At 59.5% G+C, this 57671-nt stretch carries 48 protein-coding genes and 3 pseudogenes (1 of these 51 running past the window's edge); 26 read left to right on the top strand and 25 right to left on the bottom strand.

The features are described from left to right. The coding region (locus ACT54B_RS18050; protein ID WP_476046906.1) for a hypothetical protein at nt 1-276 on the bottom strand (276 nt) is incomplete at its 3' end. A 374-nt stretch (nt 277-650) separates the two neighbouring features. Then, nucleotides 651-836 (bottom strand): annotated as a pseudogene (locus tag ACT54B_RS18055) (IS6 family transposase); the annotation flags it as partial. 95 nt (nt 837-931) lie between these two features. Between ACT54B_RS18055 and tnpA the strand changes: the two are divergent. The 3 genes and pseudogenes from tnpA to tnpC all read left to right on the top strand — a co-directional run bounded on the left by tnpA (nt 932) and on the right by tnpC (nt 3279). After that, complete coding sequence (tnpA, locus tag ACT54B_RS18060; protein ID WP_476046908.1) at nt 932-1330, top strand: IS66-like element accessory protein TnpA; 399 nt, start codon at nt 932-934, stop codon at nt 1328-1330. Continuing rightward, the gene (gene tnpB, locus ACT54B_RS18065; protein WP_476046910.1) at nt 1327-1632 is read left to right on the top strand and encodes an IS66 family insertion sequence element accessory protein TnpB; all 306 of its coding nucleotides are present in this window, start codon (nt 1327-1329) and stop codon (nt 1630-1632) included. The genes tnpA and tnpB overlap by 4 nt, the downstream gene beginning before the upstream one ends. A 108-nt stretch (nt 1633-1740) precedes the next feature. Continuing rightward, nucleotides 1741-3279: pseudogene (tnpC, locus tag ACT54B_RS18070) on the top strand (IS66 family transposase). Between the two features lie 205 nt (nt 3280-3484). Here tnpC and ACT54B_RS18075 read toward each other — a convergent pair. Next, nucleotides 3485-4150, bottom strand: coding sequence for an ArsR/SmtB family transcription factor (locus ACT54B_RS18075; protein ID WP_476046912.1), 666 nt, complete (start codon nt 4148-4150; stop codon nt 3485-3487). A gap of 69 nt (nt 4151-4219) precedes the next feature. Here ACT54B_RS18075 and ACT54B_RS18080 point away from each other — a divergent pair, with 69 nt between their 5' ends. The 11 genes from ACT54B_RS18080 to ACT54B_RS18130 all read left to right on the top strand — a co-directional run bounded on the left by ACT54B_RS18080 (nt 4220) and on the right by ACT54B_RS18130 (nt 13085). After that, nucleotides 4220-4543 carry an NIPSNAP family protein gene (locus ACT54B_RS18080; RefSeq protein WP_476046914.1) on the top strand — a complete coding sequence of 108 codons (324 nt, stop codon included), beginning with the start codon at nt 4220-4222 and terminating at the stop codon, nt 4541-4543. Beyond that, nucleotides 4540-4902, top strand: coding sequence for an antibiotic biosynthesis monooxygenase family protein (locus tag ACT54B_RS18085; RefSeq protein ID WP_476046916.1), 363 nt, complete (start codon nt 4540-4542; stop codon nt 4900-4902). Before ACT54B_RS18080 ends, ACT54B_RS18085 begins: the two co-directional genes overlap by 4 nt. Next, nucleotides 4895-5278: an amino acid-binding ACT domain-containing protein gene (locus ACT54B_RS18090; protein WP_476047405.1), complete on the top strand. Its 384-nt coding sequence runs from the start codon at nt 4895-4897 to the stop codon at nt 5276-5278. Before ACT54B_RS18085 ends, ACT54B_RS18090 begins: the two co-directional genes overlap by 8 nt. 764 nt (nt 5279-6042) lie before the next feature. After that, on the top strand, nt 6043-6645 hold the full coding sequence (locus ACT54B_RS18095) for a Crp/Fnr family transcriptional regulator (RefSeq protein ID WP_476046918.1): 603 nt from the start codon (nt 6043-6045) through the stop codon (nt 6643-6645). Between the two features lie 78 nt (nt 6646-6723). Continuing rightward, nucleotides 6724-7092, top strand: coding sequence for a hypothetical protein (locus tag ACT54B_RS18100; RefSeq protein WP_476046920.1), 369 nt, complete (start codon nt 6724-6726; stop codon nt 7090-7092). Next, nucleotides 7089-7571: a DoxX family protein gene (locus tag ACT54B_RS18105; RefSeq protein WP_476046922.1), complete on the top strand. Its 483-nt coding sequence runs from the start codon at nt 7089-7091 to the stop codon at nt 7569-7571. The genes ACT54B_RS18100 and ACT54B_RS18105 overlap by 4 nt, the downstream gene beginning before the upstream one ends. Next, nucleotides 7568-7885 (top strand): putative quinol monooxygenase, encoded by a 318-nt coding sequence (locus ACT54B_RS18110; protein ID WP_476046924.1) that lies wholly within the window; start codon nt 7568-7570, stop codon nt 7883-7885. Before ACT54B_RS18105 ends, ACT54B_RS18110 begins: the two co-directional genes overlap by 4 nt. Then, nucleotides 7882-8721 carry an arginase family protein gene (locus ACT54B_RS18115; RefSeq protein WP_476046926.1) on the top strand — a complete coding sequence of 280 codons (840 nt, stop codon included), beginning with the start codon at nt 7882-7884 and terminating at the stop codon, nt 8719-8721. Before ACT54B_RS18110 ends, ACT54B_RS18115 begins: the two co-directional genes overlap by 4 nt. 280 nt (nt 8722-9001) lie before the next feature. Continuing rightward, nucleotides 9002-10918, top strand: a complete 1917-nt coding sequence (locus ACT54B_RS18120; RefSeq protein ID WP_476046927.1) for a potassium transporter Kup — start codon at nt 9002-9004, stop codon at nt 10916-10918. An 11-nt stretch (nt 10919-10929) separates the two neighbouring features. Further along, nucleotides 10930-12411, top strand: a complete 1482-nt coding sequence (locus tag ACT54B_RS18125; protein ID WP_476046930.1) for an ATP-binding protein — start codon at nt 10930-10932, stop codon at nt 12409-12411. Continuing rightward, entirely contained in the window at nt 12408-13085 is a 678-nt protein-coding gene (locus ACT54B_RS18130) for a response regulator (protein WP_476046931.1), read from the top strand. The genes ACT54B_RS18125 and ACT54B_RS18130 overlap by 4 nt, the downstream gene beginning before the upstream one ends. Nucleotides 13086-13391: 306 nt before the next feature. Here the strand turns inward: ACT54B_RS18130 and ACT54B_RS18135 are convergent, their stop codons facing one another. Both ACT54B_RS18135 and ACT54B_RS18140 read right to left on the bottom strand, forming a co-directional pair. Continuing rightward, nucleotides 13392-14810: a PepSY-associated TM helix domain-containing protein gene (locus ACT54B_RS18135; protein WP_476046932.1), complete on the bottom strand. Its 1419-nt coding sequence runs from the start codon at nt 14808-14810 to the stop codon at nt 13392-13394. Nucleotides 14811-14846: 36 nt separating this feature from the next. After that, nucleotides 14847-15560, bottom strand: a complete 714-nt coding sequence (locus ACT54B_RS18140) for a Crp/Fnr family transcriptional regulator (protein WP_476046934.1) — start codon at nt 15558-15560, stop codon at nt 14847-14849. A 953-nt stretch (nt 15561-16513) separates the two neighbouring features. Between ACT54B_RS18140 and ACT54B_RS18145 the strand changes: the two genes are divergently transcribed. From ACT54B_RS18145 to ACT54B_RS18170, 6 genes and pseudogenes are all read left to right on the top strand, one after another. Next, a complete protein-coding gene (locus ACT54B_RS18145; protein ID WP_476046935.1) occupies nt 16514-16819 on the top strand; it encodes a hypothetical protein in 306 nt (101 codons plus the stop codon). Nucleotides 16820-16963: 144 nt separating this feature from the next. After that, nucleotides 16964-18865: pseudogene (locus tag ACT54B_RS18150) on the top strand (hypothetical protein); the annotation flags it as partial. A gap of 51 nt (nt 18866-18916) precedes the next feature. Next, on the top strand, nt 18917-19282 hold the full coding sequence (locus ACT54B_RS18155) for a type II toxin-antitoxin system RelE/ParE family toxin (RefSeq protein WP_476046937.1): 366 nt from the start codon (nt 18917-18919) through the stop codon (nt 19280-19282). After that, a complete protein-coding gene (locus ACT54B_RS18160) occupies nt 19266-19589 on the top strand; it encodes a helix-turn-helix domain-containing protein (protein ID WP_476046938.1) in 324 nt (107 codons plus the stop codon). The genes ACT54B_RS18155 and ACT54B_RS18160 overlap by 17 nt, the downstream gene beginning before the upstream one ends. 415 nt (nt 19590-20004) lie before the next feature. Further along, nucleotides 20005-24480: an NACHT domain-containing protein gene (locus tag ACT54B_RS18165; protein ID WP_476046939.1), complete on the top strand. Its 4476-nt coding sequence runs from the start codon at nt 20005-20007 to the stop codon at nt 24478-24480. A 299-nt stretch (nt 24481-24779) separates the two neighbouring features. Beyond that, entirely contained in the window at nt 24780-29120 is a 4341-nt protein-coding gene (locus ACT54B_RS18170) for a hypothetical protein (RefSeq protein WP_476046941.1), read from the top strand. Nucleotides 29121-29279: 159 nt separating this feature from the next. Here ACT54B_RS18170 and ACT54B_RS18175 read toward each other — a convergent pair whose 3' ends face one another. The 7 genes from ACT54B_RS18175 to ACT54B_RS18205 all read right to left on the bottom strand — a co-directional run bounded on the left by ACT54B_RS18175 (nt 29280) and on the right by ACT54B_RS18205 (nt 37624). Continuing rightward, nucleotides 29280-31313: a hypothetical protein gene (locus ACT54B_RS18175; protein WP_476046942.1), complete on the bottom strand. Its 2034-nt coding sequence runs from the start codon at nt 31311-31313 to the stop codon at nt 29280-29282. Continuing rightward, nucleotides 31310-31846 (bottom strand): hypothetical protein, encoded by a 537-nt coding sequence (locus tag ACT54B_RS18180; RefSeq protein WP_476046943.1) that lies wholly within the window; start codon nt 31844-31846, stop codon nt 31310-31312. The genes ACT54B_RS18175 and ACT54B_RS18180 overlap by 4 nt, the downstream gene beginning before the upstream one ends. Nucleotides 31847-31950: 104 nt before the next feature. Beyond that, on the bottom strand, nt 31951-33546 hold the full coding sequence (locus tag ACT54B_RS18185) for a VPA1262 family N-terminal domain-containing protein (RefSeq protein ID WP_476046945.1): 1596 nt from the start codon (nt 33544-33546) through the stop codon (nt 31951-31953). After that, nucleotides 33543-34364, bottom strand: a complete 822-nt coding sequence (locus ACT54B_RS18190; RefSeq protein ID WP_476046947.1) for a hypothetical protein — start codon at nt 34362-34364, stop codon at nt 33543-33545. The genes ACT54B_RS18185 and ACT54B_RS18190 overlap by 4 nt, the downstream gene beginning before the upstream one ends. Then, nucleotides 34361-35218, bottom strand: coding sequence for a nucleotidyl transferase AbiEii/AbiGii toxin family protein (locus ACT54B_RS18195; RefSeq protein WP_476046949.1), 858 nt, complete (start codon nt 35216-35218; stop codon nt 34361-34363). The genes ACT54B_RS18190 and ACT54B_RS18195 overlap by 4 nt, the downstream gene beginning before the upstream one ends. 13 nt (nt 35219-35231) lie before the next feature. Continuing rightward, the gene (locus tag ACT54B_RS18200; RefSeq protein WP_476046951.1) at nt 35232-35852 is read right to left on the bottom strand and encodes a type IV toxin-antitoxin system AbiEi family antitoxin domain-containing protein; all 621 of its coding nucleotides are present in this window, start codon (nt 35850-35852) and stop codon (nt 35232-35234) included. A gap of 629 nt (nt 35853-36481) precedes the next feature. Next, complete coding sequence (locus ACT54B_RS18205; protein WP_476046952.1) at nt 36482-37624, bottom strand: RHE_PE00001 family protein; 1143 nt, start codon at nt 37622-37624, stop codon at nt 36482-36484. Between the two features lie 171 nt (nt 37625-37795). Here ACT54B_RS18205 and ACT54B_RS18210 point away from each other — a divergent pair, with 171 nt between their 5' ends. Further along, entirely contained in the window at nt 37796-38968 is a 1173-nt protein-coding gene (locus tag ACT54B_RS18210) for a site-specific integrase (protein WP_476046953.1), read from the top strand. A gap of 250 nt (nt 38969-39218) precedes the next feature. Here ACT54B_RS18210 and repC read toward each other — a convergent pair whose 3' ends face one another. The 4 genes from repC to ACT54B_RS18230 all read right to left on the bottom strand — a co-directional run bounded on the left by repC (nt 39219) and on the right by ACT54B_RS18230 (nt 43865). Continuing rightward, entirely contained in the window at nt 39219-40427 is a 1209-nt protein-coding gene (gene repC / locus ACT54B_RS18215) for a plasmid replication protein RepC (protein ID WP_476046955.1), read from the bottom strand. 165 nt (nt 40428-40592) lie between these two features. Next, complete coding sequence (repB, locus tag ACT54B_RS18220; RefSeq protein ID WP_476046957.1) at nt 40593-41621, bottom strand: plasmid partitioning protein RepB; 1029 nt, start codon at nt 41619-41621, stop codon at nt 40593-40595. A 55-nt stretch (nt 41622-41676) separates the two neighbouring features. Beyond that, the gene (gene repA / locus ACT54B_RS18225) at nt 41677-42888 is read right to left on the bottom strand and encodes a plasmid partitioning protein RepA (protein WP_476046959.1); all 1212 of its coding nucleotides are present in this window, start codon (nt 42886-42888) and stop codon (nt 41677-41679) included. 215 nt (nt 42889-43103) lie between these two features. Beyond that, nucleotides 43104-43865: an SH3 domain-containing protein gene (locus tag ACT54B_RS18230; protein WP_476046961.1), complete on the bottom strand. Its 762-nt coding sequence runs from the start codon at nt 43863-43865 to the stop codon at nt 43104-43106. 251 nt (nt 43866-44116) lie between these two features. On the opposite strand from ACT54B_RS18230, the gene cfa reads away from it, so the two are divergent. After that, complete coding sequence (gene cfa, locus ACT54B_RS18235; RefSeq protein WP_476046962.1) at nt 44117-45271, top strand: cyclopropane fatty acyl phospholipid synthase; 1155 nt, start codon at nt 44117-44119, stop codon at nt 45269-45271. A gap of 114 nt (nt 45272-45385) precedes the next feature. Here the strand turns inward: cfa and ACT54B_RS18240 are convergent, their stop codons facing one another. The 5 genes from ACT54B_RS18240 to ACT54B_RS18260 all read right to left on the bottom strand — a co-directional run bounded on the left by ACT54B_RS18240 (nt 45386) and on the right by ACT54B_RS18260 (nt 49396). Next, nucleotides 45386-46099, bottom strand: coding sequence for a Bax inhibitor-1/YccA family protein (locus ACT54B_RS18240; RefSeq protein ID WP_476046964.1), 714 nt, complete (start codon nt 46097-46099; stop codon nt 45386-45388). A gap of 21 nt (nt 46100-46120) precedes the next feature. After that, nucleotides 46121-46891, bottom strand: a complete 771-nt coding sequence (locus ACT54B_RS18245) for an anti-sigma factor family protein (protein ID WP_476046965.1) — start codon at nt 46889-46891, stop codon at nt 46121-46123. After that, nucleotides 46884-47429, bottom strand: coding sequence for a sigma-70 family RNA polymerase sigma factor (locus ACT54B_RS18250; protein WP_476046967.1), 546 nt, complete (start codon nt 47427-47429; stop codon nt 46884-46886). Before ACT54B_RS18250 ends, ACT54B_RS18245 begins: the two co-directional genes overlap by 8 nt. A gap of 155 nt (nt 47430-47584) precedes the next feature. After that, nucleotides 47585-48685: a branched-chain amino acid aminotransferase gene (locus tag ACT54B_RS18255; RefSeq protein WP_476046969.1), complete on the bottom strand. Its 1101-nt coding sequence runs from the start codon at nt 48683-48685 to the stop codon at nt 47585-47587. 201 nt (nt 48686-48886) lie between these two features. Further along, a complete protein-coding gene (locus ACT54B_RS18260; protein ID WP_476046970.1) occupies nt 48887-49396 on the bottom strand; it encodes an SRPBCC family protein in 510 nt (169 codons plus the stop codon). A 214-nt stretch (nt 49397-49610) separates the two neighbouring features. Here ACT54B_RS18260 and ACT54B_RS18265 point away from each other — a divergent pair, with 214 nt between their 5' ends. Next, nucleotides 49611-50588 carry a 3'-5' exonuclease gene (locus ACT54B_RS18265; RefSeq protein WP_476046971.1) on the top strand — a complete coding sequence of 326 codons (978 nt, stop codon included), beginning with the start codon at nt 49611-49613 and terminating at the stop codon, nt 50586-50588. A gap of 24 nt (nt 50589-50612) precedes the next feature. Then, nucleotides 50613-51092 (top strand): DUF2938 family protein, encoded by a 480-nt coding sequence (locus ACT54B_RS18270; RefSeq protein WP_476046973.1) that lies wholly within the window; start codon nt 50613-50615, stop codon nt 51090-51092. 3 nt (nt 51093-51095) lie between these two features. On the opposite strand, the gene ACT54B_RS18275 is transcribed toward ACT54B_RS18270, so the two are convergent. After that, nucleotides 51096-51800 carry an SDR family oxidoreductase gene (locus tag ACT54B_RS18275; RefSeq protein ID WP_476046974.1) on the bottom strand — a complete coding sequence of 235 codons (705 nt, stop codon included), beginning with the start codon at nt 51798-51800 and terminating at the stop codon, nt 51096-51098. Nucleotides 51801-52012: 212 nt separating this feature from the next. Between ACT54B_RS18275 and repA (ACT54B_RS18280) the strand changes: the two genes are divergently transcribed. Beyond that, entirely contained in the window at nt 52013-53209 is a 1197-nt protein-coding gene (gene repA, locus ACT54B_RS18280; protein WP_476046976.1) for a plasmid partitioning protein RepA, read from the top strand. 70 nt (nt 53210-53279) lie between these two features. Beyond that, nucleotides 53280-54260 (top strand): plasmid partitioning protein RepB, encoded by a 981-nt coding sequence (gene repB, locus ACT54B_RS18285; protein ID WP_476046978.1) that lies wholly within the window; start codon nt 53280-53282, stop codon nt 54258-54260. Between the two features lie 113 nt (nt 54261-54373). Here the strand turns inward: repB (ACT54B_RS18285) and purU are convergent, their stop codons facing one another. The 3 genes from purU to ACT54B_RS18300 form a co-directional block, all read right to left on the bottom strand. Continuing rightward, nucleotides 54374-55258, bottom strand: a complete 885-nt coding sequence (purU, locus tag ACT54B_RS18290; protein ID WP_476046980.1) for a formyltetrahydrofolate deformylase — start codon at nt 55256-55258, stop codon at nt 54374-54376. An 81-nt stretch (nt 55259-55339) separates the two neighbouring features. Next, nucleotides 55340-56422 carry an ABC transporter permease gene (locus tag ACT54B_RS18295; protein WP_476046981.1) on the bottom strand — a complete coding sequence of 361 codons (1083 nt, stop codon included), beginning with the start codon at nt 56420-56422 and terminating at the stop codon, nt 55340-55342. A 23-nt stretch (nt 56423-56445) separates the two neighbouring features. Continuing rightward, nucleotides 56446-57671, bottom strand: the 3' portion of a protein-coding gene (locus ACT54B_RS18300) for a sugar ABC transporter ATP-binding protein (RefSeq protein WP_476046983.1). 328 nt of this gene lie beyond the right edge of the window; the window shows 1226 of its 1554 coding nt (coding positions 329-1554); the start codon falls outside the window, past its right edge — the gene reads right to left on this strand; it ends in the stop codon at nt 56446-56448.

A 57671-nucleotide genomic window follows, 5' to 3' on the forward strand; every position in this document is an offset into this window, starting at 1 on the left:
CGCCTGTTCCATCGCCAGCGAAACCTGCTCGCGCTCGGGGAAGGCTCGACCGGGCGAGCGCTGCTTCGCGCAACGCTTGCCGGCGGCGCGCAGGCACTGGGCGCGCCCGACCCGGCCATCGTGGCCGGTGCGCCCGCCGATCTGGTTGCGCTTGAAGACAGGGCCACGCTTCCGGTGGAGAAAGATGGGTGGATCGACCGCCTCATCTTCGGCCGTGACATCGCCATAGCCGATGTCTGGGCCGCCGGAGACCATGTCGTCCAAGCGGGCAGGCATGGGAAGCGCGACCAGGTTGAACTCGCTTATAGAAGCGCGCTGAGACAGCTTATGACCGCTTGAAGCAATGTACCTATAAACGAGAATGAATGATATTAATTATCATATTAGTACCATATGGATATGGCGCGATGTATTCCATTAACGGGGACGGATGAAAATATAGCTCACTGCAGAGGGGAAGACACAGTTCACCAGCATAGACTTGGCCTCGTTCCTGAAAGACTACATGCGACGAGCTTCAGGGATATTGGATCAGTCGTCCGCTTGGCAGCGATGCTTTCCTCGTCTGGCTGTCAGAGCGAAATGGTGCGGTGCTAGAGTACCATGAGAAGATATGCGCTTGAGAAGTGTTCTGTAGCACGCATCACGAGCTAGCTGGGAAGTCTCCTGAGATTGTTCACTCGAAAAGGGTTGAGGCGGGCGAGCAGATCGTTCTTCTCATTGACGGTCCACTCGCCTAAAAAGCCAAACCCATTCCGCAGCCACAGCCTCGCTTCGAACCCGGCGATCGTTCCACGCGCAGTGTTGTTCTTCTTCACCCTGAAATGGTCGCTCTCAGTAAGTGTCCGGTGAAGCCGTCTTTGAGATTTCCCGCGAACACCTGAAGTTACGTCACTAATTCCGTCATTAGAGACGTCATCAGGGATGAACTATGGGCCGCATGGAGATTTTGACGGGCGTCGAGCGCCGACGCGACTGGTCTGACGATGAGAAGCTTTCGATACTGCAAGAGGCTGCCGAGCCGGATGCCAGGATTGCCGACGTTGCGCGGCGGTACGATGTCAAACCCCAGCAGATTTATACCTGGCGGCGCAAGTTCTTGGCCAAGCAGTCGGAACCGGTGGTCTCCTTTGTGCCGGTCGCATTGATTGCCACTGAGACGAGCGACGAAGACGAGCGACCCGCCCCAGTCGACACGCCTGCGGCGAAGCGGTCGGTACGTCCCATGCGGATCGAGATCGGCTGTAAGGGCGGCCGCGTCCTGAAGGTCGAGGCCAACATTGGGCCTGACGTCCTGAAAGCACTGATCCGCTCGGTTGAAGACGCATGATCACGCCCGGCGCAAATGTGCGCGTCTATCTCGCCTGCGGTGTGACGGATATGCGCAAGGGGATCGATGGCCTGATGGTGCTGGTGCAGTCGTCACTTCGCCAGAAGCCAGCGTCGGGATCGGTATTCGCATTCCGGGGCCGTCGTGGTGATCGCATCAAGCTTCTGTTCTGGGATGGCCAGGGGTTCTGCCTCTACTACAAGGTCCTTGAGAAGGGCCGCTTTCCCTGGCCGTCTGCGACCGACGGCACCGCCCGGCTGACGGCGGCGCAGTTGTCGATGCTGTGGGAGGGTATCGACTGACGGCGACCCGCCTGGACCTCCGCTCCGACACGGGTTGCGTAGGGTAAAGGCTAATCTTAACAGAGACATATGTAGCGATTTGGCGTCAAATCAGCTATAGTTTTTGGCATGGAAGAGAGCCATTCAAACCTGCCTGAAGACGTCGATGCGTTGCGAGCCATTATCGCCGCGCAGGCTGATCAGCTGGCTGAACAGGCTCGGAAGCTTCAATCCCGCGACACGCTGATCGACAAATTGAAGGCGCAGCTTGCGGTCCTCAAGCGGGCTCGGTTTGGCTCCTCCTCCGAGAAGATGGACCGCGCCATTGAACAGCTCGAACTGGCGCTGGAAGATATTGAGGCGGCCGAGGCAGAAGCCATCATCTCGGCAGCCCCATCAATTGCCGGTGCGGCGAAAGCCAAACCGAGCCGCCAGCCATTACCCGACCATCTGCCACGCCATAACGTGACGTATCAGGCAAATTGCGCATGCCCGGTCTGTGGCGGTTCCGACTTCATCCGCGCAGGCGAGAGCGTCAGCGAGGTTCTCGACTACGTCCCGGCCTCGTTTCGTGTCGTGCGTCATATCCAGCCGCGCTTTACCTGCAAGGGCTGCGATACGCAGGTCAAGACCGAGATGCCGTCGCTGCCCATCGAGCGCGGCAAGCCGGGGCCGGGTCTCGTCGCCCATGTTCTGGCTGCCAAATACTGCGATCACCTGCCGCTTTATCGCCAATCCGAGATTTACGCACGGGAAGGTGTCGACCTTTCCCGTTCGACCATGGCCGACTGGATCGGCAAGGCCAGCGAATTGCTGGAGCCGCTGCTGGTGAAGCTTCGCGGGCATGTGTTTGCAGGCCATCGCCTTCATGGTGACGACACGCCCGTCCCTGTGCTGGAACCAGGCAAGGGGAAGACCCGGACAGGCAGGTTGTGAACCTATGTTCGCGACGGTCGTCCCCATGGTGACACGACACCACCGGCCGTTTGCTACTTCTTCAGTCCGGATCGCAAGGGACTGCATCCCAGGCGGCACCTGGCGACCTTCTCGGGTGTGCTGCATGCCGACGGCTATGCGGGCTTTCGTGATCTCTATGAACCGAACGAGCTAGGTGGCCCACCGGCCATTCTCGAAGCCGCCTGCTGGGCGCATGCAAGACGCAAGTTCCTCGATCTGACGACGTCGGGCAAAGCGCCTATTGCCGAGGAGGCGCTGCGGCGGATCGGCGAACTCTACGATATCGAGAAGACCGTTCGAGGGGAGCCGCCAGATGTGCGGAAAGCTGCGCGGCAACAGAGCAGCACTCCCAGGGTCGAAGCCCTGCGGTCATGGTTGGACGACAATCTCAAGCGCCTGCCGCAAAAGTCCGGAACGGCTGAAGCGATCCGATATGCACTGTCTCGTTGGAAATCGCTTTGCCGTTTCCTCGATGACGGCAGTATCGAGATCGACAACAATGCCGCCGAACGGGCTATCCGGCCGATTGCGCTCGGCCGCAAGAACTGGCTGTTTGCCGGGTCGGGCAAAGGCGGCGAACGCGCGGCTGCGATCCTGTCGCTGATCGAGACCGCAAAGCTCAACGGTCTCGATCCTGAGGCCTATCTCCGGGATGTCCTGACCCGCATCGCCGAACATCCCATGAAACGGATCGATGAACTCCTGCCGTAGAACCTAGAAATCCCGTCGGAAAGAGCCTGACCGGACGCTTACTATTAAGAAAGCGGCCCGACATCCTCTCGCATAACAAAAATCCTGGTTCGGCAGGGTGTATTATTTGATCCGCTTGCTTGTGCCCTGAGCCCAAAGGCTCCTTTAATTGGGCATTAAGGGAACGTAGCGATAGGTTTATGTTTACTCACGCCGTGGTGCCCAATTATCTCAACCAAGTTTGAAATCGCCGTTGACCCTCTGGCGTAAAACTAATGATGCGCGATTCAGGGACACGTTTTGCCCACGCCTGCGTTAAGAAACAGTCCAGAATTGCTTTGCCGAGCCGGCCAGCGAGATGGTTGCGTCGTTGGCTCCAATCAAGGCAGCCAAGGCAAAGAGGGCGCTTGCTGGCCGGCAAATGGTCTGGCGTGGCGCCGATCTCCGAAAGTTTTATCCATCCGCGCTCCGTGACGGTCAGGTCCTCTAATAGCCACCCGTCATTTTGCATCCGATCAAATAGCTGCACACCCATCTCTCCCGCCAAATGATCGTAGCATATGCGTGCTTTACGCAATTCCGGTTCTTTCGGTCCGGTCCGTACTGGCGGTGCGGCATCGCTAGAGAATACCATTAAAGCTTCTAGGAGGCTGCCGACATGATGTCCTGCCAGCCTAAAGTACCGGTGACGGCCCTGTATTTCGACGGATAGAACATCACCATCGACGAGTTTTGCAAGATGGCTACTGGCAGTCTGCTTTGTAATGCCGCCTCGTCCGGCTAGCTCGGTCGCCGTTAACGCTCGACCATCCATTAGTGCGAGCAGCATTGCACTGCGAACAGGATCGGCGACCAAAGCGGCAATACGGGCGATATCAGGACCTTCTCTCATAGTTCGACGTTAATCGAACCAATCAGCCTGCGCAATTGAATATGATCCTGCCATTAGGAGAGGCCAGACATGATCACTTGCATAATCACCTACGACATCGATCCCAACCGACGTGAGCTATTTGAAGAATACGCTCGCAATTGGGGCCAATGCAGCCCACGTTGCGGAGCAGATCTCATCGGCTATTTTGCGCCACATGAGGGATCAACTTCTACTGCTTACGGTATCTATTCACTGCCAAGTCTAGCAGACTATGAGGCTTATCGCGCCCGCTTGGCTGCAGATCCAGTAGGTCGCGCGAACTACGAATTCGCAAAGAACGCCGGGTTCATTCGCCGCGAAAACCGACTGTTCGTCAAATTGGCATCCACTCCACATGGGGCGCGCGTATGATTGCCGTTATTTTCGAGGCTTGGGTGCCAGGCGAAGCACAAGGCGATTACCTTGATCTTGCTGCCGAACTGCGTCCGCTGCTTGCGGATCTTGATGGTTTCATCTCCATTGAAAGGTTTCAGAGCCTGACATCTCCTGGAAAAGTTTTATCGCTATCCTTCTGGCGCGACGAGGCATCCGTCGCGCAGTGGCGCAACTTACCAGAGCATCGTCGGGTGCAGGCGGCGGGTCGTGATCACGTTTTTGCTGATTATAGGATACGTATTGCTGATGTTTCACGGGACTACGGTATGAAGGCCCGCGATGAAGCTCCAAATGACAGCCGCAATTTTCACCAAGAGTTACCTGACCATGTTTGACCTTGAGTTTCATCTAAGTGACCAGCCTGGGCAACTTGCGATTCTGGGCGAAGCAATGGGAAAAGCGGGTATAGCTTTTGAAGGTGGCGGTGTCTTCACGCAGGACGGGATATCGGTTGCCCACTTTCTATTTTGTGATGGCGAAGCCGCAAGACGAACTGCTGAGACTGCGGGCATTCCTGTCATAGCGATGCACCAACCGCTTATAAGGAAAATTAGACAGGGCACTCCTGGACAGCTTGGCGCTATCGCACGTGCGTTGGCTGAAGCCGACGTCAATATTCTGGTACAGTACTCCGACCATCATAATAGACTCGTATTAATTTGTGACGATTCCGAAACCGCACGGGAGGTTACGAGAGCTTGGGCAGATTGAGGCTGAGGGACGGTTCAGGGATGCTATGCAGCAACCTCAATCGTCACGGTTACGAATTCGAAATCGAACTTGCGAAAAGGGCTGTCGGCGAAGGTGTTGCAATTTATCCGATTGGTTCGCTCTATTTGGGCCGTAGGCCACCGTATGCTGGCTTTGTGTTCGGGTACGCTTCGCTGAGCATCGGAGACCTTGCCGAAGGGGTAAGGAGATTGGCTAAAGTTCTCTAGAAAGTATGCGACTATCTAACTTAGCAGAACCTATCAGCTGGCCTATAACCGCATAGTGACCATTGGCTACTTTGGGCCAAACGCAGACTTAGCGAACTGGTTAAACCGCCTTGAAAGGAATTGAACGGCCGACCGTAGTTCAGTGGGTTTAATTGGCAGCACCTTCCGGTCCGGGCAACAGTTTACTTGCCGGTTTGGCGTCGAAGGCGGTCTGTCCGGTCTTGGTAACATGCTGCAAAGAGCTATTATTCGCTAGCTGCTAGACGGACCTTCAAGAACCGAAGCAGTCTCGATAGCGGTAAGTGATGCAATCTACCCGCGTTGTTGATCGTGACCAGAGGCTTTTGCTTTCTGCACACTCGTCTTGCCGGAAAAGCGAAATAAGTATTCGAACCCTACCGAATATATTCAGCAGCCTATAGCTTTTTCATCAAAAACGGCACAGAACCAGGAAAACAGACTTCAATTTCGTGATACATATAGCGAACTAACCGCTTCCGGGCCGCAAGCCGGCGGCCCTTTCCTTGGAATTCGGCTATGGCAAGTAACGGCCAGAAGGTGGATGACTTCGAAGACTTTTTCGCGCGGGTCGCTGTCTATTCGGCACTGGAGCCCGAAGCACGTCTTGCCTGGAGGGAACTACTGCAGGCCCGGTCCGTGGACAAGGGCGAAGCGCTTCTCAAGCAAGGTGAAATCCCTTCACGAGTGCACTTCATTCGCGGGGGCCTGGTATCCCAGGCCAGTATCGATAGCGATGGAGGCCTTGCCATCAAGCGCTTCTTTCCGGAAGGCAGCTTTGCGGCTTCGGTAAGTGCACTTGTGTCCCGATCACCCAGCATGTTTTCGCTCACGGCACTCGAACCGACGCGATGCGCCGAGTACGATTTTGCCGGTTTCAGGCAACTCGTCAAAAAGCACCAGAGCGTGGCCGCCTTCTACATCGCCTACATGGAGCGCCACTGGATCGTCGAGAAGGAGCCGCTGGAACTGTCTTTCCGCAACGAGGACGCCGCGGCGCGTTACAAGCGGTTCACGCGTGAGTATCCCACGCTTCTCAAGCGCCTGAAGCAGCATGAAATCGCGTCCTATCTCGGCATCACACCCACTCAACTCAGCCGCATCCGGTCTCAACAAATGTAAATGAGCTGCGAGGTCCCGGCTCCTATTCTTGCGTTCACGACAGTTTCCATGTCGAGAACGCGAGAAAGGAAGTCATGAATGACAAAGGTTCAATCCCTCGAAACTTTTCTTGATGAATTGGAACATCCGATGAAGGAGGGCATCGCACTGGTCTGCCGCCAGTTTTCCAATGCTGGCATGGCGGCGAGTGTTCGGTGGGGCGGGCCAAGCTTCGAGTATGGCCGACCATTCGCCACGCTCAATCCTCGCCTGAAAGATTGCATCGCCGTGATCTTCCATGAAGGGGATGTCTTGCTGAAGCAATTCGCCGCCCTGGAGACAGGCACCAAAGGCAAAGCCTTTCTGAAGCTCGGATCAGACCAGGAAGCCAACGAAAAAGCAGACATGCTGTCTTCCATCGCCCGTGCCTGGATCGGCCTGATCGATCAAGAGGGCGCCCGCCCATGAATTCCGGCGCTATGGATAAAAGAAGCACCGAAGTGGCTGCCGGGCAGCCCCGCTGGATGACGACGGTCGGCTGGGCGCAGTCGGGTCTTGTGGGACCTTTTCTACTGGTCGACAGCCTGGCCAAGCTTGCCGGAGGCGTTCCACCAGAAGCGGCAGCCAGCATTGGATGGCCCTACGACCGGGCCACCATTCTTACCCTGGGCCTATTGCTGGCGTTGCCGACGGTTCTCTACCTGTGGCCGCGGACTGCTATCCTGGGCGCGATACTGGTTACGGCCTATCTCGGCGGCGCGGTAGCGACGCACATGCGGGTGGGAAATCCCTTGCTGACCCACACATTCTTTGGCGTCTATCTCGGTTTTTTCGTTTGGGGCGGCCTGTGGCTGCGTGAACCCGGGCTCCGCCGCCTTATCCCCCTCAGGAGTTCGCTCGTGAGAGCCGATGACGATAGTCGGGATATTGAAGAGGAAAACCGATGACGAAACATGCAATTGAATACGTACGGTATCAAGTGGGTGCTGATCGCCGTGACCAGTTTCTTGCAGCTTATGCGGAAGCCGCCTGCTCCTTGAGGGCAGCGCCCGAATGCCTGGCATACGAACTGGCGGAATGCGCGGACGATGCATCAGGTGTCTTCATCCTGCGCATCCAATGGATCTCGGTTGACGCCCATCTCAGGGAGTTCCGGACGGGCCCACATTTTGCTGAATTCCTGCGAGCCGTCCGTCCCTTCATCAAGGATATTGCAGAAATGCGCCATTACCTCCCGACGAGCCTGGAGTGGAAACGATGACGGACCGTGCCGCGAAAATGGATGGCAAATCGCATTTCGATATCGCGTTGTCCTATCCCCAATGGCAGGGTTCCGGTCGACCGGAACGATTACCGGCCGGCGCGAAAGGCACAGCGGACGTATGTGGCAAATGGGCGCCGTTGTACTGTCTCGATGATGCAGGTGACAGCGAGAGAATAGACGGAGTGAACAGACTGCCATCCATCATCCGGCAGCTGGACAGCGCGCAGCATCTTCTTCTCGCCCGCAAACCGGCAAGGGTGCTGACCGCAGGCGGCGACTGCGCGTGCGATATCGCCATCGTCGATTATCTGAGCGGTCTCTATCCCGACTTGACGGTGTTGTGGGTTGACGCACACCTGGATGCTAATACGGTTGACACGTCGCCCAGTGGGAACCTGCACGGAATGGCGGCCGCAGCTATACTCGGTTCCCCGCCGCCGAGACTGAAAGAGCGTCTTCGTCACCCGATTGCCGTAGAACAGTTCCGTTACGTCTTCGCCGATGTGGGTGATGACAGTGACTGGGCTTTCGTGAATGCCAAAGGTCTTCGGTGGTTAGCCACCGACGAGCTTGTTCACGGACCTCTGCATATACATTTCGATTTAGACTGTCTTGATCCCGAGCATTTCGCCGGTCTGTCATATAAGGATGGTAATGCATCGGTATCTGCGGCGTTGGACTTGGTCCGTCGCGTTGCCTCCACATCCGACATTGTTGGCTTTACGGTTACCGAGTTTGCGCCGGCGACTGAAGCTGACCTCGTTTCCGGAATGGCGTACATAGACGCGCTCTGCGCGGCAGCAACAGGTGCTAGCGAGGCCGTCAAGGTTTGATAAAGGGCAGTCTCAAATATCGCGGACGTTCAACGAAGTGACCTTACAAAATCACCGAGGTCTGTTCGCAGACCGGCCGCTTTTGCCGATCAGACATTTTGTCTCAATGACCGAATTGAAGGTACGAAGCTGGGAAAAGAAATCCTACTGTAAGTGGGTCGAAGCGCTGCCTCTCGACAGGCATTTCTATATGAAATCTATACGGAACGGCACGCGGACATAACAGCATCTATATGCTGAAACGGATAGTTCCCTCGATGAGCAATCGAAGGGAAACCAAATGAACGCCACTGACCTCTCCCATCCGGATAGCCACGGCCAGCCAAACCCAAACTCAGCGGGAAGACTTGCGGCACTGGCCCTTGGATCGATAGGTGTGGTCTACGGCGACATCGGCACCAGCCCGCTCTATGCGTTCCGGGAAGCGTTGAAACCTGTCTCAGCGGGCGGAACGACGGACGCAGAAATCATCGGCATCATATCGCTGATGCTCTGGGCGCTCACCATAATCGTCATGATCAAATATGTCGGCTTTTTGCTCAGGGCCGACAACGAAGGGGAAGGCGGCACTCTTTCGCTGCTGGCGCTTATTTCGAACAGGGTATCGCCAGCACATCAGCGGCTCCTTTTCCTGCTCGGCGTCATCGGCGCCGCACTGTTTCTTGGCGATGCCATGATCACCCCCGCGCTTTCAGTTATGTCGGCCGTCGAAGGTCTCAAGATTGTCGAGCCTCAACTGTCACGCTTTGTGCTTCCGATCAGCATCGCAATTCTCCTCGCCCTTTTTGCCATTCAATCAAAAGGAACGGGAACGGTATCCCGGGCCTTCGGTCCCATCACGCTTCTGTGGTTCTTCGTTATGGCCATAGGGGGCCTGTCACACATTGCGCAGTCCCCCGCCATCTTCTATGCGATCAATCCCTGGTACGCCCTCAGCTTCCTGCTCTCGGGCGGATATGTAGGCTTTGTCGTATTGGGTGCGGTATTCCTGACCGTGACAGGCGCCGAGGCTCTCTATGCGGATCTCGGACACTTCGGCCGCAAACCGATCCAGGCCGCATGGCTTGCTGTCGTGTTTCCGTCCCTTGCACTGAACTATCTCGGGCAGGGCGCCTTCGTGATGGCTAATCCCGCAGCTGCAAGCGATCCGTTCTTTCTGATGTTTCCGGAATGGGCATTGCTTCCGGTCATTCTTCTGGCCACTGCTGCCACCATCATTGCAAGCCAGGCTGTAATAACCGGCGCATTTTCCCTCGCCCGGCAAGCCATCCACCTGGGTTTCCTTCCGCATATGGATGTGCAGCACACGTCAAGCACGGATACCGGGCAGATCTACCTTCCGCTCGTCAATCGAATGCTGCTGGTTGGCATTATCGTGCTCATCGTGATGTTCCGGTCATCGGATGCTCTCGCAACCGCCTACGGGATTTCTGTCACCGGAGCGATGGTGGTCACAACCATCATGTTCTTGGACTACCTGCGACTCATAAGAAGGTGGCCGCTTTGGGCGGCCCTCGCCCTTGTGGGGCCGCTGGCTTCTTTGGAAGTCGTATTTCTTTCCGCCAATCTTCTGAAGTTCCTCGACGGTGGCTACGTCCCGGCCCTCATCGCTCTGGGCGTTTGCGTTGCCATGTTCACCTGGCGGCGTGGGACGCGGGAAATCGTGGAAAAAACGCGCTCGGCTTACATGCCGCTTCGCCGGTTCATACCGTCGTTGGAGGCATCAAGCCACAAACCAGAAACCGTCAACGGAACGGCCGTGTTCTTGACGTCGCAACCTGAATCCACCCCGACCGCCCTACTCCACAACATCAAGCATAACCATGTTCTGCATCAGACAATCATCATTCTGACCGTGCGTACCCACCCTCGCCCGACGGTGCCTGAGGACGAGCGTGGCGACTTCGAGCGGCTGAATGAGAGGTTCACACTGCTCACCCTGAATTTCGGCTTCATGGATACGCCGGACATCTCCCATGCCATGAGTCTTCTCCGCAAGAAGGGCCTCGTCTTCGACATCATGTCGACCTCGTTCTACGTCGGTCGTCGAAAGTTGGTATCCAATCCACGCGCAGGTATGCCCGGTTGGCAGGATCGGCTCTATATATTCATGGCAGGCTTGGCTGCAGATCCTTCAGACTACTTTCGCCTCCCGACGAACCGCGTGGTTGAGCTCGGAACGCAGGTCGTCATATAGGATGGTGGCCCATGTCGATCGGCCGGCAATGGGTGCACGGGTGGATCAGTATGTCGGGCAAAAACTTGAAACGTTTGCTGATGCCATCGGGTGTGGGCGGCTTTGGCGTGGCCATTGGAGCCATCGCCCTCGCGTCCTTTATCGGGCTTCCGTTTCGCGATCATACCGACGCCGACAACCTCACCATGGTCTACCTCACCGCCGTTGTGGCCGTGGCCTTGCGGAGCGGACTTGCCCCCGCCCTGCTGTCCGCGGCGCTCGGCGTTGCGGCTTTCAATTTTCTCTTTACGCCGCCCTATTACACTTTCGATGCACTTAATCCCGCCTCGTACCTGACATTCGGATTCATGCTGGTCAGTTCCCTGCTTGCCGCACTCCTGGCATCAGGTCTTGCAGCCCGGCTGGCATCGACAAAGAGGGAGTATTTCCAGGTAAGGGACATGCTCGCGATTTCCCGCTCGCTTCTCCAGGCCACAAGCCGGGAGGATGTTGAAGGGAGCCTGTCCGGTCCCATACGTGCCCGTTTCGGCGCAGATATCGATCTCCTGCTTGAAGAATTACCGATAATCGGACGCGGCGGATCGGAGACGACTGCGCCTCTGGATGTACCTATTGCAAACGGTTCAGAAACACTGGGGGTTCTGCGGCTGACATGGCCCACACCGAGAGCTATGGACCATCAGGACCGGGTGGAGCTGGATACGATCGCCGCCCTTGCGGCCGGTGCTGTGATGCGGCTTCGACAGGCCGAATTTGTCAGCCGATCCCAGTCGGAAAAGGAATCCGAGAGATTGCGGAACCTTCTTCTCTCTTCCTTGGGACACGATCTCCGGACACCCTTGACCGTTCTGTCGGGCACAGTAGGCAGCCTACTCCGCCAAAGGCGCAAACTACCACGCGAAATTCTGGAAGATGTGGTGCTGTTATCGCGGCAGATCGATGATTTGCAGCGGTTTACCGCCAATCTCCTGCGGATGGCGGCGATTTCATCAGGTCAGCTGACACTCAACCGGCAACCATACGATATTCAGGAACTGATTGGCGCGGCACTCAAGCGAATCGATGGTATTCGGGGAGAAAGAATGTTGCGGATCGAGATCAATGGCCCGTTGGCTTTGATCGATGCCGACGGCGCACTTGTGGAGCAAGTAGTCGCAAATCTGCTTGAAAATGCAATCAAGCATACAGCGCCGGATGGAACACTTCTCCTGCGGATTGAATGCAAAGGCGCGATGCTGCAGACATCGGTCATCGACGACGGACCAGGTATCCCCGCTGGAGAAGAAGACGCCATATTCGACCGTTTTCAGACAGGCGTCGCCGTCCAAGCCGACCGCAGCAAAGGCGGTCATGGTCTTGGGCTTGCGATATGCCGCGGCATTGTCGAGGCGCATGGTGGCTCCATCTCTGCTTCGAACGGCGATAAGCTACGTGGGGCATGTTTGAGCTTTTCCCTTCCCTTCTCAAATTCGGCAGAAGGATTGTCTCAGTGATTCTTGCGATTGAAGACGAAAAGGACGTTCGACGGTTGATCCGCCGCTCTCTTGAGGCTTTGGGTTACAAGGTCATGGAGGCTGCGGACGCGACCGAAGGACGCCAGCTTCTGGTTCAGTCATCGCCCGAATTGGTTCTTCTGGACTTGGGGCTACCGGATGAAGACGGGCAGAGCTTTATCCGCTCGATCCGCGAGTGGAGCGACATTCCTATCATCGTCCTGTCCGCCCGCGACCAGGAACTGGAGAAGGTCGAGGCGTTGGAGAATGGGGCAGATGACTATTTGACAAAGCCGTTCTCTCCGCTTGAGCTTTCGGCAAGAATTAAAGTTGCTCTGCGGCATGCGGTCAAACTGCGGGGTGGTGTTTCCAACATAACCGAAATCGACGGTCTAGTGCATGATGCAGCCGGCAGGCGGATCCTGCTGGATAACACGCCTGTCCATCTTACACCTATAGAGTATAAGCTGTTCACGGCGCTGATCCGACACCCCGGAAAGGTCCTGACCCACAGCCAGATTATCCGTGACGTTTGGGGCAAGCATACGCCTGACAGCACGCAGGTCCTGCGCATCCACATGCAACACCTGCGGGAGAAGTTGGGCGATAGCCCACTGGCACCTCGCTTCATTTTTACTGAGCCAGGCATCGGTTATCGGTTTCGTGACCAGTGAACACCCCACAGCTTCGAAGGCACGGTGACGGAGGGAGTCAAATTGCATGTATTTCCAAATGAGAAATTAGACGGTTGAGTGATTTCGAGCCACGCAAGGAAATACGTTTTTTCAATGCCTTATCTGACAATAACGCAGAACCGAAGTGCGTTTTGTAGTGTATTTCCGGATGCTAAGAAGGCTCCGTCTTGACGTTGTTCTCTGCTAACAAACGAATTCCCGAACGGCTCTCGAAATCAGATAGACGAGCAAAGCGCGACAGGTGAGACCTGCCGTGCTTCGTTTAGGTTTTTTGTCGCACCCCACTCAATCGAGAGCACGCCGCAAGCCGGGCAGGATCGCTACCAGCAGCATGTCCAGCGCCAGCACGAGTATCAGCGCGATGCCTGTCAGCGGGAAGGCAAGAGCGACAATCAGCATCACAAGCGCTGCCCCCTTCCAGAGCGGCAGATTGGCCGGTGCAACCGGTGCGCCAAGGCGGAAGCTGCCGGAGGGCCGGCGCTTCCACCACATCACGATGCCCGAAAGGCAAAGAGTGAGAATGCCCAGGCAGAACAGGAGGTTTATCGCGATGTTCCACCAGCCCAGCTGCCCTTCGTGCAGCGCGATGCCGACGGCCATGGACTTCCCGGCAAGCGAATAGTCCTTGAAGGCGGCCTCGGCCAGAACCTTGCCGGTATACTGGTCGACATGCACTGTCCGGTCAGCCATCGGGTCCGGACTGTCATAGCTCATGGAATCCTGGGAGAGCGTCCAAACCCCGCTGCTGTCGGCCGGATAAGCGATCTGGAAACGGCCTTTAAATCCAAGTGCGCGGCCGAGCGCATGAATTGTCTCAAGCTTGACGGGAATTCCCTCAGGCAGGCCCTGGACACCTGCATCAGATCCCGATTTCGGCATCAGGGTTTCTTCCAACGCCCAGGGAACTTCCTTCAGGTTGCCGGAATTCAATGTCGAGTGGGAATTATCAGAAAGGGGAACATTATCCCATTTTTCGGCGGGGAAGGTACTCCACGCCTGCACCAGCTTACCACCCCAGACAGACGTCCAGGAAAGGCCGGAGACAAGGAAGAAAAAGAGCACGATGGCCAGCCAGAAGCCGATGGTGGAATGCAACGACTTCCAGAACGGACGCCCCTTTTCCGAAAGAGCCGGACGGAGGGCATCGGAAAGACGCTGCCCGTTGCGCGGCCACCAAAGATAAAGTCCGGTGACCAGCATAACGATCCCGAAGCCCGCGGCTGTCTCGATCAGCAGGTCACCCGGTCCGCCATTGTCACCCCACAGCAGCTTGCCATGCATGTTGGTCGCAAAGTCGTTCCAGGTGCCTTCCTTGGCACGGTCCTGAACGGTGGCGCCATCATAAGGATTGATTGCGAGCGCCCGGTTCTCATCTTCTGAAGTGATCATGAAGATGGCGGGTGTCCGCGAATCGTGCGGCGCGATGTAGCGTGTGATCGTGCCGAGCGGATAGGTCTTGTGGACCGCTTCTTCCAGAGCCGTCAGGCTCATCGGCTTTCCGGCTTCCTCGATGGCGATGCGATCCCCATATTCCGGCGCAACCGTGGTGAACCAAAGAATGGTCATGCCCGTGATGGCAAGCATCACCAGGAAGGGGATAACGAACAGGCCGGCATAAAAATGCCAGCGCCAGGCGGCGAAATAGAAAGCGCGGCCAAAAGAACGCGGGCCGTCCGTCTGGGTGGTTTCGATAGTGGCGGTCATTACATGTGTCCCGAGTGTTTTTGACGATTGGGTTATTCAGGTCCGAAGACCTTGAATAGCGTTCTCTGCAAGCGAGAAATGGCCACCGGTTCCGGCCATTTCGGCCAAGGCGTTCTGGTTGCAGATGGTTATGATTTCCGGATGTCGGAAATCGAGAATTCCAGCCCGTTTCAAGCTGTTGAGGCAGCGGCTGACCGTCTCGACTGTCAGGCCAAGCCAATCCGCCAGGTCGGCGCGAGTGAGAAACAGCGTGAAGGTTGTGCGCAGGCTGCGCCGCAATGACGGACGGCGCGCAAACTGGTTGGAGAGATCGAGAATGGCCGATGCCACCTTTTCCGATGCCGTTTTGCGACCGAGCAGCGTGGCGTGAAACTGGCTTCGGCCCAGCATAAGTCGGAGATTGGCCCCGATTTCACCGGGATCGACATCGGCTTCCTCCACCCGCTCGATGATGCCGTGAGACAGCATTTCGGCCGTGGCAAGCTGCACCGCAAGCGGCGACATTCCGAACAGCCGCCTCGGCCCCAATATGTCGATGATCTGGCGACGCCCGTCCGCCAGCAATTGCGAAAGGGCGACACAGCCTTCTTCGATCCGGTAGAGCGTTCCTGCCCGCTCGCCTTCGCGAAACAGGAGCGTTTTCGGCAAGACGGCGCTGCGACCGTTGCCCGGCTTGCCGCGATGGCTGTCCAGATGGATGAATTCCGGCATGAAGGGACGTGAAACGTCCGGTCCCGTATGGTTCAGCATGGGAATGTCCCGTGATTATCCGGAACAGGCCCCAAAGGCTTGGCGTTCCGGCGTGTTTCGCTTACAGCCGGCGCGAGGGCAGCGACTGCGGAATCAGACGAAAAGCGAAACGGCCGGTGGCGCGCGCGGCGCCGCATTGGGCGGGAAAAGCTGGCGGGTAAAGGCTTCGAAACGGACAGGCAGAACAGCCTGGCGCACCGGTTTCATCAACGGGATCGGAAGAACCGCCGGAGGCGGCAGATCTGTGGAGGCACTGAGCCGGCAAGCATCGCAGCCCTTGTCTGCAAGGCTCCCCTTATTTCCGGCCGAACCATCCTCCTGGGGGGTGCAAAGTACCGGTATCGTGCCGTCAGGAAGGGCGTAAGCTGCCATTTCCTGCGGCAAGGGAGAGGCATATGCTGTCGGCATACGATGGGCGAATCCAACGCAGACAAGCGCAATGGCGCACATAATGCGCAGCCAGATCGCCACTTTGTTGAATATGCCTGCCATGATGTCCCTCTCGTGCCAGCATAATGAGCGTAAATTCTAATGACAAGGGACTAGCATTTTTGTCGCAGCATACATTTTGGATGCGAAACAGCGCTATGGAAGGTCGGCTTTGCTGCAAAGGAACAGCATCTGTTTCTGCAGGTGCCGCTCGATAAGGGCGGCATGATGGGCTAGCACCGCGCCCTTGGACTTCAGGTCCATCTCCTGGTCCGGAAAACCAAGAAGATCGGCTCGAAGCCGGCGCCGTTCATCTATTGCGGAGAGGTCGACTTCGTGAGTTGGGAGCGCGAAGCGCCCATATCGGTCACATGGCATCTGCGGGAGGCCTTGCCGCCAGCGCTATACTCACAGCTGACGCTTTGACCGGCGAAGCAGATTGCCGATTTACGCAACATTCACCAATTCGCTTTAGCTGCCACCGCCCGCCTCTCCTCCCGTAAGCTATTGCGATTAATGGTGATATGAAAAACGCTACTCCCGCCGCCGCGATTTTTCAGCGCAAGATTTTCGAATTTTGCGATCTGCGGCTAAAGCCACTGATCACGTCCCGTGAACTTGAGAACATCAAACCTTACCTGGCAAGCTTGCTGCTTTACCAGAAGGCAGCGCCGCGACGAAACGGACGTGTCGATTGGGCTTCCGTCGTTGCAGCTTGCGGGATGGAAACCGAGCTCAACACGGCACTAAAGAAGAACCTGCAAATCGGCTTTGAAGCAATTGAACGCTGGAGAAAAGACAATCCCGTTCAGCAGCAGAAGATTCTCTAGGACAACCCGAGAACGGATCCTGTCAATCGAGCCGCAACGGTCGGTCGAAGGGCAAGAAAGGCGGGTAGTCCTGTAGCTGCAACCGCCGTAGAGCATAGCAAACAAAAGGCAAAACCTGGGGTTCCGCCAAAGCAAGTCGAGGAGTTTCCGGCTCCATTATTCGAAGCAACGAGGACCCTCCTCAGTTTCAGGATGCGCTCGCCTATCAGATGCGCCGTCACGGAGATAGCTCCTGGCATCTTCATCGAGCCGTTGTTCGCGAGAGTGAGGCCTTCGACCGAAAGACGATCTTCAGCTGGCTGAATGGTTCCAAGGCTCCACGTTCAGTGGAAAGCCTCGACATTCTTTCGCGCATCGAAAGGCGCTACCGGCTACCTTTGGGGTATTTCAAAGCCAAGCTCCAACATCAGTCTCGCTCGGCCCATGGCCACGATGTAAGCGAGGGTATCGGTGACGCTGAGAGGCGAAGGCTAGCTTGGCATCTACCCGACGATTTCAACACGCTGCCGTTTGCGAAGCGAAACGAGATCATCGAATGGGTTCAGAGGGTAATTATCTCTGGATCGACCGACTACCGACGATACCAGGCCATGGCGACACGACAGCGCTATGCGATACGGTTTCCAGGCATATCCTATGGCGGCACGCTTTCACCTCGCCTTGACGCCAACGCGTGGGGCCAGGACGAGGATCAGGCTGAGCTGGGGCTTGAAGACCCGGATCTGTTGGCCGGCGTAACCGATGCACCACCCCGGCTGGCGATGGAAATGGCCAATTTGGTCAGCTTTAAAACCGCCACGCTGACGTCGCTCGGGTTTCAGAGAAACGGCGTATGGGGCGAAGAAACGGCATCTCAGAAAATCGAACATCTCGGGCTGATGTTTGGCGCTCTTGCGGCTTCTCCCAAGGGAGCGGTGAAAGGGTATGGCGTTCCGCTGGGGCAACTGACGTTCGGGCTGCTTGTGTTTCCCAGTGTATGGGACTGGTACCTGCAATGGCGTGAACGCCGGCGCGGTTTTTACACCGCATGGGAACACGACATGCTGAGTGTGGCGCTAGGCATGCTTCGGGCCGAAACTGGATGGCTTTGGCAGCACCCGGAATTGGTCAAGGGTGTAAAGCCAATCCCTGGCCTTATTTCCCATAGCGAACTAGCAACCGCCATCGAGGATTGGCGAGGTACGTGCGAAATCTGCTTTAAACATGCATCACACCGCTCGAAGGAAGTTCAGCGCGTAATGCGTGTTCACCGAGATCCGTTCGAACCGATCATGCCGGTGCTTGAGGTCGATAGTCCGTTGGCAGAATACAGGAAAATCACCGAAGAGATCATTGCGCGGATGCCCGACGAAAACCGTTATCCTCGCGCCGCCGCCGAAGCTGTGCGATCATTCTTGATGTTGCGTCTCGGTCTCCACCTTGGCTTGCGGCAAAAGAACCTTCGCCAGTTGATGGTTTGCCCACGCGGCCAGTTCCCAACACCCGAACGCCGCCTTGAAGATATGAAGCGGGGTGAAATCCGGTGGAGCGAGCGCGATCATGGATGGGAAGTTCTGATCCCTTCCAATGCGTTCAAGAACGCAAACTCTTCCTTCTTCGGGTCCAAGCCATTCAGGCTTGTCTTGCCAAATCTACAAGGCCTTTACGATCACTTGAACGCTTACATCGAGCGCCATCGTCGTATTTTGCTCGGCAGCGCGGACGACCCCGGCACCCTATTCGTCAAAACGGTAAAGGCGACGAGCAAGGAAGCATCCTACAATCAAACAACCTTCTACGAAGCCTGGCGGCTGATCATCCAGCGATATGGCATCTATAATCCGTACACCGGACGCGGTGCCATCAAGGGACTTCTTCCCCATGGACCCCACAATGTTCGAGATGTGCTGGCGACCCACATCTTGAAGCAGACGGGCTCATACGAGCAGGCCAGCTATGCCATCCAGGATACCCCAGAGATGGTCATGAACCACTACGGCCGCTTTCTGCCGCAGGACAAGGCAGCTGGCCGCGAAGATCCTGAACCAGGTCTGGGAGGCGGCGTGATATGCTTCGGAGCAGCATTGATTTTCGTAGCACTAGGTGCTACAGAAAGTCATGAGACAGCGAGGGTTCAAAACAGCTTGGTTTGCGAGGGCCGCTCGCAAAGCCCGGATTTCCGACAAGGCACTCTACAAGGCCATCGAGCAAGTGGCGCTGGGTCAGGCCGATGATCTCGGCGGAGGCGTATTCAAGAAACGTCTCAACGATAATATGTATCGCTCGATCATATTAGCCAAGACCGGTGAGTTCTGGGTATTCGCCTACCTGTTCGCCAAGAAGGACCGTGCAAACATTGATGACGATGAATTGGTCGCGTTCCGCAAACTAGCGGACCTATACAGGCGAAAGACCGTGTCTGATATTGAGACGGAAATCGCCTCAGGTCATCTTACGGAGATCTACAATGGCAATGAAGCGTAAGTTCAAGAGTGATGCCTTCGAAGCGATCCATAGCGCGGTTGAAGGCATGTATGTCGCCGGCACCATTGACAAGGAGACCATGCGGACGTTTGACGAGACCTGTCTCACAGTACCAGTCGCTCTCAAGCCCGAGGACATCAAGGCGCTACGCGAACGGAACCACGTGAGCCAGCCCGTTTTCGCCCGTTATCTGAACACGAGCGAATCTACCATCCAGAAATGGGAGACCGGTGCCAAGCGTCCCAGTGGCCCTGCGCTAAAACTCCTCTCGATCGTTGAGAAGCACGGGCTGGATATGCTGGGCTGACTGGGCCAGCTCTTGAAAGGATCAGAACCAACGACCTGCCATTACTTCTGGTCCAAAGCAGGCAGATAAACGTGACAGATCAAGCACTTGGCCCGATCGAAGTGTCCGGCGGGGGCCTGATTGCCAACTCTTCGCCATCGCTCGCTGAATCTCTGCCGTTTAGCCCCGCCCACACTCGTGGTCAAATACGAGGAGCTCACCTATTGAGTGGTCGACGGTTCTTTATGATTTGCCAGCAAGCCTACGCGCACCAACTCCTTGCGATAGCCAGTGGGGCCACCACCATTGTTGTAGCCGCGGCAGGTCCGCGGGAGTGCGAAACCTTCAAGGTAGAAATGCGAATTTCCGATATGCCATTTGAACTCCTTGAAGGAATTGGCTTTTCAAGTATTGTCGTCTCATGCCCGACACGCCTATGACGCCCGAAACCCCCGCGCCGATTGACGGCGCCAAGCCTGCTGTTACGGCACGCCGTCGTGACGACTTCAAGCCCACTGTCAAAATCCAACTCGCCCAGCGCGTCGGCTACCTGTGTTCCAACCCGCAGTGCCAGCGGCTGACCATCGGACCACGCAAATGCGAACAAGGATCGAACACCATCGGCGTAGCCGCCCATATCAAAGCCGCGTCACCCGGCGGCCCCCGATACGATTCCGGTCAGACACCGATGGAACGGGCGAGTGCAGATAACGGAATCTGGCTGTGCGCCGACCACGCCCACCTCATCGATCACAACCCGGAAGAGTTCACGGTCGAGAAGCTGGGGAAGTGGAAGCAGGAGGCCGAAGAGCGCGCGTTCCAGCAACTTGCCAGCGGCAAGGGCCCAGCGACCATCGCCCAGCTGTCATACGAACTTATCCAGCAATTGGCTCCTTATATTTCACGGCTCGGTCTACCGGCGAATGCCGATCTTTCGACTATCAAAACGGAGGTGCGCGCAGCGGCGCTGGCAGATATCGAAACCTACGAGCGGCGGCGGAGCTGGCCCAAGCATTCCGTGGAGCTCGAACTCACGGCCGAAGGCGTTAAGGGCATCAGCCATCTGAATCAAGCCAATTTCCCTCAGGTTCTCGCTAATGTACAGCATATCGTCCTGCTGTCGGCGCCGGGCACGGGCAAGACTACGACCCTTATCCAGATCGCCCGCAAGATGATAGAGGCCGGTCCTGTACCGGTTTTTGTGCCACTCGGCGCATGGGCCGAGTCCGGCAGAGACCTGTTCGACTGGGCATCTCGCCGCAGAAGCTACGAGGCGCTCTCTAGCGCGCACCTCAAGTTCTTGGCCGAACACGGCGAGCTTGCCCTGTTTCTGGACGGGTGGAATGAAGTTCCCGAGGCGGCACGCCGCCGCCTCATTCAGAAGATGGAGGAGCTCGAAACACAGTTTCCGTTGCTGAAGGTCGTGATGAGCAGTCGCAGAACGGCACTGGACGTTCCCCTCGCGGGACGCCGCATCTCCATCCTTCCCCTCTCGGATGACCAGCAACTGGAAATCGCGGAGGGTATGAGGGGGCAGGATGGCGCCAGCGTGCTCGATGGTGCCTGGCGGACCGCGGGCCTGCGGGTCTTGGTCACCAACCCCCTGTACCTGCGTGCCTTACTGGAGGCGGCCACTTCGGGGAAACTGCCAGAAACGAAGGAAGAAGTGCTTCGCCGAATGGTCGAGGCCCATGAAGCCGTTCCCGCCAACAAAGAGCTTTTTTACCGGGAGTTGCACGACGCCCAGCAAACCTACCTGACGGTCATTGCGGCGGCCGCCCAGCTGTCCGGTACGCCGACCATTCCTGATCGTGAAATGCGTTCGGCCATATCGGGCGCCAGCAAAAAGCTCGTGTCTGAGGGGCAGATCTCCGCCGCACCAAACCCACCTCACGTCCTCGACATCCTCGTGGCAAGTCACTTGCTGATCAGGGAGGATAGCCAGCTCTACGCCTTCCAGCACCAGCAGCTACAGGAATGGTTTGCATCGTTCGACCTCGAGGCGGAGCTCATGGTGGCAGGCGACGACCTCAGCCTCGAGCATCCGCTTGCAATTCTCGCGCTCAACGATCGCAGCTGGACCGAAGTGGTCCTGTTCGCCTGCGAGCGTATGTCGCGGAAGGACGAGGCGGGCGCCAAGGTTGTCGCCAAGGTCGTGGACGTACTGCTAGGTATCGACCCGATCTTCGCCGCGCAGGTTGTCGCGCGATCTGGGCCGACTGTCTGGGAGATCATTGGAGACAGAGTCGTAAGGTTCGCGCGCGCTTGGCATACGCAAGGCAAGTTAGACCGCGCAGTGGGCTTCATGATCGAGACCAAAAGGCCCGAGTTTGCCGATATCGTTTGGCCTTTCGTCTCCGGCGATGACGGTCAGAACCAGATGAACGCGATGAGAATCGTGCCTCGGTTCAATCCGTCCGTCCTTGGAGATCGTCTAGTACGGGACTTCGCGGGATTGCCAGATCACGCACGAGAGACATTAGCTGCCGAGTTGGCATTTCATGGCGATCGGGACGCCCTCGATGCGGTGCTCGCATTGGCGCTGAATGAAAACAACCTGGAAATCCGACTCCGCATCTTTGAAGGTCTCTCTTTCCGTTTGGCCACGCGGCAAATGGAGGAGCTTCTAAAAGCCTCCGGTGAGGAATTGGTGCAGACAGTCGCGCAAAGGGGCCACTTCGACGGTGTTCGCGATCCCGCGCTACTGGCCGATCTGACGGAAAGGCGTAAAGCCTTGGTAAAAGCTGATACATCTCCTGAGACACGTTTGGCCATGGCCCTCGACGCCCTTCCGGACGAAGAAGTAGCGGTGGCGCTTGAGCGCGAGTTGAGAGACCCCGCGTTCTCGTTCAAGGACCGCGGTATTCATATCGTGCGCGACGCTTGGGCGCGATTTCCGCGCCATGTCGCTGTTGCGCTCAAGTGGCGAGTGGAGAACGGTCTCGACCTACCCTATCAGCCGCAGCAGTATCTGGAGGGCGTCGAGCCCACCGACGACGGCCCCGTAGCCACGCTGACGCTGCAGGACGACAAGAGCGATCGACCAAGCGCGGCGTGTTTTCTCGCTGGAAACAGTACTGTTCGGGAACTCGTCGTGCGTTACCTTGATGCCAGACGCAAGTTCCGAGCGGACGGCGACCGGACAGAGGAGGCCTACGGACCCTTCCGAAAGCTTGCAGACAAGCTGGAAAGCACGCGCGCAAGCGTGCTGATCGATGTCTTGCAGGAGTTCGCAGAGGGGCTCACTCCGGATGAAATCCATGACCTGGCCGATATTCTCAGCCGGCACGGTCGCGGCGGCGATATCGAGCACTTGCAGATGCCCCCTGCCACCAGACCAGCTGCCGTCAAACTCATAGAAGGATGGGGGCAGCAGCTCATCGGTAAGTCGGCTTCACGGCATCACATGGCCCAACTCACGTGGGCGATGCGCCGCGTCCCTGATGCTGGTCAGGTGCCCATATTGGATAGGATGGTCGAAGCGGACCTCGCGGGTCTTGCCGCGGCAAGGGCGGCATACGCGGCCAACAGGTCCAACGAGAAAGCCTTAAACGAGATGCGATGGTCTCACGTTCACGAGTACCGCATCATGCTGACAACTATCGGCAACGACGAGGCCGAAGCGGTTCTCAAGCGTTTTCTACTCGACGCGGACTTCGGTCCAGAAGCTGCTGTCGGTCTCCAAGTTATTTGGCAGCAGCGAAACGAACCAGTGCCTCACGACAATGATCGCAAGTTCAGCCAATGGCCCGACTTCGTTCGTGCTGCCGCAAATCGGTCAAGGAACCGCGCCCAGAGCTGCGACACAGCGGATCTGCTTTTCAAGGCTGCGGAGACCTTGCGTGAAGGCGGCTCGCTGAAAGAACTTGGACGTGCGGCGCGATCTGCCGGCTGCGCCGTACTGCTTCCGCATGGCGACCGCACGGCATTCCTGATCGACATCTTGCAGGCCGAGTTACCACATTGGCAGCGGCTCGAACTCGCCCAACGCATGATGGTCGGTGGTCTTGTCGTGCCCGCCGGCATCCTCTTGAAGGGGTTGTCGGACGCGATGGCCGAGCACGGTGATCGCAAATGGATACAGGACAATGACCTAAGCAGGTTGTTCGACTGGCTGGAGCTGCTACCGGTATCGGATCAGCCATTCGCGTTGTTCGACGGCCTCGAGGCGGTGGCAGCAAAGTTCGAGTTTGGCAAATGGCATGTCCGGGATCTCTTGGACAGTGTGCGTCATCTGGACGAGGGTCTTCGCATCGAGCTTTTGCGCTGGCTCGTAACCCGATGCCCAGAGTTGATCGACCAGTACGAGCTGTTTCTTTCGCTCAAGAATCCGGGACAGGCAACGCTGGACTTCCTATTGGAAATAGCGGCCGGAAAATACGGTAACAAGCCGATCGAGCAAGTTACACGCTTCGACTACCCCGACGAACTTTTTTTGACGCTCTCGTCAGCGGCGCTGGAGAGCTTACCAGAGCGGTATGACTTGGCAACGAATGAGCGACAGAAGGCGCTGCTCGCGGGCATCCTTCTCGCTGGAGCAGATCACGCTACCGTCCTGAAGCTGGCACAAGACAAGACCGGACGCCGTGTCATCGGTCAATATGGCTGGAATACGCGCTCCAAAATTCTGTATTTCCACCAGCCTACAGGTAGCGGTTCGTCGTCATACTCTGTTATTCCACGCGATTTGTACGAACTTCGTAGAGAATTGTACGGTCTGATCCTGTCTTCTGATCCCGAAACGGCCAATTTCGCTGCCGACTATTTGGAGCAAATTGATGCAGAGCGTGATGAGGAAGGTGGGTTCGATTCTGGTCCCCGCCATCCGGACATCTCCTCTGGTCGACCTTGGCCTGTGGTGAATGAGGTGGGCAACACAGGCTTGCCAAGGGCGACTACCACTTCCGCCTAGAATGGTCTTTCGGCATCTATCGACCGTTTCGCGATGAGACATAGACGTCAAGCCGCGAAGCTCTTGCCTCCGAAAATGTGCCATCAAAATGGGTGAAATCACATCTCAGCTTCAGCCAGTTTTGGGAATACCGCTTTGCCGCTATCGTCTCGCTAGGTCCGCGGCTTTCTGGCGGCTTTGATGTTGTTGTTCACGCTTGGCCGGTGGATTTAATTGCGATTTCGTCTGGAGATGAATAGCACTCTTTGGGGGACCGTGCTTCGCGTTCGCGGCACTCTGATTTTATAACGAGCACAGCCATGACGATATTTACGTTTGACGAGGCCAAACAAATTCTGGCCGACGCGCTCCGGCAACTCGATGCCGCCGGACCTGAAGGCTTTGAGGGTTTGATGCGGGATGTACTAACAGAGATCACCGGTCGGTCATTCCGTCTTGCCAAGTCGGGTCCCCAAGGGGGCTCTGATGTACGCGCCGTAGATACCAACACCTTCAGGATCGGGCTCGAAGGCAAGAGGTATGGCGAGAAAACACGGCTTGGACTCGATGAATTGCGCGCTAAGGTCCTTGATGCCGCGTCTCAGGACGACCCTGTGGACTTGTGGATATTGGCGGCAACTAGAGAGATCACGGCGACCGACCAGGAAGCGTTAGAGAAGACGGCGCGATCTCAGGGGCTTTCGACCATGGTTCTCGATTGGCCATCAGGAGCGACAATACCTGACCTAGCTATCATCTGCATCAGTGCGCCAGTGGCCCTTAACCACCATCTCGGTCATGTGTCAAAACTGAATGACACAGTCTTGGCCGTTCAGTCGCATCCGGCTTTTGTAGAAGGGCAAGCACGACTACGCAAACGACTCATTGCACCGGACATAGGATACGCCGCAGCAGCGGCAGCTATGCGCACATGGATACAAGGTGGCTTGGCAAGCGAGACAAGTGCGGGTTCCCGGTTGGGTGGCCGGGGCCACAATGTCCTTGCCGAAGCGGACAAGCGGGTTCCGAGGAAGGCTCTAAGTGACCAACTGGACAAATGGTTCGAGAACCGCACGCCTGGCGCCCTCGTCGGCGATGAGGGCATGGGAAAGACATGGTCCTTCTTGTCGTGGTGGGTCGAAAGGAGTTCGGGAAGTGAAAGCCTTCCGCTAACCATCTTTGTTTCGGCCAAAGATATCCGCGATGAAACAGCCGAGGAAATGATTGTTCGTCTGCTGGCGGCACGACTGGACACCAGGGATGTAGACTTCTGGCGGCGGCGGATCGGACAATGGCGGAATGCGGTGGTCGACGGACCGCAATTCATTCTCGTGATCGACGGGCTGAACCAGAATTGGACCAAGACCGATTGGGCGGAGTTCCTACAACCCCTTTATGACGAACGTTGGAATCGCCGTGTCGTCGTCTTGATGACCTGTTGGCCTGATCACTGGGCCAATCTTCGAAAGCTGGCACCGCTGACCCCCGACCCCGTCGAAATACCGGTGGGACCGTTCAGCGACCCGGAGCTCGATCTTGTGTTAGCCGGCCATGGCCTGTCCCGTGAGCGTTTTGCAGAACCCATGTTGACACTGATGAAGGTCCCGCGGCTTTCGCGGCTGGCCATTACTCGGCATCAGGCACTAGCTGAAAGCGGCGACATAACGCCGGAGCGCCTCGCATATGAAGACTGGAAGTACCGGGTGTCGCGGCGTGGCGCCGCACTCGCCATCGGCGACGACGAGTTCCTCTCGTTCGTTGAGGGGCTGGGAGAAACCCTAAAGAATTCGGTCGACGAGTCTTTCTTCACGCGAAAAGACCTTCTGGACCGCTTGGGTCGCGATAGCGGGCGTGATCGTGCTGATCTTTTGGAGACGCTGGGCGAAATCGTTGCCGGACGCTGGCTGGAGGCAGGGTCGAAACCACACCAGTTTCGCGTCAACCCCAAATTGACGCCTTTCGTCCTGGGATTGACCTTGGCGAATGAATTGAAGGGCGTTTCCGAGGACGCGCAGATTGCCACCATGGTGGCCGAGTTCCTTGACCCGTTCAAGGGGCAGAGCTTAGGCGTTGCAATCTTGCGCGCCGCCACTACCGTTGCGTTACTCGATCCGCAGGTTGGACGCGGGGCGAGGCGCGCCGTCCTGAAACGCTGGCTTGCCGAACAAAACTTTAACCAACCGGATTTTGACGCTTACTGGCGGCTGATCGGCCTCGATGTCGATCTCATCTGCGAGAACATTGAAGAGACGTGGTTGGCGCGCGGGGGTACGGGCGTTCTTACAGACGAGATTCTGATCAAGGGAATCGCACAAGCCTATCGTTTCCCCGAGGTTGCCCATCACTTGGTGCAGCGGGCTGAAAAGTGGCTTGGGTGGATTTGGGCCGATCCGGATCAGGGACGCTTTCTTGGGCGAGTCGATTCCGAGTCGCAGCGTTCCAAAGACAATCGAGCGCGGACGAGGGCCAATCTCGAAAAATGGCAGGCGATCGCCCGGCCCGAATGGCCATCCATAGAGCCACGTTTGGACGGCGACGTAAGTTGGTTCAGTCACCGGGCGCTTGGGATGCTGTCGTTTCTGCCACGACTGCCGTTTGTCCGGGCGTTTGCCGCTTGGAGCCTGGGCCGAGCCATCATGGGCGTCCCTCGCCACATTGACGAGGTCGGCTGGGTTCTCAGAGTGAACGAAGAGGACCAAGACGCCTTTCGTCCTGTCTTAGATAGATTGATCGAGCGCCTGATTGCGGTAGATGACCATATCGCAATAACCGCCGCGAAGTATCTGCTGGAAGCGGCCGGAGATCCGGCCGCCCAGGCAAAGCTCGATATCTTGGAAGTGCCAGAACCGGCGCTGTCCTGGGAGCACGAGCGCTGGGTTGATCCCTGCGACCCCTCATCACCGCCTCCGCAAATCAAGCAGGTCGAGATGGTCGATGGGGCGCAACTATGGATGCACCATCGTCAAACCGGTGATGCCGACCTCCGTTTTGCGCGCGACAAGACCAGTTTGGCTCGGCTTGATCCTCAAGCCTTCAAGACAACAGCAGCGGCGGCGGTGAACAGTGCAGAAGGCCGAACTACCGAACAGCTATGGGGCCTTCTGAACGCACTCCGTAGGGTTCTCATATTGATCCCTGCCGACGGTCGCGAGAAACTCGCCCATGCAATTGACCGGGTTGTTGCAAGCGGCGCGATCGCGGACGACAAGGAATTGATCTGGTGGCGCGCCCGGCGGCTTGAAATCTTGCTTTGGGGCGCCCCGCCTGAGGAGCAACTGGCGATAATCCGCGATAAATGCCTTGACGCTAATGAGCTCGCCTTGCTCGACAATGCATTGCCGCGTGCCGATCAGGCAGTCCTCCGTCGCCATCTTTCGCAATTTATCAAGAAGGAGACGAGGCAGGGCAAACTGATTGACCTCTACTACCTCAGCAAGCGGGCTTTCCGAGAGACGTTGAAACCCTTGGATAGGCTTGCTCCGCTTCTCACAGATGAAGATGCTGATGTCAGGCAGCTTGCGTGGGAACTGGCATCCACGAATGAAAATCCAGCGGTATGTGAGGCCGTCGCCGCGAGCGGATGGGCTTCGCGAAGTGAGTTGAGCCGGGTCGACCGGGCTTACGGCTCTGGCGCTTTGCTTACGGCAAGCCGGATATTGCGCCGTCCTGAACTGCTGGATCGGGCGGACGCCGAGGTCGTAGCGCTGCAACTCTTGCGCAATCCTGACGATCCGGCGGCTTTGGTCGGATACGAACAATACGTTCGGGCCGCACTTGAAGGGATCACGGTCGTCAAACCGGGGCCAATTGCAGACCATTGGGTACTGCACGGTGAACCCATGCGGACGCTGGTGTCTCGTAGTGGAAGCACATTTTCCCCTTGGTTGGCAGATTGGCTTGAGCGGACCCCGGAGATTCCTAACCACGCATTTTTCGTGGGTGAGTTCCCCTTGATTTGTCTTTGCCAAGCGCTATTCGAGGCCGGCGATCCGCTCGCGCAACGATTTTGGGCCAAGGTTATGAATGCCATGGCGAGCGGCGTGTTCAAGTATCCAGAGCTGTCGCAGATTCCGATGAGGTCACCCGCCGTCGACACATGGGATACTGTCCGAATGGGCGTCATCACGTCCGCTACTACGGATCAAGATTTGGCGGCTACCGCGCGAAGCGCGATGAAGTTCGGCCATGCCGCTTGGCTTGAACGGGTCATTCGTGACTGCGAAGCAACCGGGCGAGCCTCGGATATGGCCAAGGCTTATACGTTGCTCGGGTTTGCAGACGTCAGTCCGGAATTTAACGCGGTTTGGGAAGATTTTTCGAACAGGAAGCTTGAGCGCGGATGGCTGGCCCATGTGTATGGGGAAAGCCGCAAGCAATATGACCGTAACCGATGGGCGCGGCATTGGTATCAGGCGTATATCAACGCAGAAGACCCCGCCGATGCCTACGCCGCGTACGAGTTGCTGTTATCTTGCGCCGATCGTCGGTCCGTCTATTGGTTGAAAGGAAACGACCTGGACGGTCGCCCGGAGTTCCTGCAACGTCATTGGAACGCCAACGCAACCGACCTGAATAGCGCCATTAAAAAGAGGCATGAGGAACTCAAGAACACGCTGTTCTTTACAAAGACGATGTCCCAATCCCACGCTCCGTGGCTTTGATGTTGAGGTCAGTTCCGAATGTCGAAAGGTCTCCGGGCCGAGTTCGAGCCACGTATGGCGGTGATTGCCACAGGCGGTTTCCTCGTCGGGTCGGATACCTAAGTACCATCTCGGACGCGATGAATGGCCGCAAGGCTCTGAAGGCAAATATCTCCTGTGTCAGCTTCCATCATTTCTTGCAGTAATCTCGAAACCGGTGAGATCGATGGCCCGATTGTGCTCGATCGCATTCAGACGTTGGGCTTGCTCGACAAGGTGGTCGAGGCGGACGCCAACTCGCGCCAAGGCGCTTTCGATATGATTCCGTTGGGCGCCGTTTGCACGCAGCATCTGCAAGCTTTTGAAGAATGAGCTGCTAACCTTGCACCGCTCGTACAGGAGGTCTCCAAGTGTCGGCTCATCGGCCTCCATCAGTGCTACTGCAACACTGCCGTCCCCGACGGGCGTACGTTCGTAAAAAAATCTGCGGACGCATAAATGTTCGTGGATACTTACTAAGTAGCGTCGGCCAACAGGGTCGATGGCGAGCATTTCGCGTATAGCGTCATGAAGTGTCGTGAAGAGAGCCAACACTGTAGCGCGTCGATCTCCGGATACAAACGGCTGTCGGCCATCCTGAACATAGTCAATGAGGTTGATACCAAGCGCCAGTATGAAGCGGATCGTCTCCGACGCTCGTCGTGCATAGTCGTCGAATGCCTGGTCATCTGATTTGAATGCATGGCTGTGTTCCGCAATTTCACGGAGTGTAAGTGCGCGCCGCCATAGCTCCGCGAAACTGACTGCAACATCTCGGTCAAACAGTGCGGCGGCAACTACACGTGCGCCAAAGGCGTCGGCACGTTTGCCCCAGATCACGAACAGGGAAGGCAGTTCCTGTTTGCGTTTGCCGTCCTCGCCCTCCAAAAAGTCCTCCGGCTGATCTGGCAACATCTTAAAGAGCAAGTCCCGTCCCGGAACGCTATGGCCGTGTTCTCGTGCGGAGAGGATACGCATGGCCTCCAAGCATAACTCATCCTCGGGTGGCATGTCTGTCGGTCGAAGGTTCATCCACGCAACCGAAGCCGGTGATTGCATGAGAGCTTCGACCACCAGCCAAATAGGCCAGGCGCGACTGCTGATATCTTGGGGAAATGGCGACTGCTCAGCATCAAGTATCGACATGATCGAGCGAAACAACCAACTCCCCCAGCGAAGTGTGGCTGCACCACCATCAGATCTTGCCCAAAGGGCGGCGGCAGTCGCATTGGCAAGTTCCGCTAGGCGAACGTCGTCCTGTCTGGCCTCATCTTCATTGTCGCCGCGGTAGCCCAATCCGCTGCGCAAAGCGTCATGGGCTGCGAGGAGTGCCAAGGGCAGCAACACACGACCATTCCAGGTGCTGTCTGCCTCAAAGGCAGGCAGCGCGCAGTTCATCAACCGCAGCCAGTCAGCAAATCGGCGGTTGGGATCAAGCGCACCGAACTGCAGGATAAGAGCGGGTTGATAGGGCTCGCCGTACGCTTCGATCAGCTCGGCGGCGAACTCCATGTCCGTGTCAAAGAGGAGATCGAAAATGTGCCAGTCACTGCGAAACGGCATAATGTTGCCGAGCGTGCGCAGGCCAAACCAGATTTCGTGAAGATCAGGCTTCGACTTCCATTGCCTCTGGATCTCTACGAGAATTGCGTGATCGGAGCGATGAGTGTTACCGCTTGGATTCTGCTTGAAGCGTTCAACCATCATACGCGCAACTTTACGGATATCGTCGCGAAGATTGGGACGCGCTGATACGCGACGCTCAACCAAATTGACGAGAATCCTCTGCGCGGCAGGATCGCTTCCAATCAGTTGACCGACCATCTTCCAGTTCGAGACGGTTGGCCGATTGCAGAACAGTATGCCAGCGGCCTCCGCCAGGAGCAGGTTGCTCGTCGATACGCTGTTATGGCTATCATTCTCCTGGAGCGCATCTGCAACGTCTGAAAGTCTGTGCTCATCCAACCATTCGCGAAGCTGCCCGCTATCCGGTGGCCGAGGAGTCTCATCGGCGTCTTTGGCTGCTCTTGCACGGTTTTCAACGAGTTTTCGGGCGCTAGCAACGGCTGCAGTGCGCCAAGGCGCGGCCTGATAGCCCTCGATTGTTAATTCCGCCGCCTTCCAATATTGGCCAGGGTAGTCATCCGTGCGCCGCTCTTCCTCAGGCCACTTCACTTCGACACCTCCGCCGCATTCCAGAGACGCTCGAAGTATTCAATCGCCAAGGTGTCATTCGCCGACCATCCGTGGCTAAAGGCGTTGATTTCATGGTGTGTACCGCCAACATTTGCGCCCCAGTGCCAGAGTTCGTCGTCAATCACGGCGAAACGATCATGCGGCAGGCGAGTGCCACTTCGCGCTCCTCGTAATAGCCGAACCTCGATCGTGAAAGGCTCGTTTCGAGGGGGTGCACGACGAGCATCCTGAAGTTCAGTCAGTTGTTTGACCTGTTCCTTGTGCCCGTCCTTATTTGACGTGAGCAGGCGGATGTCCTGCGCCGACGTTTGGCGCAGGACATGATCGAAGACCCCAAAGAAGTGACCTCTGGCGAACGCGTCGATCTTAAGGAGGAAGCCGTCGACCAGCCAGACACGGGAGCTGGCGCCCCGGACGGCTGATAGGAATCCTTCAGACCATGCTCCGAATTCACCGGCGGCATATCGATTGATTTCTTCATGGAAAGAGGGGAAGCGATCCAGGTCACTCATAGAACAACTGTTGTCAAAGCTCGGCCACCGCAGCTTCGGCACAAGGCTGTGCACGGGCTTCGGCGCAGGTGCGTTCTTGATCCGTAGGGTGGGTGGAAGTAGCGTCAATGCCCCCCCTCCTCGGATACCGCCAGAAGAGCGTCGTTAAACAGGCGTTCCAGACGCTCGCGGACACTGGTAGGGTCCGGCAACTTCAGCATGACGCTCGCTCGCTCTCCAATCGCGTTAAGCGAATTTCCCGAAAGCCAGATGTTGCCGTCAATGACAAGGAAGCGATCGTGAATCGGCGGGTTCTTTGCGCCACGCAAAACCCTGATTTCGGGGGTGGGTACCCCGCGTTCTTTAAAACTCCGCAATGCTTCTCTGAAACCGACTCGCATCGCGTTTTCGTCGTCGAATGGCAGGCGAGATGTCAGTAGGCGCAGTTTGATGTCGCGCCGTGTGATGAAATGCCCGAAGTCGAATAAGTCCTTTCCGTCTGCATAGGGGTCGACGATCAGGATCGTTTCACGGGCTCGACTAATTCGTTCTCGGATGAAACTTAGCGCAGCATCACGCTTGTCAAACCACTGCAGTTCCTGTTGACGCGCTACGCGTTGTTGGTGGCGTCTGTTCGAGCTTGCGTAAAAGCGAGAGATGGCGTTAAGGGGAGCGGGACCATCTGGCTCAAGACTAACGAGGCTATTGGTGGCGCGTGTCACCTCACTGACGTCGTGTGCGACTTTTGCCGCCCCCTTGCGGCGCCCTTCCTGAGTTTCCACCTTAACGTGCCGACTGACCATCCCCATGTCGATAGCTATCGTTCGTAGATAAGGGAGTGCCTTCTGCTGATCGACAAGACCGCGTTCGACATGCGAAAGCGCATGTCCCGTATGTTCCAACTGCCCGTCGGCCCGAACGATCATGAGCGTGCCGTCAACACTGAAGTTCTTGAAGAGGTGCATAGCTCCGAACCTCTCTTCAAAGAGTGTGAGATTTAGGCCGCTCAGAGAGCGACCGCGTCGCGGGAGGACCTCGCCCACGAGATGCTCTTGACCATTCATGTCACGCGCCATGTAACTACGTACTGCGCGCACGTCTGGGTCTGGAACAATGAGCACCGCACCGCCGATCAGTTCGTCGTGCCGAGCAATGTCGAAGTGGATTCGTCGCCGTAGCCAAGCCCGCGCGCTGGGGTCACCGATTACACGGTCATGAAGCGGTGTCTGTATCGCGAGTTGCCGGTGCACCCGCGCCGGATGCGCTCCAGGGCCTATGAAGGGTGTAGGATAGAAGTCATCGGCAGAGCCGAACATGGACGGATCGGCGAGAGGCGTGGAGAGTGCCGGCCACGCCGGTTCATCAGTCAGTGCGACCGTCGATATCGCCGTGCCGTCGTATTGCCCCCTATCGGCGTCACGTCGCGGTATTGGCAGCGTCGGATCTTCGGCCAAGGATCGATACCAGGCAACAGCGCTGACAGCATCCATGGCAACACGACGAAACGCCAGATCAATCCCGCTCTTCTTGGCTCGATAAACCTGCGGTACGCCTCTCTCATCAACCGGCATGCTGTCGGGTACAGGCCTGCTTGCTGTGACCAACTCGACGCTTGCAAAAACCAGGTTCGCATGTTTGGCGTCGGAATGGCTGCGAACGGTTGCCACCCGGACGATGGCGCTATGATATGCATCGAGATCGTGAATCTTCTCTCTGCTCAAACTGCATCCCTTTCCCAAAGGCCAGACATAGGGTAGCCCCGAGCCATAACGTTGAAATTGGGCTCGCCTTCGCTATGAACGGCGAGAACATGCTCAGGACCGAGCGGCTGGTGTGTGTAGAGATCGAACGCATGTTTGTCCGGCCGGCAGCCGAGCAACCGGCCATAAGTGGCAACCACGGCCTCAGCCGCCGAGTAACCATGGCGGGAATGGACGAGCGGCATGGCAATCTCCAGGACACGCGGCCGACCGATCTGCTTCAGCATGTCCTGAAGTGCCGCATCCCGCTGCCAGAAATAGGCTGACTCGCCGCCCCAGCTCTCGAGGAGCAATTCAACGCCGCCATCTTCGACGTCGACAGGATGCGAGACCATCCAGAACTTGTCGGAGCGGGAGTCAAGCTGATCGCTTTGGTACGGGCTGTCGGCGAACAAGCGATCCGCGACCTCTTGGTTGAATGCGCCAGCAGTAACTTGAGCCGCGAAGCGTGATCGGATGGTGTCGAGGCTAGATGGATAGATGCCGCCCTGTCGAAGAACATCGACTTCCGCGTCGGTCAGGCGGGTATAGTGCCAGGCGCGGATCGTTCGGACTTCCATCAGCCCCATGATATGCTCCTTCACCCACATGAACTCGCCCGCATAAGGGTTTTCAGGGTAGGGCATGGTGCGATCGGAGGCCTCACGCTCCAGCCGTTGGTGGCGCGAGGTGAACATGTAATCGCGGATGACATCAGTGTGGGCGTCGAGGTCGCCGCGCAGCTCGCTGTCGAAGGTTTCGACGTCCCAGACGTCAATGATGGCGACACCCTCGGTCATGCCTCATTCTCGTTTCTTGCTACGATCCTCGCGCATGACGGGCCGACCAACTCCCAAACCCGTTCAATGATCGATTCCAGCGAAACAGCGTCTAGTTCGAGCGATGCGGCGTAAGCACGCCATTGCCGCTGCTTCCCTTCGTCGCCAAACATCTCGACCGAGAGGCCTGGTGGGCGTTCTTTAGGGATTGGCGTCCGACGGCGTTCGAACGTCGCGCGGATGGCCGCATCCAGATCGTCGGCGGGAATGTCGATCGCGCGCGGGATCGCCCACAGGTCATAATAGTCTTTCATGCGCCCGTTGAGGACTCCAAGCGCCACCATTGCCTGGAACTTCTCGGCGATCACCGTGGCGGGCGGGTAGGAACGAACCTGCGGAGCGGGAAAATCCAGCAGGGCTGGATAGTCGAGCCGCTGCGTCGCATCGGCCATAGCGTCTCCGAAGCCGATGTCGATTGTAACGGGGATGCGGGTCCTTTCGAGATAGGCTGCGGTCTTGAGACGAACGCCGCCATATTCCATTTCTTCCCGAATGACTGTTGCAGCGAGCGCATCGATGTCGAAGGCGAGTCCGTCGTCGCTCTCAATCGCCATGATCTCCCCGAAGTCGGCGATCAGGCGGGCAGGATCTGCGTCCCCATGTCCGAGAAAGTCCGCATCCCGCGTCACCCGATTGTTGTCGGCCACCCAAACCGTGACCAACATACCGCCTTTCAGGACGAAGCGGTCCCGATGCGCTGAGATTGAAAGGCGATACAGCAGCCGTTCGAGCGCGAACCGCACCAGCAGGACGTCGAATGCGCGACCTTCTTTGCGGGCGATATTGAGCAGCCGATCCTTGACCGACTTCGCCATGTTCGCTGGTGCTTTAGCCATTGGAGGTGAGCGCCTCAAGATAGGGTTGCATGACCTTCCAGGCGCCGCCGGCCTTCGCGGCCTGGGCGATTGCGCTCGGAGTTGCCTTGCGTTGCTGAAGAGCAGCGCGCAGGCCTTCGACGGCGACCGATCGATCGACCAGTTTGGGGTTTCGGAACAGGTCGGCAAGGGTCTTCGGGATCGAATAGACCGGAACGTCAATGCCGGCGATCACATGATGTTCGATGCCCTGTCGCAGATATGGATCCGTGAAACGGACCATACGCAGCGGGGGATAGGACTGCACGGGCGCCCAATCGCTCGTTCCGATCGCTATCCAAACGCGCCGCGGCATTTGGTCGGTCAGTCCGTGGAAGGCGAGCGCTGACACCAGAGCGATCACGCCTTTGGGTGCGCGCATGATGGCTTCAGCAAGGATCTGGTTCTCCTCGATTTCCGCGTCGCGCTTCTGATAAACTCCGCGCGAGATACGCTCGATTTCACCGCCCTCGACGGCGCGCGCGATCGTTTGCGCGCTGATGCCAGCCTCGCGCAGTTCATGCGCATGCATCATGCTGCGCGCATTGAGCAGGCTTCTGAGCTTCACCTTTTGCGAATCTTGCGCCGATGGCATGTTACAAATCCTCTAATAGATCGCGATGTTATCAGAGGTTTTGTCACGCGTCATCCCTGCAGTAGCCAATAATAGACGGCCAGCCTCCCGCGAGCTCAGATTATCTGCCGGAATGTCTTTTCGATCCATTCGGCGCCAGCAGCGAAAGTCGAGAATTGCCCGGCCCGGCATGAATAAAACGCAAATGGCCCACCGACGTTCGGTTTCCGCAAAGTGTGACGCTGACGACGAAAACGGCCGTCAGAGGGAAGCCCTCGAGGGTCCACAATGCCCCCCGATCCCATTTTTCCTCTGTTTGAGCCTTCTGCCTTCTCAGCTTTGTCTCGAAGTAGCGGCCCAGACCGAAGGGACACGCTCACGCCTCTTCAACCTTCCAGACATTTTCTGATGGCATCGTCTGTAGTCCCCTGATGCGTCGCACGGACCTGACCGGAGGGTGTTCATCCGCGAGACGCTGAAACCGTCGTGGGAGACTTGCTTCATAGTCTCATGCGACCAACCTCCGCCAGTGATAAAGCGAACGAGTACGCCGGAACAAGTCAACTGCCTCGATACGCTCATCCATTGGCGCCAGAGTAGTTCCAACAGAGACGGCGAGCTTTGTATCAACCCCGCCCCTCCTTAGCTGCCTATAAAATTGCCCATGCCCGAAACCTCCCCCTCCCCGTCATCTCGCGCAGGCCGAGCTCCAAAACGATCCGCCGCGCCGCCTGCGGCGTGACCTCGAGCGTTTTCGCCACCATGCCGGCCGACACCAACGGTTTCGCCATCACCAATTCGACCAGTTCCGGCAACTTTGACGACGTCCGCCGTCCCTCCAGTTTTCGGTCCATCATCGTTTTCGTCAGAGTCAGCCGGTCATGCTCTTTCAAGCCGATCTCGGCGGCCGCCAAGAATCCGTGAGCAATGGCGAGCAACCGGGTCTGCCGATCACGATGCCGGCGCCGGTCGACCGGAATGGTTTTGAGGCCGAGATTGATAGCCGCGAGATGGGCGCCGGTGGTGATGCTGGCTTCCCGCAATATTGAAGCGGCAAACAACCGGCCGAGCCAGGGCGCGTGCTGCAGGACGGCGATCTCATTCCAGGCGTCCAGCGCGACGATCGCCTGCAACACCGCCGGCAGGTCTTCCGCTTGCCGCAGGACGCCGCGCCACTCGTCGAGCCGCTCGTCTTCGTCCCAGTCGAGATCGTAGATCATCGGATCTTTTTCCGACCCGCCGCCAGGGCCGGGTCGTCTGGCACTTTCGATCGCAGCCTCCGATCGGGCCAACACCTCATCGATGGCGGCATAGTCGACGCCGGGCAGATCGTCGATGTCGTCGCCATCATCCCCCTCCCTTTCCAGATATTTTGCAGCGGCCGCGGGCCGATTGACGCCGGCCGGCTCCCCCTCGACTGCGCCGGCCGACATGATGTCCGACGTTTGTCGCAAAGTTCGGATACCCCCTGCAGACAAGGCCCAGGTTGGGAGCTGAGCTACGATGCGTCGGCGGGTGCGCAGCACGTCGCGGGCGTTTGTCAGTTCATGGGTGGGTGTGCGAATATCGCGGGTGGCGTCATGGAGGACGAGGTCTTCGAGATGGACGAGTTCGCCGTCGATCCACAGCGAAGCGCAGGCGTCGGAGAAATGGGTGTGCTCGATCCACCCCAGGCCGACCGGCGAACGGGCAATGCGTTCGTCGAGACGCGTGAGAGCTACACCGGCGTCGAACGCCGGCCGCATCAAGGTCGTCATGCTGATTTTCGCGAGATCATAAGTCATTGAAATCATGGTAAATGATTTCTCATACGAACTCCATATCAATATTACGGTTCCTCACATAGTACGATTGAAGGTTGAGCCTCTAACAATCGATAAGTTTCAAGTATCGATAGCGATGGCTATAGGCTGTCGGAGGTGTTAGGATCGGAGCAAATCACGGGCGGCGGGGCGGGAGCGGCAATGGACAGACGGAATTTTCTGGTGACTTCGATCGAGGATGTCAGCCGTCGGGCTGAGGAACTGGATGCGCTGGATGCCATTCTTCCCTATGGCCGGCGGGACCAGCTGGCGGCCCTGCTCACGGATGACGATGTTTCCACGCTGAAGCATCTGGCAGCGGAAGGCATGGGCGAGAATACGCTCCGCGCGCTCGCCTCCGATCTCGGCTATCTCGAAGCCTGGTGTTTTGCCGCGACCGGGGAGACCTTGCCCTGGCCTGCGCCGGAGAGCCTGCTGCTGAAATTCGTCGCGCACCATCTTTTCGATCCGCTCGAGCGGGAAAAGAATGCCGCCCATGGCATGCCGGGGGAGGTGGAGTCGGTCCTCCGCGCCAACGGTCTGCTGAAGGCGGATGGTCCGCATGCGCCCGCGACCGTCAGGCGGCGGCTAACCTCCTGGTCGATCCTCACCCGTTGGCGGGGTCTGGAAGGGGCCTTCACCGCGCCGACGCTGAAATCCGCACTGCGGCTCGCCGTCCGCGCCGGCAACCGGCCGCGCCAGCGCAAGAGCAGGGGTGCGGTGACGGGCGATATCCTCGCCCAGCTCATCGCCACCTGCTCCGGCGACCGGCTCGTCGATGTCAGGGACCGGGCAATCCTGCTCGTGGCCTTCGCGTCAGGCGGACGCCGCCGCTCGGAAGTGGCGCGGCTGCATGTGGAGGATCTCCTGGAGGAGGAACCGGTGGCCATCGATCCCGCCAATCCCCTGTCCCCGCTTCTGCCCTGTCTTTCGCTCCGCCTCGGCCGCACGAAGACCACGGACCGGGACGACGATGCGACGTCGCTTCTCATCGGAAGGCCCGTCGATGCCCTGAAGCGATGGCTGAAAGAGGCCGGCATCGACAGCGGCCCCGTTTTTCGCCGCATCGACCAGTGGGGCAATGTGGATCGCCGCCCGCTCACGCCGCAATCGGTCAATCTGATCCTGAAGACCCGTTGCCAGAAGGCGGGGCTCGATCCCGACAAATATTCCGCCCATGGCTTGCGTTCCGGCTATCTCACCGAGGCCGCCAATCGCGGCGTGCCCTTGCAGGAAGCGATGCAGCAATCCCAGCACAAATCCGTGGCGCAGGCCTCGAGCTATTACAACAATGCGGACCGCCGCAACGGCCGGGCCGCGCGCCTCATCACCTGAAGACCTGCCGGAAAATGAAAAGCCCGGCGCGGGAGGAGCGCCGGGCTTCGATCATGACCAGCGGCTGGGAGGAGGATGCCGATGGTCGCCGCAAGGAAGTTTGGGAGGAGGAGTACCTCCTTGCTGACCATCAATTTATTGCTGCGACGCACCATGCGCAATCACGATTTTCGCAATGCAGCAATGCACCCAATGCAGTGCTGCATCATAATTGTTGTTCGACCCTTCTTTCCGGGCGGCCGGCTCTCCCTCACGAAGCCTTCCTGGCGGCCCCGCCGCGGCTGCGCAAGGCCGCCATCAGCATCGGTCCGATGGAGAATTCCTCCCGCTCGGCGCGCCGGGTGAGATCGCGCAGATAGCCGCCCGCCGACTGGATTTCGTTGGCTCTTTCGAGAATACAGGCCATGGTCACCGCCGCATTTTCGGGCCCGAGCACCTCGCAGGCCCGTTGATAGGCCGAGGGGCTGACGCCCAGCATGCTCCGCACCACCACCGCGGCGGCCATCAGGTCGCGCCAGCTCGTCACCCGGCCATCGGGGCCATAGTCCGCCATGTCGGGGCACGCATCCAGCACTAGGCCGAGGGGGAAGGTCTTGGGCGGTTCGCGCCAACCTTTCCTTTCAGGCGCTGCGCTTTCGGCCTGCTCTTTTTCCAAGAGCGGTTCAGATTCAGTGTCAGAGTCGGGTTTTGAATTCTGTATGTGCCGCTCAATCTGTAAGGGATTGGCGCTTGAAATTCTGGAAATTGCAAGTTTTTCCAGCGTGTTGGAGATCTCGTCGCGCAATGCCTCCATAGCATCCAGCGCATCGGCAACCTGAAGCGCTTCGGCCTTGCGGGGAAGGCTGCCGACGATCGCCTGATAGCGCAGATGAAAGCTTTCCCAGTCTGCGGGCAGAGCCTCTTCCATGCCGGTTTCGATCAGCTTCAGGGCATCCCGGCGGGCAATGGTCAATCGCTCCTTCAGCCGTTGCAGCACCAGCCGTTCGGCAATCACGTCCGCCGCCAGGCGCTCGATTTCCTCGGCGCGGGCGAGAAGCGGCGCAAGCGAGAAACCGAAAGCCTCGTCCAGCACGCCTTCGCCCGTGCGGCGGGCATAGCGCTTGCCATTGGCACTGTCCTTGCGGGCGATCAGACCGGCATCGACCAGCACGGCAAGATGCCGGCGGATGGTGGCTTCCGCCATGCCGTTCGCTCGCAGGGACAGCTGTGCATTGGACGGGAAGACCACGAGCCCGTGCTCGGCCGAAAGCTCCGCCTTCGGATAGAAGGAGAGCAGCGCATTCAGAAGCGCCAGCGCCCGGTCGGTGACGCCAAGCTTCACCCGCGCTTCGCAAAGCGCACGGAACAGTTTCCATTTTTCGGCGGTGCGGCCGGGCTCGATCTCCCGTCCGCGCACCTGGCTTGCGAGCATGCCAAGTGTCATCGGCCGCCGCCCGAAGGGCGTCGTCACGCTTTCCATTTCCGTTTTTCCTTCACCTTTTCAAAGGCAAAAGAAATCTGCTCGCCGGAACGACGCCAAAACGCTTGACAGAGATTCGTGGAAATGGGATTCTCAGGCTGCTTAGACCATTGAGAAGGGCTTCCACGGCGGTTTCGTTGCGGGGGCCTTTTTCTTTTGCGGGCTTCAGTCTCCGTTATTCCGTTGATCTTCCTCGAAAGCCTCGTAGAGACCGTCGAGACGGGATGCGAGATAGGCGCCGAAATCGGCCGCGCGGGCCGCCTTCAGCGCGATCGTGAATGTCTTGCCATCATCCGAAATCTTCGCCTTCACGGCGCCGTCCGGTCGGGCCCAGCTCTTGCGGAGCGCGGGCGATGCGGCTCGTGCCGAGGGCTTTCCCTTCAGGAAGCGCAGCAGCGCCTGGAAGCGCTCTTCCACGCCGCCCGCCTTCTGGAAGGCGCGCTGGTGGGTGAAATGGCGCGCCCGATCCGCAGTCTCCGGCCCGTCGAACAGGGTGGAAAGCTCGTGCCAGCGGTCGCGGCCGATGCCCTTCGCATCCAGGATCATCGACAGGATATCCTGCGGAATGCGGTGGCAGACCGAGAGCATCTTGGAGAGCGTCGTCTTGTCGATGCCGAGCGAGGCCATCATCACCTCGCGGGAGAAGCCCATCTCCTCCAGCCGCCCGACGAATTGAGCCCGCTCGATGAAGGAGAGATCGGCGCGGGCGGAATTTTCCTGCCCTTGGGCGATGACGTGATCCGTATCCGAAAGCGGCTTCACCACCGCCCGCACGGGAATGCCGAGCTCCAGCGCGGCACGGATGCGGCGGTGGCCGAAGGCGGTCTGGTAATGGCCGGGCCGGTCGGGATGCGGCCGCAGCAGCACGGGCGAATCCTGCCCCCGCTCGCGAATGGCGGCAACCAGCTCGCGGAACATCTCCTCGTCCTCGCTGATCCGGTCGGCAATGAAGGAGCGCTCGATCAGATGCGGGTCGATCTCGACGATCACCGATCCCTCGGCCAGTTGCGCCTCGAGCTTTGCCGCGGCTTCCGCCCGGGCCGCCAGCGCATCGATGCTGCGGGTAACGGCGCCGAGAGCGCCGAGACCCCGTGTTCCCCCCGCCGACTTGATCTCCGGCGCCACCCCCTGTTCGGCGGCGGGCACGGGTTTGTCGTCGTTCAGAAGGCCACTCAATATGTTCTTGCGCGCCATCAGATCCCCTCCCCGTGGCACGAGAGTTTACTGCGGTAAACTGTGGAGGCTGCCGTCATTTGCGCCCCCAGCTTCGGTGGATGAGATCGAGGATCTCGCCATTCACCGCATCCATGGCTTCCAGCGCCCGGTCATAGGTGGCGCGGGTGAATTGCTGGCGCTCGATTTCGTAAAGCGTCTGGTTGGTCATGGCCGCATCCGAGATCGCGACGCTGCGCAACATCGGATTGGTGAGCACATGATGCTTGAACATGGCGCGCATGAAGGCGACCATCTGGGTCTGCGGCCCGTCCTGCGGGTCGTAGCGGGTGATCAGGTAGCGCAGCCAGTCGAGCTTCATGTTGCCGCCGGCACCCTTGAGCGTGTTCAGCACCTCGCCCAGCATCTGCAGGAACTGGCACATGGACATCACATCGAGCATCTGCGGATGCACCGTGATCAGCACGGCGGTTGCGGCACAGATGGCGCTCATGGTCAGGAAGCCGAGCTGCGGCGGGCAGTCGATCACCACCACGTCATAATCGTCGGCGACGGTGGAGAGCGCCTCGTCCAGCCGCGCGAAGAAGATGCGCCCGTAATCGGCGGATTGTCCCTGCGCGAGAATGCGCGGCGTATCATGCTCGAATTCCATGAGTTCGAGATTGCCGGGCACGATGTCCAGATTGGGGAAGTTGGTCTTGCGGATGACCTCCTTCAGCGGCCGCCGCTGCTCGTCATAGCGGATCGCCGCATAGAGCGTCTCGTTGTCGCCGAGATCGAATTCCGGTTGCAACCCGTGAATGGCCGAAAGCGAGGCCTGCGGATCGAGGTCGACTGCGAGCACCCGATGGCCGGTCAGCGACAGATATTGCGCGAGATGGGCGGAGGAGGTCGTCTTGCCCGACCCGCCCTTGAAGTTCACCACCGCCAGCACCTGCAGGTGCTCGCCGCCGCGCCGGTGCGGCACATAGCGGCTGCCGCGCCCGTTCTCGTCCAGCCAGGCCCGCATCTCGTGCAGTTGTTCGGCAGTATAGGACCGCCGGCCGGAGGGCGTGACCTGGGGCTGCGGCCCTTTTCCCTCCAGCGAGAGATTGCGCAGATAACCGCCCGTTACCCCGAGAAAGCGTGCCGCCTCGGCCAGCTGGAAGGTCCGGAGATCCTTCTGCGCACGCGGAGGGAACATTTCGAGACGGTGCTGCTTGAGCTTGTCTGAAAGTTCCCGCGCCTGTGCGATAATAAGCTGGTCCACATCGGAAACCGCCGACGTGAACGAGGACGACATATTCATATTTTTCTCTAAGATGCGTTTTAAACAGGAAAACCCGTCTCTAATCGCATTTAGAACCGATTCTCGAAGCGTGACAAGGAATTTACGGTTAATCGGCGGTTAACCGCCCGGAATCGCATGATTTTGCCGGGTTTGAGAGGCTGCGGAGCCGGTCCGGCGGGCCTCCGGACCCCACAACAGGCCGTCCGGAGGCGCAGAATCGGTCACCGGCGATTCTATTCGCGCAGGAAGCGGCCGGCTGCCCAGCCGATCGAGCCATCTCTCAGTTCCACGCGGCACCAGCGGGTCTGGCCGGTGAGGCGGCAACCGAGATTGCGCAGTCTCGCGCCATTGGGCGCCCGGGCAATGACCGCACCGTTTGCCTTGGGACGGGCGCGAATATTCAGCGCATCGCCGAGCGGCACATTGGTGACGCGCCAGTAATCCGGCCCGCCCGCCAGACCGTCCGCGTAATCGGGGTCGCCATAGCCCGGATCGACCGGTTCGGGGCGCGGCGGACGCGGCGGCGGCGGCGGCTCGATGGCAATGTCGGGCGCGCCGGTGATGCCCACCGTGAGCGCATAATCGGCGCGCTCTCCGCGCCGGGCGGCATTACGCATCAGATAGACTTCGACGAAGTAATCGCCGCTCTCGGGCAGGATCATGCGGGCCCGGTTGCCGTCGCTGGAGCCCACATGCAGGCTCTGCCCGTTATAGCCATAGGTGAGATTGAAATAGGCGCTCGGATTGTTGGTCCTGAGCGTGATCGAGAGGCGCTGGCCGGCGGCGGCATCGAAGCGATAGAGCACGCTCTCGCGTCCCTGGATGCTGTCCCGCACCGTGCGGCTGCTCATTCCCCGCGCAAAGGAAAAATCCTCGATGCGCTGTTCCTGCGCCTGGGCGGGGGAAATTCCCGGTGCGGCAGGCACGGCGGCCAGCATCATCAGCGCGGCGACCAGATGTCGTGCGAATGGCGTCTTGTTCGAATGGGCGGCCATGGACGGTTCCTTCCTGATTCCCGGAGCTTTGGCGAAAGCCTCCGGTTGCTGATTTTGCACGGCTCGCTGTGCCATTCCAGAGGGAAAAGACAAGGCCTGCCCTGTCCCGATGAAGCGGGGGACCAGAGCAGATTTCGGGATGGGCACCCGCCTCACCTTACGGAACCTTTTGCCGAAACGCGCATTTTGAAGCGCATTAGCCCGATTCCATGCCTTCACCCAACGCCGCTCGTGACGCAAGGTATTCGCTCATGCCTGTTCTTTCCCTCGCCTATAGCAGTGAAACGGAATTCCCTTCCCTCGTCAGCACCGTCTCCGGATGGCTCGAAAGCGCCGATATCCGCCTCAACGGCACGCGCCCCTGGGACATGCGCCTCAACGGTCCCGGCGCGTTGAAGCAGACGCTGGCGCGCGGCAGTCTGGGGCTCGGCGAAGCCTATATGGACGGGTTGTGGGATGCGGACAGGCTGGACGAATTCTTCCATCGGGTGCTGCGCGCCCGGATCGACGAGAAGGTTCGCCCCCTCTCCCTTCTGCTGCCGGCGCTGAAGGCCCGCTTCTTCAACCTGCAAACCATCACCCGTGCCTTCGAGGTGGGCCGCCGGCATTACGATCTCGGCAACGACTTCTACGCGGCCATGCTGGACCGGCGGATGACCTATACCTGCGCCTATTGGCGCAATGCGGCCGATCTCGATGCCGCCCAGGAAGCGAAACTCGACCTCGTCTGCCAGAAGCTCGATCTCAGGCCGGGCATGCGGCTGCTCGATATCGGCAGCGGCTGGGGGAGCCTGCTCGGTTTCGCGGCGGAGCATTACGGCGTCACGGGGGTGGGCGTCACCATCTCCCGCGAGCAGGCAGACTGGTGCAATGAGCGCTTTTCCCATCTGCCGCTCCAGTTCCGGCTGCAGGACTACCGCCACATCAACGAACGCTTCGACCGGATCGCCAGCATCGGCATGTTCGAGCATGTGGGGCGCAAGAACCATTCGGATTACATGCGCGTCGCCCATCATTGCCTCAAGGAGGACGGGCTTTTCCTGCTTCACACCATCGGCAAGAACAGGTCCGAGACGACGCCCGACCCCTGGATCGACCGCTATATCTTTCCGAACGGCGACCTGCCCTCGCTCGCCCAGATCGCGGAGGCGGCGCAACCTTTCTTTGTGGTCGAAGACCTGCACAATTTCGGAGCCGATTACGACCGCACGCTGATGGCCTGGCACCGGAATTTCGAGGCCGCCTGGCCCGAATTCGCCGACCGGCTCGGCGAGCGCTTCTACCGGATGTGGCGGTATTATCTCTTGTCCTGCGCCGGCGCCTTCCGGGCGCGCAGCGTGCAGCTGTGGCAGCTCGTGCTCACCCGGAACGGCCTGACGGGCGGTTATCACCGTCCGCTGGTCTAGAGAAAGGAAAAGCCTCCGCACCGGGATCCGGAGTGACCTTAGATCCCGAATGCGGAGGCGCGAAACAGCGTGACCGGGCTTGAGCGGAACGGGCCGGTAACGCCGCTCGGAGGCTTAATCCTCCTGCTGGCCCGTGAGGCTGAGCAGCAGCTGGAAGATGTTCACGAAGTTCAGGTAGAGCGACAGCGCGCCAAAGACGGCCAGCTTCTGGTTGGCCTCGATGCCGGCATTTTCCGCATACTGTTCCTTGATGTTCTGCGTATCCCAGGCGGTGAGGCCGGTGAAGACGAGAACGCCGATCACGGAGACGGCGAACTGCAGCGCGCTCGAGCCGAGGAAGATGTTGACGATCGAGGCGATGATCACGCCGATCAGACCCATCATCAGGAAGGAGCCGAATTTCGCCAGGTCACGCTTCGTCACATAGCCATAGAGGCTGGTCGCGCCGAACATGGTGGCGGCGATGAAGAAGGTGCGGGCGATGCTGGCGCCGGTAAACACCAGGAAAACCGAGGCGAGCGACAGGCCCATCACCGCCGAGAAGGCGTAGAAGGTCATCTGCGCCGAGGCCGCCGACATGGTCTGCATCTTGAAGGAGAAGAAGAACACGAAGGCGAGCGGGGCCAGCATCACCACCCACTTCAGCGGGCTCGAAAAGATCGGCACATAGAGCGCCGGCGTGGTGCCGACGATGAAGGCGACGATGCCGGTGATGACGAGACCGAGGCCCATGTAATTATAGACGCGCAGCATGTGCTGGCGCAGCCCCTCGTCATAGAGGGCGGCATTCATCGTGCCATAGACAGTTCTGTTCTGATCGGGAACCATGACGCAACTCCTTGGGAATGATCAGTAAAGCGTGGATTTCAGCATTTCGGCCCGTTCCTTCAGGCCGGGATCGCGGCCCGTGGCCACGACCGCATAGGCGACATCGCCGATCTGCCACCAGGCGGTTTCCGTCTCGCCGAGCGCGGTGGATTGAACCGGCTCGACGGCGAAGTGCCCGGGGCGAACGGCAAAGAGCGAGAGGCGGCTATTGTCGGGGGCAACCAGCGCCGCCTCCACGCTCGGACCGAAGCCGGAGGGGAAGACCTCGGCTTCGGCAATTGTCCAGCCCGCCGGCAGCGTGGGCAGCACGATGCCGGTGGCCGAGCGGATTTCTTCCGCATCATAGGCGGAAGACAGGTTCTGCGAGCGCATGCCGCGGCGCAGTTCCTCGGTCTTGTGGGCTTCCACCGCCTGCGCCACATAGGCCGGCGGATGGGTGGAGGCATTGACGCTGCGGGCGCCGAAGGGGTTCAGCGTGCCATGCGCCAGCCAGCCGGCCGTCACGAAAAGGAAGATCGCTGCCACCCGGCGAAAGCCCGACCAGGTGCGCGGACCGCTGAGGCCCGCTTCGAGCCGCCGCGCCTTTTCCAGCGTCGCGGCCGGCACGTCGGCCGGAGTGGCGGCAAAGGCCAGCTTCAGCGCAGAGCGCATGTGCAGGTCCGCCATCACCCGGGAGGCAATCTCGGGATGGGTGGCGAGATGTCCTTCCACCCTGGCCCGGCCGGCAAGGTCGAGCTGGTTGTCCACATAGGCGTTGATATCGGCATCCGTGACGATGTCTGGCTCAGTCATCGGCCTTCCTCACAAGTCTCAGGCGGGGCTGCTCTTCGTCGTTGCCCACCGCCGCTTCGTCGCCCATGGCGCGCAGGCGCGCCCGGGCCCGCGACAGGCGCGACATCAGCGTGCCCAGCGGAATGTTCAGGGCCGCGGCGGCTTCCTGGTAGGAAAGTTCCTCCACGGCGACGAGATGCAGCGCGGCCCGCTGCTCCTCGGGAAGGGCAAGGAAAGCGCGTCTGACATCGGCAAGATGGACAGCGTCTTCCTGCCCGGCGGGCAAAACGGCGGAGAGCTCATCGAGGGACTCCATCTGATCGGACCGCCGCGCTCGCGAGGCACGCAGCCGGTCGATATGGGTATTGTGAAGGATCGAGAGCAGCCATGTCTTCAGGCTTGCGCCCGAGCGGAAGGTTCCCCGCTTTTCATAGGCGCGCACCAGCGCATCCTGCACCAGATCCTCCGCATCCGGCCCGTTGCGCACCAGCGACCGGGCATAACGCCTGAGCGTTGCCAGCTGTCCGATGATGTCAAAGGGTCGTTTCTCGCGGTCCATGCCCTGATATACGGATGGAAGCGCGCCATTATTCCAGAGGGTGGCGATTTTTTTTGAAAGAATGCACAGACCGGGAGCGATTTGGCTTTCGCCGTCGGGTGAAAACGAAAAAGGGCGGCCGGAGCCGCCCTTGTCATTCCGCGATGAGACGTAGCTCAGAGGCTAACGACATGGCTCCAGCCGCGCTCGTCATTGGTGGCGCCCTTCTGGATGCCGACCAGCTGTTCGCGCAGCGCGGTGGTGAAATCGCCGGTCTCGCCATGGCCGATCTTGAACTCGCCACCCGCATGCTTGACGGTGCCGATGCCGGCGAGAACCGCGGCGGTGCCGCAGGCGAAGCATTCCTGAAGGCGGCCGCTTTCGGTATCGGCCTTCCACTCCTCGAAGGTATAGGGGCGTTCCTCGACCTTCATACCGCGGGCGCGGGACAGTTCGATCACCGAATTGCGGGTGATGCCGGGCAGGATGGTGCCTTTCAGCGGCGGGGTGACCATGGTGCCGTCCTTCATGACGAAGAACACGTTCATGCCGCCGAGTTCCTCGATATAGCGATGCTCGGCCGCATCGAGGAAGACCACCTGGTCGCACTGGTGCTTGTAGGCTTCGGCCTGGGCGACGAGGCTGGCCGCATAATTGCCGCCGCATTTCGCCGCGCCCGTGCCGCCATTGGCCGCGCGGGTGAAGTTGGTTTCCACCCAGAGCGTGACCGCCTTGGAGCCGCCCTTGAAATAGGCGCCGACGGGCGAAGCGATGATGCAGAAGATATATTCATTCGACGGACGCACGCCGAGGAAGGCTTCGTTGGCGAACATGAAAGGACGGAGATAGAGGCTCGCATCGCCTGACGGCACCCAGGCCTTGTCGACGGAAACCAGCTTCTCGATGGCCGCGATGAAGAGCTCTTCCGGCATGGTCGGCATGGCCATGCGCTCGGCGGACAGGTTGAAGCGGCGGGCGTTCTGCTCCGGACGGAACAGCAGGATGCGGCCGTCATCGGCGCGATAGGCCTTCATGCCCTCGAAGATTTCCTGGGCATAATGAAGAACCGCCGCGGCCGGATCGATCTCCAGCGGCTTGCGGGCGGTGACCTTGGCATCGTGCCAGCCCTTCTCCCCGCTCCAGCGGATGGTCACCATGTGATCGGTGAAAACCTTGCCGAAGCCCAGCGATTCCATCAGGGCATTGCGGTCTGCCTCGGACACCGGGTTCTGGCTGAGCTCGAGCTGGATATCGGGGATCGTCGTATGCGCGTTCATCTTTCCAAACCTTTTCTTCCGGCCCCTTGACGCCGCCCTGCCCTCTTGCGGGCACCGGCCAGCCTGCGGCCGCCTCCATCGCCAACAGCTCTAGCCCAGAGTGGGTCGGCTTTAAATAGTCCTCGGAGTATCCAGCGGAGAAAAATGTCAGCAAGGCTGACCGATTGCCGTCCGGGGCGCTTTTTTCCCGCGCCTGCGGCCTTAGCCGATCAGCTTGCCGAGCCAGCCCTTCTTTTCGGTCTCTTCCGGCTCCGGAGCCGGTTCCACCGGGCCGCCGCCGACGATTTCCCCGAATTTCGAGAAGAAATCGCCCGCGAGCTTCTTCGCCGTGCCGTCGATCAGGCGGCTGCCGAGCTGGGCGATCTTGCCGCCGATATCGGCGGTGACGGTGTAGTGCAGGATCGTCGCCTCGCCATCGGGCTCCAGCGTCACCTTGGCGCCGCCCTTGGCGAAACCCGCAATGCCGCCCGAGCCTTCGCCGCTGATCGTGTAGCCGTTCGGCGGGTCGAGATCCGAAAGCGTGACCTTGCCGGAAAAGCTTGCCTTCACGGGGCCGATCTTCAGCGTGACCTTGGCTTCCATCTCCGTATCGGAAATCTTCTCGATGGAATCGCAGCCGGGAATGCACTGGCGCAGCACATCCACATCGTTGAGGCCGGCATAGACAGCCTCGCGGCTGGCCTCGATGCGCTGGGAACCGGTCATGTCCATGGGCTTTGCTCCTCCTCTGAATGCGGGCGCTGCGGGCGCCTAATTAAGCGGAAGCTTCAGCCGCCGCGCGACGAATATCAAGTGCTAGTTTCGACCACGGGTAAATTTCCGGCGCAAATCCGCGCCAGATATCCACGATTTCCCGTCTTTTCGCGGATTGGTTGGTCGCCTCACGCTCTATATAGTCCCTTGAACGAAAAAGCCCGTGAGTCCCATGTCCAGAGCCGCAGCCAGTCCGTCGCAGTTCGACCTTTTCGGCACCGGGGAGGCCCCCTCCCCTGCTGCGGAAAAGGCAACCGCGCGCGCGCCGGCCCGGAGCCTCAGCCATGAGGACATGGCCCGCCTGCTGGTCGAGACCGGGCAATACCGGATCCTGCGCAAGCTGGAGCCGCGCCGGATCGAGCCGGTCGACCTCTCCGCCTATCCGCTTCGCGGCATCGTTCTCGATACGGAAACCACCGGCCTCAACCACCGCAAGGACGAGATCATCGAGATCGGCATCGTCGCTTTCGCCTTCGATGCGGACGGCCGGATCGGCGGCGTGACCGGCGTCTATGGCGGCTTGCAGGAGCCTTCCCAGCCGATCCCTGCAGAGGTCACGCGGCTGACCGGCATTACCGACGACATGGTGCGGGGAGAGCGGATCGATCTCGACGCCGTCGCCCGCCTGATCGAGCCCGCCGATCTCGTGATCGCCCATAATGCCGGCTTCGACCGGCCCTTCTGCGAGGCCTTTTCCGAGCATTTCCGCCCGAAGGCCTGGGCCTGTTCGGTGAAGGAGGTGGACTGGGGCGCCCGCGGCTATGAGGGCACCAAGCTCGGCTATCTGATCGGCCAGTCCGGCTTCTTCCATGACGGCCACCGGGCGGTGGACGATTGTTTCGCGCTGCTCGAAGTGCTGGAACGGGGCAGCGGCTCCCCCTCCCCTTTCGCCGAACTCCATGCGGCCAGCCAGCGGTCCCGGGTGCGGATCTTTGCCGAAAACAGCCCCTTCGACATGAAGGACCACCTGAAGGCGCGCGGCTATCGCTGGTCGGACGGCTCCGAGGGCAAGCCGAAATGCTGGTGGGTGGAACTGCCCGAGGAGGCGCTGGAAGACGAGCTTGCCTATCTCGGCACCGAAATCTACCGCTGGCGCGATGCCGACCCGCCGGTGCTGCGGCTGACCGCCCATGACCGTTACCGCGCCTGACCGGCTCCCACACAAGGACTTTCCATGATCGACGTGATTGCCAAGGGCGTACTGATCGGCACCGGCGCCACCGTGCTGCTCGATCTCTGGAGCTTCGGCATGGGCTGGTTCTTCCGCGAACCGCGCCCGGATTTCCGGATGATGGGCCGCTGGTTTGCGCATCTGCGCGAAGGAAAGCTGTTTCACGCGGATATTGCCGCTGCCGAAGCCCATCCGAAGGAAAATGCCATCGGCTGGGCCGGGCATTTTGCGGTGGGCATTGCCTATGGCATCCTGCTGGCGCTTTTCTGCGGGCGGGATTGGCTGGCGGCGCCGACCCTTTTTCCGGCGCTTGCCTGGGGCGTCATCACCATTGCCGCCGGCTGGTTCCTGCTGCTGCCCGGCATGGGTCTGGGGATGGCCGGATCGAAGCTGCCCGACCCCGGGAAGGCCCGCGCCACGGGCCTTCTCGCACATGTCGTCTTCGGGCTCGGCCTCTGGCTGACGGCCCTTTATCTCGCCTGATCCTCAGATCGAGCGCATCAAACCGCCATCGACGCGGATACTCTGGCCCGTGATGTAGCCGGCATCGTCGGAGGCGAGGAAGGCGATGGTGGCCGCCACTTCTTCCGACCGGCCGTAACGGCCCATGGGCACGCTGTCGCGGCGCTCCTCCGTGGCGGGAAGACTGTCGATCCAGCCCGGCAGCACATTGTTCATCCGCACATTGTCCTTGGCATAGGAATCCGCAAACAGCTTCGTATAGGCGGTGAGGCCCGCGCGGAACACGGCCGAGGTCGGGAACATCGCCGTCGGCTCGCTCACCCAGGCGGTGGAGATATTGACGATCGAGCCCTTCTTCTGCGCCTGCATGATCGGCCCGACCAGACGGACGGTGCGCACCACATTCATGAAATAGACATCCATGCCCGTCTGCCACTGCTCGTCGGTGATCTCGAGCAGCGCGGCGCGCGGGCCATGGCCGGCGCTGTTGACCAGCACGTCGATCCGGCCCCATTTTTCCATGGTCTGGTCAACCAGACGCTTCAGGTCGTCGTTCGACTGGTTGGAGCCGGTCACCCCAAGGCCGCCCAGCTCCTTTGCCAGCGCCTCGCCCTTGCCGGAGGAGGAGAGGATTGCGACCTTGTAGCCATCGGCTGCCAGACGCCGTGCTGCCGCCGCCCCCATGCCGCTGCCACCCGCCGTGATCACCGCTACCTTCAGATCTGCCATTGTCGTCTCTCCTGATCAGTTGATGGCGGACCCTAGCACCCCCTCCCCCCGGATTTCGAGTGGAAATTGCCGCTTCTCCCCGGCGGTGAAATGCCGGCATTCTGGCGGTTAACTCCTCGTTAACCCTCTTTTTCTTGCCAAATCCGCGAATCCGGCAATAATGGCGGCAATTAGAGACTTACCGGCGATTTGCCGCCAGAATGGTGATTTCGATGAATTTGGCCCCTTCCCTCCCCGCCTTCGAATTCGACGACAAGATCCTGATGCAGGGGGCGGAAATCTCCCGCAAGCTCGACCAGTTGCGTTTCGAGAAGTTTCCCCCCAATGCCCGCAAGACGCTGCGTCAGTTCTCGATGGCGGAAGTCGCCCATTATCTCGGCGTCAGCCCGAACAATCTGAAGCGCCTGCATCTGGAAGGCAAAGGCCCGGTGCCGACCACCTCCACCGGCGGCCGGCGCTTCTACACCGCCGAGCAGATGCTGGAGCTGCGCTTCTATCTCGACAAGACCGGCAAGGCGGAAGCCAAGAAATATGTGCCGCACCGCAAGCCCGGCGACAAGCTGCAGGTCATTGCCGTCGTGAACTTCAAGGGCGGCTCGGGCAAGACCACCGCCGCCGCCCACCTCGCCCAGCATCTGGCGCTGACGGGCCACCGGGTGCTTGCCATCGATCTCGACCCGCAGGCCTCGCTCTCGGCGCTGCACGGCTTCCAGCCGGAGCTCGACCGCAACCCCTCGCTCTATGACACGATCCGCTATGATGGAGAGCGCAAGCCGCTGGCCGACATCATCCAGCGGACGAATTTCCCCGGCCTCGATATCGTCCCGGCCAATCTGGAGCTGCAGGAATATGAATATGACACGCCGCTCGCCATGCAGCAGTCGAGCGAGGGCAAGCGCTTCTTCACCCGCATGGGCAAGGCGCTTCAGGAGGTGGACGAGCGCTATGACGTGGTGATCGTCGATTGCCCGCCGCAGCTCGGCTATCTGACGCTGACCGCCCTGACGGCGGCAACCTCGGTGCTGATCACGGTTCATCCGCAGATGCTCGACCTCATGTCCATGTCGCAGTTCCTGCTGATGCTCGGCAACATCACCCGCACCATCAAGAAGGCGGGCGCCGACGTGAAGATGGACTGGCTGCGCTACCTCATCACCCGCTACGAGCCCGGCGACGTGCCGCAGGTGCAGATGCTGGGCTTCATGCAGTCGATGCTGGCGGAAGAAATCCTGACCACGCCGATGGTGAAGACCACCGCCATTTCCGATGCCGGCCTGACCAAGCAGACGCTCTACGAGGTGGACCGCGCCAATTTCACCCGCGAGACCTATGACCGCGCCATCGACTGCCTGGATGCGGTCAATTTCGAGATCCAGGGCCTGATCCACCGCGCCTGGGGCAGGCTGTGAAGTTGACGGCCGTAAACTCTGCCATTTTTCGCAACGAATTCAAATGAATAGACGCTGAGGAGCCTGATCCGTGGCACGCAAGAACCCCTTCGCCAACCTGATGGACGAAAAAGCGGCGCAAGCACCCGAGCCGCGGCTCGATTACACGATCAAGGGCGCTTCGAAATCGATCCTGTCTTCCATCGACGAGATGGCGGCGCGCGCCGACAAACTGCTCGAAGGACAGACGGTGGTGGAGATCGACCCCGCCGATATCGATGCCTCCTTCGTCCGCGACCGTCTGGCGGAAGATGACGAGGATTACCGCATCCTTCTGGACGCGATCCGGGAGCAGGGGCAGCAGAGCCCGGTTTTGCTCCGCCCCCACCCCACGACGCCCGGCCGTTACATGGTGGTCTTCGGCCATCGCCGCGTGCGCACCGCCCGCGATCTCGGCATCCGGGTGAAGGCGGTCATCCGCCAGATATCGGACCGGGAGCATGTGGTGGCGCAGGGGCAGGAAAACACCGCCCGCGCCAATCTCTCCTTCATCGAAAAGGCGCTCTTTGCCGCCGAGCTGCAACGGCTGAACTATGACGGCGACAACCAGACGGTGCTGGCGGCTCTGTCCGTCGACCGGGCGACGCTTTCGAAACTGCTTTCCGTTGCAGCGCTGCCGCCGGCGCTGCTGAAGGCCATCGGCCCCGCGCGCGGCATCGGCCGCGACCGCTGGTACGAGCTGAAGATGCTGCTCGAAAAGCCCGCCGTGATGGAAGAGGCCGTCGCCTATGCGGCGAGCGCCGATTTCGCCGACACGGTTTCCAGCGACGAGCGCTTCAACCGGCTGGTTCTCTTCGCCAAGGCCGCGCGCAAGCCGGTGAAGGCCGGCAGCCGCACGGTCGCCCGGAACTGGTCGTCCGATGACCGCCGCCTGACCGTCGACATCAAGGGCGACGGCAAGACGATGACGCTGGCGCTGAAATCCAAGGAGGCGGTGGGCTTCGGGGACTATGTGACCCGCAATCTCGAGCAGCTCTACGCGGCCTATCGGAAGGAGCGGGGCGAGGGGTGATCGGACGCCTGGCCCGGCGCGTGCCCGCTCCGCCTTATGCTTAACAGGATCCTAATAGCAAGACGCCCCGCATTTCGGCGGGGCGTTTTCCTGTTCGGGGGAGGGGAGGGGGCTCAGCCCATCCGCTCCGACGCATAGGAACCGGGGCTTGCCGGGAAGACCACGGTACGGTGGCCATCGAGGAAGACGCGGTGATGGATATGGGCGTGGATGGCGCGGGCGAGCACCTGGCTTTCCACGTCGCGGCCGATGGAGACGTAATCGGAGGCCGACTGGGCATGGGTGATGCGTGCCACGTCCTGCTCGATGATCGGGCCCTCGTCGAGGTCGGCGGTGACGTAATGGGCGGTTGCGCCGATGAGCTTCACGCCGCGCTCGAAGGCCTGCTTGTAGGGGTTCGCCCCCTTGAAGGAAGGCAGGAACGAGTGGTGGATGTTGATGATCCGGCCGGACATCTTCTGGCAGATTTCATCCGACAGCACCTGCATGTAGCGGGCAAGCACGATGAGCTCGGCGCCGGAGCTTTCGACGATGTCCATCAGCCGGGCTTCGGCCTGCGGCTTGTTCGCCTTGGTCACGTTGACGTGGTGGAAGGGAATGTCGTGGTTCACGACCACCTTCTGGTAATCGAAGTGGTTGGAGACGACGCCGACGATCTCGATCGGCAGCGCGCCGATCTTCCAGCGGTAGAGCAGGTCGTTCAGGCAATGGCCGAAGCGGGAGACCATCAGCAGCACCTTCATCTTGTGGTCGCTGTCGTGGAATTCGCAGGTCATGTCATATTTCGTCTTCACCGGCTCGAAGCCGGAAACGATCTCCTCCAGCGTCGCCCCTTCCTGGCTGGTGAAGGTGACGCGCATGAAGAACAGGCCGGTTTCCAGATCGTCGAACTGGGAGCTGTCGATGATGTAGCAGCCCTTGTCCGCTAGGAAGCCGGAAATGGCGGCGACGATGCCGCGGGTGGAAGTGCAGGTCACGGTGAGCACGTAACTCTTCATGCTGGTCTCTCTGTCTGGTGCGTTAAAAGAAAATGGCGTGGTTTTCGCCACGCCATCAAGGTCCTGGGAGGGGATCCGGTATCAGGCGCGGGATTTCTTGCGTTGGCGGTGGACGTCGACGATGACGGCGGCGACGATGATGATTCCCTTGACAATCTCCTGATAATACGCGCCGACCTTAAGGAAGGTGAAGCCCGATGTCACCACACCGAGGATGATTGTTCCGATCACCGTGCCGGTAATGCGGCCGATGCCGCCCGAAAGCGAGGTGCCGCCGATGACCGCCGCCGCGATGGCGTCGAGTTCGAAGGACATACCCATGTTCGGCTGGCCGGACTGGGCGCGCGCGGCCAGCATCACGCCGGCGAGACCGGAGAGCACGCCCGCCACCGCATAGACCTTGATCAGGTGCTTGCCGATATCGATGCCCGAGACGCGGGCCGCCTGCGGATTGGCCCCGATGGCATAGGTGAACTTGCCATAGCGCGTATAGGAGAGCGCGATGTGACAGATGATCGCCACGACGAAGAAGACGATGACCGTGCGCGGCACCGGAAAACCGCCGAGCTCGAAGCTCTGGCCGAGCCAGGTGAAGCGGTCGTTGAGGAGCGCCACCGGCTGGCCCTGCGTGTACCACTTGGAAAGGCCGCGGGCCGACACCATCATGCCCAGCGTGGCGATGAAGGGGGGAATGCCTGTCTTGGCGATGATGAAGCCGTTGACCCAGCCGAGCAGGGCACCCAGCATCAGGCCGACCGCGATGGCCCAGAGCGGGCTGGAATCGATGAACCAGGAAAGCCCGAACTGGGCGAATTCCGGCTGGAGGAACACCGCGCGCGCATTGATCGACGTCTGGGCGAAGCTCGCCACCACCATGGCGATGAAGCCCACCATGGAGCCGGAGGAGAGATCCACCCCGCCGGTGATGATGACCTGCGTGACGCCGACGGCGATGATGCCGGTGACCGCGACCTGCAGCACGATGATCGACAGGCGCTGCTTGTTCAGCAGAAAGCTTTCTCCCACCAGATACCAACCGAGGATTTCGAACACGACCGCAATGCCGATCAGCACCGCGAGGATGGAGACCTCCGGCGGCAGGCGGCGGACCTTCTTGAGGCCGGTCGTGGACGTGTTCCCGAGCCCGTTGGTTATATCTGACATTTCACCCTCCCTCCGGCTCCGCTTCAATGCGAGGCCAGCTCCATAATCTTTACCTGGTCCGCTTCAGCGCGCGTGAGCGTGCCGGTGGCGCGGCCCTCATGCAGCACGAGAATGCGGTCGCTCATGCCGAGCACTTCCGGCATTTCCGAAGAAATCATGATGACCGCGACGCCCTGTCCGGCCAGCTGGCTGATCAGGCGGTGGATTTCCGCCTTGGCCCCCACATCGATGCCACGGGTGGGCTCGTCGAGGATCAGGATCTTCGGATTGGTCAAGAGCCAGCGGCAGATCAGCACCTTCTGCTGGTTGCCGCCGGACAAATTGATGATCGGCTCGTTCATGTCCGGGGTGTGCACGCGCAGCCGGTTCGCCATGTCGGCCGCATCCTTGGCAAGCTGTCCCTGCTGGACGAAGCCAAAATTCACGTAGCGGGTCTGCAGCACCGCCATCTGGGCATTGTCTTGGATATCGAGCGCCAGGAAGCAGCCGGTTTCCTTCCGGTCCTCCGTCAGGAAGGCCATGCCGTGCCGCATGGCGACCGAGGGGGAGGCGATGCGCACCTCCTCACCCTTGATGTGAATGGTGCCTGACGAGGCCGGGGTGACGCCGAAGATGGTCTCCGCCACGTTCGACCGGCCGGAGCCGACGAGGCCCGCAAGGCCGAGGATTTCTCCCGCCCGCACCTCGAAGGACACGTCGCGGAACACGCCGTCGAGGGTCAGGTTCTCCACCTTCAGCACCACATCGCCGATCGGCACGGTTTCCTTGGGGAACATCTGGGTGATCTCGCGCCCCACCATCATGCGGATGATGTCGTCGCGGGTGACGTCGGACGAGGCGCAGGTGGCGATATATTTGCCGTCCCGGAAAACGGAAAACTCGTCGGCGATCTCGAACAGCTCGTTCATCTTGTGGGTGATGTAGATGATGCCCTTTCCGTCCGCCTTCAGCGTCCGGATGATCTTGAAAAGATGGGAGACTTCCCGGTCCGTCAGCGCCGAGGTGGGCTCGTCCATGATCAGCACGTCGCTGTCGAAGGAGACGGCCTTGGCGATCTCGACCATCTGGCGGCTGGCGACCGAAAGCGTGCCGATCTTCACCTCCGGATCGATATCGATGTCGAGCCGGCGGAAGAGGTCGGTGGTCAGTGCGCTCATGCGGGTATGGTCGATCAGGCCGAAGCAGCCGGTCGGCTCGCGGCCGATCCAGATGTTTTCCGCCACCGTCATCGGCGCCATCAGGTTCAGCT

Source organism: Gellertiella sp. DMC107 (genome assembly GCF_056313605.1).

Bases quoted from the DNA above. Each gene is read 5' to 3' on its own strand.
- ACT54B_RS18255 (WP_476046969.1), bottom strand. From the start codon at position 48,685: ATGAACGCGCATACGACGATCCCCGATATCCAGCTCGAGCTCAGCCAG.
- ACT54B_RS18250 (WP_476046967.1), bottom strand. From the start codon at position 47,429: ATGGACCGCGAGAAACGACCCTTTGACATCATCGGACAGCTGGCAACG.
- ACT54B_RS18270 (WP_476046973.1), top strand. From the start codon at position 50,613: ATGATCGACGTGATTGCCAAGGGCGTACTGATCGGCACCGGCGCCACC.
- ACT54B_RS18230 (WP_476046961.1), bottom strand. From the start codon at position 43,865: ATGGCCGCCCATTCGAACAAGACGCCATTCGCACGACATCTGGTCGCC.
- ACT54B_RS18145 (WP_476046935.1), top strand. From the start codon at position 16,514: ATGAAAAACGCTACTCCCGCCGCCGCGATTTTTCAGCGCAAGATTTTC.
- ACT54B_RS18195 (WP_476046949.1), bottom strand. From the start codon at position 35,218: ATGGCGAAGTCGGTCAAGGATCGGCTGCTCAATATCGCCCGCAAAGAA.
- ACT54B_RS18210 (WP_476046953.1), top strand. From the start codon at position 37,796: ATGGACAGACGGAATTTTCTGGTGACTTCGATCGAGGATGTCAGCCGT.
- ACT54B_RS18190 (WP_476046947.1), bottom strand. From the start codon at position 34,364: ATGACCGAGGGTGTCGCCATCATTGACGTCTGGGACGTCGAAACCTTC.
- tnpB (WP_476046910.1), top strand. From the start codon at position 1,327: ATGATCACGCCCGGCGCAAATGTGCGCGTCTATCTCGCCTGCGGTGTG.
- ACT54B_RS18120 (WP_476046927.1), top strand. From the start codon at position 9,002: ATGAACGCCACTGACCTCTCCCATCCGGATAGCCACGGCCAGCCAAAC.
- ACT54B_RS18160 (WP_476046938.1), top strand. From the start codon at position 19,266: ATGGCAATGAAGCGTAAGTTCAAGAGTGATGCCTTCGAAGCGATCCAT.
- ACT54B_RS18245 (WP_476046965.1), bottom strand. From the start codon at position 46,891: ATGACTGAGCCAGACATCGTCACGGATGCCGATATCAACGCCTATGTG.
- ACT54B_RS18115 (WP_476046926.1), top strand. From the start codon at position 7,882: ATGACGGACCGTGCCGCGAAAATGGATGGCAAATCGCATTTCGATATC.
- ACT54B_RS18125 (WP_476046930.1), top strand. From the start codon at position 10,930: ATGTCGATCGGCCGGCAATGGGTGCACGGGTGGATCAGTATGTCGGGC.
- ACT54B_RS18085 (WP_476046916.1), top strand. From the start codon at position 4,540: ATGATTGCCGTTATTTTCGAGGCTTGGGTGCCAGGCGAAGCACAAGGC.
- ACT54B_RS18295 (WP_476046981.1), bottom strand. From the start codon at position 56,422: ATGTCAGATATAACCAACGGGCTCGGGAACACGTCCACGACCGGCCTC.
- ACT54B_RS18140 (WP_476046934.1), bottom strand. From the start codon at position 15,560: ATGCTGAACCATACGGGACCGGACGTTTCACGTCCCTTCATGCCGGAA.
- ACT54B_RS18170 (WP_476046941.1), top strand. From the start codon at position 24,780: ATGACGATATTTACGTTTGACGAGGCCAAACAAATTCTGGCCGACGCG.
- ACT54B_RS18200 (WP_476046951.1), bottom strand. From the start codon at position 35,852: ATGCCATCGGCGCAAGATTCGCAAAAGGTGAAGCTCAGAAGCCTGCTC.
- repA (WP_476046959.1), bottom strand. From the start codon at position 42,888: ATGAATATGTCGTCCTCGTTCACGTCGGCGGTTTCCGATGTGGACCAG.
- repC (WP_476046955.1), bottom strand. From the start codon at position 40,427: ATGGAAAGCGTGACGACGCCCTTCGGGCGGCGGCCGATGACACTTGGC.
- ACT54B_RS18135 (WP_476046932.1), bottom strand. From the start codon at position 14,810: ATGACCGCCACTATCGAAACCACCCAGACGGACGGCCCGCGTTCTTTT.
- ACT54B_RS18180 (WP_476046943.1), bottom strand. From the start codon at position 31,846: ATGAGTGACCTGGATCGCTTCCCCTCTTTCCATGAAGAAATCAATCGA.
- ACT54B_RS18075 (WP_476046912.1), bottom strand. From the start codon at position 4,150: ATGAGAGAAGGTCCTGATATCGCCCGTATTGCCGCTTTGGTCGCCGAT.
- ACT54B_RS18090 (WP_476047405.1), top strand. From the start codon at position 4,895: ATGTTTGACCTTGAGTTTCATCTAAGTGACCAGCCTGGGCAACTTGCG.
- repB (WP_476046957.1), bottom strand. From the start codon at position 41,621: ATGGCGCGCAAGAACATATTGAGTGGCCTTCTGAACGACGACAAACCC.
- ACT54B_RS18105 (WP_476046922.1), top strand. From the start codon at position 7,089: ATGAATTCCGGCGCTATGGATAAAAGAAGCACCGAAGTGGCTGCCGGG.
- ACT54B_RS18100 (WP_476046920.1), top strand. From the start codon at position 6,724: ATGACAAAGGTTCAATCCCTCGAAACTTTTCTTGATGAATTGGAACAT.
- ACT54B_RS18275 (WP_476046974.1), bottom strand. From the start codon at position 51,800: ATGGCAGATCTGAAGGTAGCGGTGATCACGGCGGGTGGCAGCGGCATG.
- tnpA (WP_476046908.1), top strand. From the start codon at position 932: ATGGGCCGCATGGAGATTTTGACGGGCGTCGAGCGCCGACGCGACTGG.
- cfa (WP_476046962.1), top strand. From the start codon at position 44,117: ATGCCTGTTCTTTCCCTCGCCTATAGCAGTGAAACGGAATTCCCTTCC.
- ACT54B_RS18095 (WP_476046918.1), top strand. From the start codon at position 6,043: ATGGCAAGTAACGGCCAGAAGGTGGATGACTTCGAAGACTTTTTCGCG.
- repA (WP_476046976.1), top strand. From the start codon at position 52,013: ATGAATTTGGCCCCTTCCCTCCCCGCCTTCGAATTCGACGACAAGATC.
- ACT54B_RS18080 (WP_476046914.1), top strand. From the start codon at position 4,220: ATGATCACTTGCATAATCACCTACGACATCGATCCCAACCGACGTGAG.
- ACT54B_RS18205 (WP_476046952.1), bottom strand. From the start codon at position 37,624: ATGATTTCAATGACTTATGATCTCGCGAAAATCAGCATGACGACCTTG.
- purU (WP_476046980.1), bottom strand. From the start codon at position 55,258: ATGAAGAGTTACGTGCTCACCGTGACCTGCACTTCCACCCGCGGCATC.
- ACT54B_RS18155 (WP_476046937.1), top strand. From the start codon at position 18,917: ATGAGACAGCGAGGGTTCAAAACAGCTTGGTTTGCGAGGGCCGCTCGC.
- ACT54B_RS18240 (WP_476046964.1), bottom strand. From the start codon at position 46,099: ATGGTTCCCGATCAGAACAGAACTGTCTATGGCACGATGAATGCCGCC.
- ACT54B_RS18165 (WP_476046939.1), top strand. From the start codon at position 20,005: ATGACGCCCGAAACCCCCGCGCCGATTGACGGCGCCAAGCCTGCTGTT.
- ACT54B_RS18265 (WP_476046971.1), top strand. From the start codon at position 49,611: ATGTCCAGAGCCGCAGCCAGTCCGTCGCAGTTCGACCTTTTCGGCACC.
- ACT54B_RS18260 (WP_476046970.1), bottom strand. From the start codon at position 49,396: ATGGACATGACCGGTTCCCAGCGCATCGAGGCCAGCCGCGAGGCTGTC.
- ACT54B_RS18110 (WP_476046924.1), top strand. From the start codon at position 7,568: ATGACGAAACATGCAATTGAATACGTACGGTATCAAGTGGGTGCTGAT.